This window comes from Flavobacterium sp. I3-2 (assembly GCF_013389595.1).
Lineage (GTDB): Bacteria > Bacteroidota > Bacteroidia > Flavobacteriales > Flavobacteriaceae > Flavobacterium.
In genome coordinates this window covers 2,537,249-2,594,613 of the sequence record NZ_CP058306.1, presented here as the reverse complement: position 1 = coordinate 2,594,613, position 57,365 = coordinate 2,537,249, and the positions used below count along the sequence as shown (strand labels likewise).

Below are 57,365 nucleotides of genomic sequence, written 5' to 3'. Positions count from 1 at the left end.
ATCTTCTATTTCATCTTCTACTGGAGGTAAAATTTCAGCATCTTCTGGAGCTACTAAATTTTCAGTATCAACTTCTTCTTCTTCATCCTTCATTACTTTTGCAACAGCAGCAATCGAATCGTTTCCTTTAATATTAATTAAACGAACACCTTGTGTTGCACGTCCCATAACACGTAAATCAGAAACTCGAATACGAATCGTTAAACCAGATTTATTAATAATCATTAAATCATCGTTGTCAGTTACTGCATTTAAAGAAACTAACAATCCTGTTTTGTCGGTGATGTTCATGGTTTTCACACCTTTTCCACCACGATTTGTTTCACGATATTCATCTAAAGAAGAACGTTTTCCGTAACCATTTTCAGACACTACTAAAATTTCACTATTCATATCGCTAACAGCAACCATTCCAATAACTTCATCTTTATCATGAGCTAAAGTAATACCACGAACACCAGAAGCTGTTCTTCCCATCGGACGAGTTTTAGCTTCATCAAAACGAACTAATTTACCAGATCTTGCAGCAACTAAAACTTTAGAGTTTCCGTCTGTTAATTTTGCTTCGAATAATTCGTCATCTTCTTTAATTGTAATCGCATTGATACCATTTAAACGTGGACGAGAATATTGTTCAAGCGGAGTTTTCTTAACCTGACCTTGTTTGGTAACCATGATTACATAATGGTTATTGATGTATTCTTCGTCTTTTAAATCTTGCGTACAAATGAATGCTTTTACTTTATCATCGTTTTCAATATTGATGATGTTTTGAATCGCTCTTCCTTTTGCTTGTTTACTTCCTTCAGGAATTTCGTAAACACGCATCCAGAAACATTTTCCTTTTTGAGTAAAGAACAACATATATTGGTGGTTTGTTGCCACATACATATGTTCTAAGAAATCTTGATCTCTTGTTCCGGCAGATTTTTGACCAACTCCACCTCTATTTTGAGTTTTGTATTCTGAAAGTGGTGTACGTTTGATGTATCCTGCATGAGAAATGGTAATAACTACTTGCTCATCCGGAATTAAATCTTCGATGTTCATTTCTCCACCAGCGTATTCAATTTGAGAACGACGCGCATCACCATATTTATCTTTGATTTCAACAAGCTCGTCTTTGATTACTCCCATAAGTAAATCTTTACTTGCTAATAACGATTCTAAATATGCGATTAATTTCATAATCTCCTCGAATTCAGCACGTAATTTATCTTGCTCTAGTCCTGTTAACTGGCGTAAACGCATTTCAACAATAGCACGAGCTTGAATCTCAGAAAGTGAGAAACGTTCAATTAAACGTTCACGAGCTTCATCTGCATTTTTAGAACCACGAATAATAGCAATTACTTCGTCAATATTATCAGAAGCAATGATTAATCCTTCAAGAATATGCGCTCTTTCTTGCGCTTTTCTTAATTCGAATTGTGTTCTACGCGTTACAACTTCAAAACGGTGATTTACGAAATGTAAAATCAAATCTTTAAGATTCAACATTTCAGGTCTTCCGTTTACTAATGCAATATTATTTACACTGAATGAAGATTGTAATTGCGTATATTTATAAAGTGTATTTAAAACGATATTTGGAATGGCATCACGTTTTAAAATATAAACGATACGCATTCCCTTTCTATCCGATTCGTCACGAATGTTTGAAATACCTTCAATTTTATGATCGTTTACCAATTCAGCAGTTTTTTTAATCATTTCTGCTTTATTGACTTGGTAAGGAATTTCTGTAACAACAATACACTCTCTTCCGTCAACCGTTTCAAAACTAGCTTTAGCTCGCATTACAATACGTCCACGTCCTGTTTTAAAAGCTTCGCGTACTCCTTCGTAACCATAAATTACTCCTCCAGTAGGAAAATCTGGTGCTTTGATGTGTTGCATTAGCTCATCGATTTCAATATCATTGTTATCGATATAAGCTAAAGTACCATCAATAACCTCATTTAAGTTATGAGGTGCCATATTTGTAGCCATACCAACTGCAATACCAGAAGCTCCATTTACAAGTAAAATTGGTACTTTTGTCGGCATTACTTTAGGTTCTTCTAAAGTATCGTCAAAGTTTGGTTGAAAATCAACAGTTTCTTTTTCTAAATCTGCAATGATTTCTTCAGCCATTTTTTTCATTCTTGCCTCAGTATAACGCATCGCTGCAGGGCTATCGCCATCTACAGAACCAAAGTTACCTTGACCATCGACTAAAAGATATCTTAAACTCCAATCTTGAGCCATACGAACCATGGCATCGTATACAGAAGAATCTCCATGAGGGTGAAATTTACCTAAAACTTCACCAACAATTCTTGCTGATTTTTTATGTGGTTTAGTGGCAGTTACTCCTAATTCGTGCATTCCGAATAAAACTCTTCGGTGAACAGGTTTTAAACCATCTCTAACATCTGGAAGCGCTCTAGAAACAATTACCGACATTGAATAATCAATGTAAGATGATTTCATTTCGTCTTCGATGTTAATAGGAATTAACTTTTCTCCTTCAGACATCATAATTTATCTATGTTTATTTTTATCAATAATTAACGGCTAATATACGTAAAATTAAGCTAAAATACAATCTGAAACTCAATTGTTATTAACAGTAAAATGTTTAAAAAACAAAAAAAGAACCTTAAATAATATTTTAAGATTCTTCCCTGATTACATTTCAACCGAATAAATATCGGATGAATTTCGTTTTATGTTCGAAAATTCAAAACCTCCCGGCTCAGGTATCATTTCAACCAAATGAAAAACGATACATTTTTTAGGCAAACCTTTAAAAAACAATGTAAAATTCAACGGTTTATTTTTAGGAATTACAGTCCAATCTGGTGCAATTGAAATTCCTTCAACATGAACCATCGGATAGCGAACTCCAGTAGCCGCATCTATCAAAAAAGTAGTTTTCCAAATACGAGCCGCATCATCATCTTCTGTAGAATGAATTTTAAAATGAACAATTACTTGACTTTCTTCTTGAGTTAATTCAAAAAGTTCAAATTGCAATTCTTCACAAATATCAAAATCATAAATAACTTCTTCTCTTTCTACAATTCGATTTCCATTCCTAACATCCATAATCAAAACTCAAAAATATATAAACACAAAAAAAGCGATTCGCAGGAACCGCTTTAGGGTGAAAGACGGGTCTCGAACCCGCGACCTTCGGAACCACAATCCGACGCTCTAACCAACTGAGCTACAATCACCGTTTGGGAGTTTTATTTTAAAAGTCAACTCTGAACTTTTTTGGGTGAAAGACGGGTCTCGAACCCGCGACCTTCGGAACCACAATCCGACGCTCTAACCAACTGAGCTACAATCACCGTTTGAGAGTTTTATTTTGAAAGTCAACACTGAACTTTTTGGGTGGAAGACGGGTCTCGAACCCGCGACCTTCGGAACCACAATCCGACGCTCTAACCAACTGAGCTACAACCACCGTTTGGGAGTTTTATTTTAAAAGCCAACTCTGAGCTTTTTGGGTGAAAGACGGGTCTCGAACCCGCGACCTTCGGAACCACAATCCGACGCTCTAACCAACTGAGCTACAATCACCGTGTTTGTTTAACGAGTGCAAATATAACAAGAAAACAGCACCTCGCAAACTTTTTTTACTGATTTTTACAGTAAATTATCTAAGCTATTGACTGCCAAATATCTTTCTGTAGTAAATCCTTCAGCATAATCTACAAAAACCAAACGTCCAAGGTCACGTGCGCGATAATTAATACTATCAGTGAAATTTTTAGTAGCAATTGGCGAAATCGGTTCTTTTGAATTTGGGTCGTAAAATTGCGAACTATAAGCCATTACAGCTTTTTCTTTAATTTCCATAAAATCTGATACATCAACCACAAAATCAGGTTCTATGTTTTGCCATTGAATGTAATGATAAACCACTTTTGGACGCCAAGCTTCTTGAGCTTCACCATTCAACTCGGTTTCAATTCGCCTTAAACCCGAAAGAAAACAAGCATCTGAAACTAATTTACTACCTTTTTCGTGGTCGATGTGACGGTCTTCAATAGCATTACATAAAACGACGTTAGGTTTATATTTACGAAGCATTTTTATAATTTCTAGTTGATGCGCTTCATCATTTACAAAGAAACCATCTCTAAAACGTAAATTTTCTCGAATTTGAACACCTAATATTTCAGCAGCAGCAGCAGCTTCGTTATCACGAATTTCAGCAGAACCGCGCGTTCCTAGTTCGCCACGAGTTAAATCAACAATCCCAACCTTTTTACCTAAACTTATTTCTTTGGCAATCGTAGCTCCACAACCTAATTCTACATCGTCTGGATGTGCGCCAAAAGCTAATATATCTAATTTCATTATTTTATGATTTTCTTTATTGTTTGCGATTTATTTATGGTTTCTAAAAATTCACTTTCCGGATCACTATCTTTTGTAATTCCACCACCTATAAATAAATTTGCTTGATTTTTTTCTAATTCCATACAACGAAGGTTGACAAAAATATCTGATTTTAAACTCTCATTTGTTTCAAAATCTTTATTTATTTCACCTAAAAATCCCGAATAATAATCGCGATTGTAACCTTCGTTTTGAATGATAAATTGTTTCGCTTCTTGTTTAGGTAAACCACATAAAGCTGGAGTCGGATGCAAAGCTAAAACTATATCAGAAAGTGAAACGTCAGACTTGATTTTAGCAGAAATATCCGTTTTGATATGCAATAAATTTCCTGCTTGCGCCGTAAAAGGTTCAGATTTAGAAATCTTCTCAACAAACGGACTTAAACTTTGTTCGATAAATTGAGTAACAAACAATTGCTCTTCTTTTTCTTTATCACCCCAAAAAACAACCTCTTGATTTTCAATATACAATTGAGTACCAGCTAAAGCAACAGTTGAAACAACATCTCTTTCAATCTTAACCAATTGTTCGGGAGTTGCACCTAACCACATCCCTACTTTTGGATGGTAAAAACAATAACAAAAAGCCGATTTGTAAGTTTGAACCAACTTTTTATAATACGTTATAAAATGGCTTTGATTCGCTAAAACAGATTCTTTACGTGAAAGAACAACTTTTAAAAATTTATTTTTCTGGATAGCTTCTACTCCATCCTCAACTAAATTCACATGAAATTCTTTGGTTTCTAAAGTCGGTAAATCATCATTATAATGATTTAATTTTTCATTAAAATCAATTCCTTCAAACTTGATAATTTCAGATTTAACTTCATCAAAAAAAACAAAATCATTTCCATCAAACGGAGCAAAAACAAAACCATTTTTATCTAATTTTTGATTAATAACCAAAGCATCATCAAAACTTAAAAAAGCAATATTTTTTTTCGAATTTGGTTTATTATAAACTACAAAAGGAAGTTTTTTATCGAATTGATTTTGAATACTTTCAAAAAATAATTCCATACTATTTATTTTTTGGCATTACAATATTTGTTAATTTACATAACGAAATTAAATTTCCTTCTTCGTCTTCAATTCTAATTTCCCACAAATGCAAGGTTTTTCCTTTATGAACAATTTTAGCCGTTGCAAAAACTTCGCCTTCACGTTTACTTTTTAAATGATTTGCCGAAATTTCAATTCCGCGAATTTCTTCAGTCTCAGGATTAGCAAATAACATTGAAGCTGCACTTCCAACACTTTCTGCCAAAGCAACACTAGCACCACCGTGAAGCAAACCCATCGGTTGATGAACTTTTGAATTCACAGGCATTTTTGCTTTTAAAAAACCTTCACCAACATCAATATATTCAATCGACAAAGTTTCCATTAAGGTATTTTTAGAATATTGCGCACAACTTTCTAATATTTTTTTCTTTGTAACATCATCCATATCAAACAATTATAAAAAATAAGTTTTTAGAATCTATAAAAATAAAAGTACTAAAAATCTGACGGAATAAAGTTAATCTAGAACAATAAATTTAATCTTGAGAATCATAGACTTTCACAATCTAAAAACTCGACCGTTTAACTAAAAAGTAGTATTTTTGTAAATTAATAAAAAAGCGAATATTTCTGTATGGAAGATTTAAATAAAGAAGTTTTTGAAGCTTTTGAAGTGATAAAAAATGGTGGGATTATCTTGTATCCTACTGATACTGTTTGGGGAATTGGTTGCGATGCTACAAATGAAGCTGCAGTTAAAAAAATATACGATTTAAAAAAACGAGAAGAATCTAAAAGTATGATTGTATTGGTTCATAACGACCGATTACTTTACAATGTTTTTAGTCAAATACCCGAAGTTGCTTTTGATATTTTAGATTGCGCAGAAAAACCAACTACTTTAGTTTTAGACAATCCGAAAAATGTGGCAAAAAATATTATTGCACCTGATAATTCGTTAGGAATTAGAATTGTAAATACACCGTTTTGTTTCCGATTGATAGAACGCATGAAAAAACCATTGGTTTCTACTTCTGCTAACATAAGTGGCGTTCCAACTGCGACAACTTTCGCTGAAATTAGCGACGAGATTAAAAATGGAGTTGATTATATTGTTGGTTTAGATAAAGACGTTAAACGTACCAAATCATCAACTGTAATCAAATTAACGAATGATAGTAAAGTTACTATCTTAAGAAAATAATTTCCGAAAAGAAATATAATGATTGAATCAAATAATTACAAAGAAGCTTTACAAAATCCCATTTTTGAAATCATTTCAAAGGCTGCTGAACTTTTAAACGTTCAAAGTTATGTGATTGGAGGTTTTGTGAGAGATTACATATTAGAACGAAACTCCAAAAAAGACATTGATGTTGTTGCTGTTGGTAGCGGTATTGAATTGGCTTTGAAGGTTTCTGAATTACTTCCGAATAATCCAAAAGTTCAGGTTTTTAAAAATTACGGAACAGCCATGCTTCGTTTTGAAGATATTGATATTGAATTTGTTGGCGCAAGAAAAGAATCTTATCAAGCAGATAGTAGAAATCCGATGGTGGAAGATGGTACTTTAGAAGACGACCAAAACAGAAGAGATTTTACGATAAATGCTTTAGCTTTTTCTTTAAATAAAGAAACTTACGGTGATTTGGTTGACCCATTTAACGGAATTCAAGATTTAAAAGATAAACGTATTGTAACGCCTTTAGACCCAGATATTACCTATTCTGACGACCCTTTACGTATGATGCGCGCCATTCGTTTTGCTAATCAATTGGATTTTATGATTGATGAAACATCGTTAAAATCTATTACGGAAAATGCAGAAAGAATTGACATCATATCTGGCGAACGAATTGTAGAAGAATTAAACAAAATCTTGATGTGCGAAACGCCTTCAAAAGGTTTTTTACTTTTATATAAAACCCATTTATTAGAACGTATTTTACCAGAATTAACAGCGTTGAACAGCGTTGAAGAAATTGAAGGTCAAACTCATAAAAACAACTTTTATCATACTTTAGAAGTTGTAGATAATATTTGTAAAAATACCGATGACGTTTGGTTGCGTTGGTCGGCTTTATTACACGATATCGGAAAAGCTCCAACTAAAAGATACAACAAAAAACAAGGTTGGACCTTTCATGGTCATGAATTCTTAGGTGGTAAAATGGTAAAGAAAATCTTTCAAAGATTACACATGCCATTAAACCATAAAATGCGATTTGTACAGAAAATGGTGATTATGAGCTCTCGTCCGATAGTTTTATCAGAAGATGCAGTTACCGATTCGGCTGTTCGTCGTTTGGTTTTTGATGCTGGCGAAGATGTTGAAAATTTGATGACTTTGTGTGAAGCAGATATCACAACGAAAAATCCAAAGAAATTTAAAAAATATCACAACAATTTTAGTATCGTAAGAAAGAAAATTGTTGAAGTTGAAGAACGTGACCATGTACGTAATTTTCAACCACCAATTACAGGAGAAGAAATTATGGAAATATTTAATTTACCACCGTCTCGCGAAATTGGTCAGTTAAAAGAAGCAATAAAAGAAGCTATTCTAGAAGGAGAAATTCCGAATGAATATGAAGCTGCCTACGATTTCATGATGAAAAAAGCATCTAAAATGGAATTGCAAGTAGTAAATCCAAAAATGTAAACTATGAAAAACACAGCATTTCTTAAAATGGCTAAAACCTCATTAGTTTTAGTTTATTTAGTAATTATTGCCGGAGCTACTGTACGAATGACAGGTTCTGGAATGGGTTGCCCAGATTGGCCTAAATGTTTTGGATATTACATTCCACCAACAGATGTTCAAGAATTAACTTGGGAAACTTACCATGAATACAAAAAAGGTCAAGTTATCATCAAAGATGAAAAGCTTTTTGTTGCTAAAGAAACTTTTAAGTCTGATGAAATGTATCATCCTGAAAATTGGGCAGAATATACAAAACACGATTATGCCGAATTTAATCCAATGCATACTTGGGTGGAATATATAAACAGATTATGTGGCGCTTTAGCTGGAGTTGCTTGTTTTATACTTGCAATTATGTCTTTTAGATTTTGGAAAACCAAAAAATCTGTAGTTGCTTGGTCTTGGATTGTTGTTTTTTTATTAGGTTTTAATGCTTGGTTAGGTGCAACGGTTGTTTATTCAGTTTTGAGCCCGATTAAAATTACAACCCACATGATTGCAGCTTTATTAAATGTTGCCGCATTAATTTATGTGATTCATCTAGCTAAAGAAAATCATAATTATAAAAAATACAACGCTACATTTAAATTCTTTTTATGGATTTCGATGATTTTAACTTTGATTCAAGTTGGATTAGGAACACAAGTTCGTGAATTTGTTGACCATCAAGTAAAAGCAGGAATAGGTAATGAATTGTTATGGTTACAAAATCCGGATGTAACATTTTATATTCACAGAACATTCTCAATCATCGTTCTTCTAGTAAATATATATTTGTATTTAAGAAACAGAAGATTGAATCTAGGATTTACAAATTTAAATTGGGTGATGTTATTGTTATTGCTTGAAATTGGTACAGGAATTGCGATGAATTATTTCGGATTTCCATTTGGTTCACAAGCAGCACATTTGGTTTTAGCAGCTGTTTTATATGGAATTCAATTCTCACTAATTTTAGATAGTAATAAAAAACATCAGATTACCTAAATGAAAAAAATTCTAATCCCTTTAGTATTACTTTGTCAAAATTTTGGTTTTGCTAACAATAATAACGGTTTATGGTTAATGTATTTTGGAAATGTTGCTATAAAAGAAACACCGTTTAAAGTACATTATGAAATTCAAGACCGAAATCACAATATAGGCACCGATTTAAATCAATTGTTAGTTCGAGGTGCATTACAATATAATTTTAAAAACGAAGTTACTTTTGGAGCTGGTTATGGCTTTATTCAAACAGAAAAAGAATTTACTCCTGATTTACCCGTTCGAGAAAACAGAATTTATCAAGAAGCTTTATTACAACAAAGTGTAGCTAAAATAAATTTAAAGCATCGTTTTAGATATGAACAACGTTTTATTGAAAATACTGATTTTAAAACTCGTTTTCGTTATCAATTAGGATTAGATATTCCGATTTACAATACAGATTGTGGTAAAAATTTCTTTGCGACTGCTTATAATGAAATTTTTATAAACGGAGAAAAAACAGAAACTTCTGGTTTATTTGACAGAAATCGTTTGTTTATTGGAGCTGGAGTAAAACTGAATAAAAAAATAGCCATTCAGGCCGGTTGGATGAATCAAATGTTAGAAAACAAATCTGACCAACAAATCATGTTATCATTACATCATCAGATAAAATGGAAATAAAAATTTTCTGAAAATTAATTTAAATATTAATTTAGAAATGAATAAAAAAATGAGTTCGATATGATTTTTGAACTCATTTTTTTATTCTCTCATTTCAATTTATTTTATGAAAACTAAATTAATACAATTGTTTTCTTAATAAAAATGAATAAATTTTAATTCATAAAAAAAGCTCCAAAAGTACAATACTAGTGGAGCATCTTTTATAAAGGTTTCATTATTTTTATGAAAACATCTATTACATATCTTTAAAAATAGTATGCATTAAACGTTTTTTATCATTGATACTTTCTTCTAATGAAATCATAGATTCTGTTCTATAAACACCATCAATATCATCGATCATGAAAATAACTTCTTTTGCATGACGTGTATTTTTAGCTCTAATTTTACAGAAAATATTAAATTTACCTGTTGTTACGTGAGCAACTGTAACGAAAGGAATATCGTTAATTCTCTCTAAAACGAATTTAGTTTGTGAAGTATTATGTAAGAAAATTCCAACATAAGCAATGAAAGAATAACCTAATTTTTCATAATCTAAAGTCAAAGAAGAACCTTGAATAATTCCTGCGTCTTCCATTTTTTTCACACGAACGTGAACTGTTCCAGCTGATATCAATAATTTTTTCGCAATATCTGTGAAAGGAACTCTTGTATTATCAATCAACATATCTAAGATCTGGTGATCTATCTCATCTAAACGAAACTTACTCATAAAACTTTTGTTTTTTTATTCTTATTTCTGAATGCAAAAGTAAAAATTTTATTGAAATAATTTAAATAAAAAGCAATCTTTTTTAATATTTTAATAAATACTTAACATCAAACACTCCATTATCTGCCCTTTTAAGGTTCATTTCGTTCAATAAATCGCATATATCGACATTTTTAGTTATTTCAAAATCAGACGCATCGACTTCTAAATGACCAAATTGATGATTTTCTATCAATTCATTATCAAAAATAGGAATAAATGAAATTTCATTAGATTTCAACACTTCTTTATATTGAATTCCTAAATTCATTTTTTTAACAATTTCGCCTTCTTTAACATTTATGTCTTTCAATAAAATATCATTAATCAACTTTTGATTTTCAGGTAAATTGAAATAATTTTTAATATCTTGAGTTGAATAAGTTTGGTCTTTAATTGAAAAAATACTTTTTAATAAAGCTACAAAAACAATTTTTCTTGTTTCTTCTCGAGTGTAATCATTTTGAAAATGACCAGCTTCAAACAAAATTGTTGGAACTCCAAGACTTGTAAAACAATCTCCAATACAATTTAAATTAAACGCATCATCAAATCGACCAATCTGATTTGGAATATATTTCGAAACTTCTGTATAGATTTCAGAAATTATTTGCATTGCAATTGTACGAACTTCATTAATTTCTGTTTCCTTATTATATGAAGGCGCAAGAAATGAAATTGTTGCAGGTTTATTTTGATTTCCTGCCGCAAATAAGGTACGTTGATCATGCATATTGAAAGCAAAATCTGGGGCAAATTCATCGAAGCATTTTCTAAGAATTTTGCTTTCTGGTTGAGTTAAATCAACAGAATCACGATTTAAATCAACTTGGTTTGCGTTAACGCGTGTGTAATTTTCAGCACCATCTGGATTCAAAATAGGAATTATGTATAAAGTAAAATACTCTAAAATTTGAATTGCTTCATCAGCATTTGAGTTAAGAAATGCTAAAAAATCAATAATTGCTTTAGTAGTTGTGCTTTCATTTCCATGCATTTGTGACCAAATATAAATTTTGGTTGCTCCTGTTCCAACTTTTAACGAATAAATATTTTTATCGAGAACTGATTTTCCTTCGATCTTCAAATTAAATGTTTGGGGCAAACTTTCTAAGAATGGCAAAATATGTTCGTTCGTCACATAACGTCCTTTCAATTTTGATTGTAAACTTAATTTAGCGATTTCTATCAGATTCATCATTTACATATTTTTGCAAAGATACAATTTGATTTTTTTTACGATTCATTTAAATTCTTAAAAAAACAGTCTCAACTTCAATAAACCATTAAATTGAACTAATTTTGTAAAAAATCTATTTCATGAAAGATTCTAATCAAACTAAAAAGAAATTACATCCTAGAAACAAACATAATAAATCGTATGATTTTGAGAAACTAATACAATTTGTTCCAGAATTGATTTCATACATAAAAAAGAATCCTTCAGGAAAAGATACTATTGATTTTGCAATTCCAGAAGCAGTTGTTTTATTAAACAAAGCTATTTTGATGAGTGAATATAAAATCACATTTTGGCAAATGCCTAAAACAAATCTTTGTCCTCCAATTCCAGGAAGAGCAGATTACATACATTATATAGCCGATTTATTGGCAGAAACTAATGATAATCAAATTCCGACTGGTAAACGTGTGAAAATTTTAGACTTAGGAATTGGAGCAAATACAATTTATCCTATTATTGGAGTTGCTGAATATGGCTGGGAGTTTGTTGGTTCTGAAGTTGATGATGAATCTATCAAATCAGCTAAAAACATTATTGAGAACAATGCATTTTTGAATCAAAATGTATCGATTAGAAAACAGGATAATAAACGAAATGTTCTAAAAAACATCATTAAAGAAAAAGAATATTTTGATGTTGTAATTTGTAATCCTCCCTTTTTTAAATCGAAAGAAGAAGCAATATCAAAGACAAGCCGAAAGTTAAAAAATTTAGGTAAAGAAATAAAAGTTAAACCAATTCAAAATTTCAGTGGTCAAAATAATGAGCTTTGGTATGAAGGTGGTGAAAAAGCTTTTATTACCAACTATATTTATGAAAGTAAACATTTTAAAACGCAAGTTATTTGGTTTACAACATTAGTTTCAAATAAAGAGCATTTAAAACCTTTACAATATTTACTAAAAAAATCAGATGCCAAAGAATATCGAATAATAAATATGGAACAAGGAAATAAAACTAGTCGTATTTTAGCTTGGAAATTCTAGCGATTTTTTCAAAATAAAAAGGAAGTGATTTTTTACACTTCCTTTTAAAAATAACTAATAAATAGATTGATGTTTTAATTTCAAAAAGAGCAGAAATAACAAACAAATTTCTTTCAAAAACTTAAATAGTAAAATAAACAACTAATAAAAACTATATTAAGTGATTTCTCTTTTTTTTAAATAAGTGGTTGGTTAGGCCTAATATTTAAAACTATGTCAACAAAAAAACAAACAACAACAATTTTTCAATCTTTATGAAATAATTACATGACAAATATCTATAAATTAAAAACATCAAAAAATCCCCACTTTCAGGTATATTCAATTTATTTTTAACATTTTAAAGCTAAATTGCGGTATAAATTTTAATAAAAAATTAAAAACAAGTAAATCAAACACATGAAATTCACTATTTCCATAAAGAGATTTTTTTGCTATTTTAACTATCTTTGAATAAAAAAATGAAAAAAATATCCATTCTTGTACTTTCATTTGTTTTGTTTGGATGTGCATCAGAAAAAAAGAATAATGTTCGAATGCATTCTGAACTTTCGGTTGAGCAAATGAAAAAAGATTTAAAATTTGTTGAACGAAAATTATTCAATATGCATCCGGATGTAGATTGGTATATTTCAAAAGAAAATCTGCATCAAAAATTTGATAGTCTTTCAAATACAATTACAAAACCCTTAAAACCGAATGATTTTTATTTAAAAGTAGCTCCAGTTGTTGCCAGTGTTCGTCAAGGACATATGAGTTTGAATTTACTGAGCGAACAATATGAAAAAGAAAATAAAAAAAAATATAGAGGTAGTAAATCTCCAATTTCTCAGTTTGATTTTTTGTGGAACAATGGAAATCTATATGTTCTAAAAAATAATTCAGAAAATAAAGAAATTAAACAAGGGGCTATTGTTTTAAATATTAATGGGATTTCGCCACAAAAATTTTACGAAAAATATAGAGCAACAATTACTTCTGATGGATTTAATGAAACATTTATAGAAAAATGGTTTGGTAAAAAACTTCCTAGTTATTATGCTTCAGAAATTGGTATCGTTGATTCATTAACAATGAGAATCAATTGTGCGGATTCAATATCTACTCAAACCGTACATCGAATTTTCAAAAAGGAAATTAAAAAAAATAAAACTTCAAATCAATCAAATATTCAAAGAGATTCCATTGTAACTGTAAAAACAGACACTCTTAAACCAATCAAAAAAATTCTAACCAAAGAACAGCGTCGGGTTGAAAGAGATAGTTTAAAAAAATTAGCTAAAAAAGATCGAATTTACAATTACAATCTTCTTAAAAAAGAATATACAATTGATTTATCCTATCCAACAAAGGATTCTACATTTGCTGTTCTAAAGATCCAAAGTTTTACTGGAACAAAGTACAAAAAAGCTTACAAAGCGATTTTTGAAGAAATTAAAAAAAAGAACGTCCAAAATTTAGTTTTAGATTTAAGAGGAAATACTGGTGGCAGAGTTAATGAAATCGATGAATTGTATGCTTATTTGACCAAAGAAGAAGAATATATTTTATTGAATCCAACAGTTGTAACTTCGAAATGGAAATTACCGTATTACATGAATGCGGGTCATTCTATTTTACATTATATATTACTTTCGCCCTATTATGCCATACAATCTCCTATAGTTTTTTTTAAAACAAAAAAAGGAAAAGATGGAAAATTTTACTACAAGCTTGAACAGGAAAACAAAAGTAAACGAAAACAAAATAATTATGATGGTGAATTATTTGTTTTAACCGATGGGTTATCATTCTCTGCGGCTTCTGTAATTTCATCAAATTTGAAAGGAACAAATCGTGCTACGTTTATAGGAAATGAAACTGGTGGAACTTATAATGGAACTGTTGCTGGAAGATTACCCATATTAACACTTCCGAATTCAAAATTGAAATGGCGATTGGGGGTTATGAATGTAAAACCTTTACATCAAACTGAAGAATTTGGTCATGGCATTCGTCCTGATGTTACAATTATTCCAACTACAGATGAAATCATAAATAAAGAAGATCCAGAAATGGATTGGATTATCAATAAACTTGGCCTTAAAGAATAAAAAATGGAACAAAAGTTCCATTTTTTATTCTTTAACATCTTCAATCATGAGATGAAATAAAGGTTGTAACGCTCTACTTTTTCTCCAATCTAATGCTTTAAATTTTAAATTTACTTGTTCATTTTTTAAAGTTAATAAAGAATCTTTATCTGTATATTGATAATAAAACGAGATTTTTTTGCCTTTACTATTTTCGAGATTCAATTGGTTTTCCTTAAAAACATATTTATAATCCATTTGTATATCGTTATCATTCATAAAAATAATGTATTCATTTCGATGAAAAAAAACATATTCAATTTCTTCTTCAGTATTGATATTTTTATAAACTCCATGTAAAAATGGGCGTTCAATTAAATCATCATTGAATTGATTTTGTGCTAGAAAAGGAGAAAAACAATTCCAAACTACAAAGCAAACAAAAAAAGTTTTTAAACTTAATAGTAAACGTTGAATCCAAATATTTGATGAATCAGTATTTTTTTCTGGAATCAAAACGTTCCAAATTTTAATCCAAAAATGGCTAGAAACATAAATACTAATCAAGAAAAGTACACTTGAAAACAATTTAACCGAAATATCAAATGATAGATTGATTGAAATGATTTGTAAAAATACAAAGCTAGAAAGTATAGCTCCGATAATTTTTGTTCTCGGAATGAGTAATAAAATGGCAACACCAACTTCAATTATTCCTAAAATTAAAGAATAGGAATAGGAAATTCCCATTGTACTCCAAAACAAAATATCTCGGTCTAAATTTCCAAATCGAGTAAAAAGAATATTGGGTTCAGGAAGATAAAATTGTGCTTTAAAAACTTTATCAAATCCATATTTTAAAAGTATTAAAACTAAATAAAAACCAAAGAGATTGTCAAAAAATTTCCTTTGTATTTTAAAATATTTGAAACTCGAAAACAAAATAGAAATTAGAAATAAAATTCCTACTAAAAGATACATGGATAAACTATCTGACGAAAAATCGATTCTTGCTAATCGATTCTTAAAAATGGAATGAGCTAAAAATGCGATAAATCGACCAAATATAAAATCTGTAATCACATATTGAAATCCACCTAAGAACGTTACAGGAAAAAAAACAATAAATAAAAAAAGAAAATTACGAAGAACAGCTGATAAATAGAATTTCATTTTATTTTTTTCTTCGAATTCCCAAAAAACCAACAGCACTTGAGATTAACAAAAAACCAAAAAGGGTTGCGTTTGAATTTGAACTTTCTTGATTTTTTTTCTTTTTTACCTTTTTAGTTTTAGGTGTTACATTTTTATACGTTTTCTTATCAGCATCGTATTTCAAGAAAATAACTTTATCAATATCTTGATTGAAATTTATTAAATTGTCATTAAGATTCTTATTTATGTTATCTAAGTTTTTAAAATTCAAATATGGATTATTATGTAATGTATCTTTTCTAGAATTCATATTTTTTGATGAAGCATATTTTTTATTCGCAACTCTTGAACTGACAATAACACTTTTATTATCATCAATGAAAATTACGGAATCAATTTTTTCTTCAAACTCAAAATGTTTTTCAATGATTCCAAAATTTGAAACATTACTATCAAAAAAATCTTCTGAAACAGCATTCGTAAAATCTACCGAATTTCCACTATGACTTTTATATGCTATCAATTTGGTTTGCGCATTAGAAACAAAAGTGAAAAATCCTATGCACATTAAAATATATCTTTTCATAATTAAAATTTTATTTTTTTCTTCGAATACCCAAAAAACCGACAGCACTTGAGATTAACAAAAAACCAAAAAGGGTTGCATTTGAATTTGAACTTTCTTGATTTTTTTTCTTTTTTACCTTTTTAGTTTTAGGAGTTACATTTTTATACGTTTTCTTTTTCGCATCGTATTTTAAAAACACAACATTGTCAATATCATTTCTAAAATAAAAATCATTTTTTAAATTTGATTTGATACTATCTAAATTTGAAATTATAAAAACCGGATTATCAATTAATGTATCTTTTCCTGGTTTCCAATCAGTTGTATCATTTGTATGAAATTCACGACAAAATTCGCTTGTAACAATAACACTTTTATGTTCATCTAAGAAAATTACTGTATCTAATTTGGAATTAATAACTCCTCGTCTTATTACATCTCCTAAATTAGAAAGATTACTATCAAAAAAATCTTCAGAAACAGAATTTGTAAAATCTACCGAATTTCCACTATGACTTTTGAAAGCTATCAATTTGGTTTGTGCATTCGAAACAAAAGTTAAAAGCAAAATCCATATTAAAAAATATCTTTTCATGATAAAACAATAATAAACAATCAACCAATAAGTTAAATATACTATTTTCTTTTTATGATAACAATTTTTTAGAAGTTAATATTGTTTTCATTTGAGACAAATTAAATAATTTCTATAGATTTGTAGAATGGAAAATAAACCGCATTTTGTAGCCCTTCTCACGTATTCAAGCGAAATAAAAAGTGGAAAATCAACACCTTTTTCTAATGGTTCAAGAGCTGGTTTTTTATTTGATTTCCAAAATAAAATTGTTTTTGGAAGTAAGAATTTTTTAGAAATCGATTTGGTTTATCCAAATGATATTGTCAAATCAGAAATTACGCTTTATACAGATTGGAAAACTTTGAATAAAATTTACATTGGGTTGGATTTTGATTTTTATGAAGGTAATATTTTAATTGGTAGCGGAATTGTTGTTGATCTTTTAAATACTGATTTCATTACGGAATAAAAAAAACACTGAAAGAAATTTCTAACAGTGTTTTGATAATATTTTAATAGAATTAAACTCTACCTTTCAGAGCACTAAAAACCCATGCATTGGCAAGAAAACCGATTCCGACTGCAGCAAAACCGTAACCAGAAATATCTCTATATCTAAATGCACCTAAGCAGATTAAGAGAATTCCCATAACAAGCATAATCAATGCAGCATAACCCAATATTTTATTTTTATTCAAACTCATAATTCAATTATTTATGCAAATATCGCTAAAAATTAATTAAAAAACTTACCTAAAAGTTCAATTAGTAAATCGTGATGAGATAGTGCATTTGCACCTACACCTTTACTTTTCACATCCATATCACGAAGTAAATTTACATTTTCACTACATTTTTTCATGGGATAATTTTTTGCTCCAATTGTATAATCTTTCAAAAAATACTCAGAAACTTTCATATCTCTAGCAATATCTTTTGGATTCACATTATTATTCTTATAAGTAATTCCGTGATATTGCAACAACTTCGAGAAGAAATTATAAATCAATGATGTAGTAACAACCAAAGGATTATTTTTTGTATTATCAGCAAAGTATTTGGCAATTTGATAAGCTTTAAATGTGTTTTTTTCTGCAATAGCTTTAATGAACTCAAAATTATTGAACTCTTTACTTATACCAATATTTTCTTCGATATGATCTGGTGAAATCGTTGTACCTTCAGGTAAAATAATGGTAAGTTTATCAATTTCATTTGCAATTCTATTCAAATCTGTTCCTAAAAATTCAACCAACATGGCAGTTGCTTTTAGATCAATTGCATATTTTTTGGCAGCTAACAATTTCTTTAACCAACCTTCAATTTGATAATCTTTTAGTTTTTTACTTTCAAAAATAACCCCGTGTTTTTCAATGTTTTTATAAACCTTTTTACGCTTATCTAATGTCTTATATTTAAAACAAAAAACCAAAATCGTAGTGACTTGAACATTCGTAAAATAAGAATCAAATTGTTCTATTGTACGAGCTAAATCTTGTGCTTCTTTAACAATAATAACTTGATAATCTGCCATCAAAGGAAATCTTCTTGCGTTAGAAATAATGTCATTTATAGTAACATCCTTTCCATACAAAACCATCTGATTAAAACTTTTTTCATCTTCATTTAAAACATTATCTGAGATATATTGAGAAATTCTATCGATGTAATAAGGTTCATCACCCATTAAAAAATAAACAGGTTTAATATCTTTTTTCTTAATATCACTAATAATCTTTTTTACTTCTTCCATATTATCAAAACGGTAATTTTTTAATTACCTATTTTTATTAAAAGTTTTGTTTAAATATATTTGCAACATGCAACAATTAAACTTTCCTAGTTTTCATTTTCGATTCAAAAATAGTGAAAATAAACTCTATATATTTGATGAAATTCGTAAAAAGTTTTATTTACTTACACCAGAAGAATGGGTAAGACAGCATGTTTTACATTATTTTTTATATGTTAAAAAATACAGCCGAACACACATAAATATTGAAAAAATTGTTAAAATAAACGGTAAAAACAAAAGATATGACCTCGTTTTGCATAATAGTAACGGAACAATTCATATCTTAGTCGAATGTAAAGAACCAAATGTTAAAATTACACAACAAACATTTGACCAGATAGCAAGATATAATGGTGTTTTAAATGCCGATTATTTAATGGTTACTAATGGATTAAACCATTATTATTGTAAATTAGATTATGAAAATGAAGTTTATCATTTTTTAAATGATATTCCATAAAATAAAATTAAATGAAATTAAAACACATTATAGCAATAGTTCCTTTTGTACTTTTTTCTTGTAATAACGGAAATATATTGAATGATGAAGGTGCGGAATCTATTTCAAATAGTCCAAATTTTGAATTACAGAACAAAAAATCACAAGAGATAATTAAGCAAATTGATGAAAAACAACACATGCTTAAATCTAAATTAAAAAAGGCAAAAGGTAAAAATGCTGATAATTTATATTTAGAATATTCGAAGCTTTTAAACTCTTTGATTAAAGAGCTTGAAACTAACGAATACAATAGTTTAAGTATTTATAATAAATGGGAAAATGAAACTGCTCCAGATTCGATTCAAAAGAAAATGGAACTTTATGATAAGCTTCAAATTAAAATCATTGAGAACAATGACGGTACTTACAATCTAAAATATCGTCCTGGATTTTATTACGAAATGTTCAAACATAAAGCTTCGAGAGATTTAAGAGAATATTTGAAAATAGCAACTTCACAACGTAAAAATCCAATTGTTTTAAACGGCGAGATTAACGAAGATTGGTCTGAAATAAGTAATCGTTTGATAGTTTGGGAAAATTTCATCAAACAAAATCCTAATTCAGCTTTCAAAGAAGATGCTAAAGGAAAGTATTTAGAATTGATTCAACTCTATTTTTTTGGAAATAAAAACGAACGTCCATATTCTTTAGAAAATAAGAAAATTGAACCTCAAGTTGAACAAGAATATATGAATTTTGTAAAAAAATATGGCAAAACAACAACAGGTACTTTAACAAAAAATTACTTGGATTATTTTTATACAAACGATAAAAATTTTAGCTCAGAAGAGTTCAATAAGAAATTGACAGAATATACAAATCAAGAGATTGAAAAGGAAATGAAAAAATTCTAATGAAAGATTTTGCAATTGTAATACTAAACTGGAACGGTAAAAATTTATTAAAGAAATTTTTACCGTTTCTTGTAGAATATAGTTCGGATGCAACTATTTATTTAGCAGATAATGATTCTAAAGATGATTCGATTTCATATGTAAAAGAAAATTTCTCAACGGTTAAAATCATTAAGAATCAAGAAAATTTTGGATTTGCAAAAGGTTACAACGAGGCTTTAAAACAGGTTTCTGAAAAGTATTTATGCTTGATTAATTCTGATATCGAAGTCACAGAAAATTGGCTTACCCCAATTAAAGAATTATTTGAAACGAATTTAGAAATCGGCATTATTCAACCTAAAATATTAGATTATAAAAACAAAACAAAATTTGAATATGCTGGTGCCGCTGGTGGTTTTATTGATAAATTAGGGTTTCCATTTTGTCGTGGTCGAATTTTTGATTCATTAGAAACAGATGAAAATCAATTTAATGACGAAACACGAATTTTTTGGGCTTCGGGCGCTTGTTTTTTTATTCGAAATCAAGTTTTTAAAAACTTAAACGGTTTTGATGAAAACTTCTTTGCTCATCAAGAAGAAATTGATTTGTGCTGGCGCGCTTATAATCAAAATATTCAAGTTTATTATTGCGGAAAATCAACCGTTTATCATGTTGGCGGAGCAACATTGGATGCTTCAAATCCTAAAAAGACATTTCTGAATTATAGAAATTCATTATTGATGTTGTATAAAAATCTACCTAAGAAAAGAAGATTCTGTATAATTTTTAAACGTTTATGTTACGATGGAATTTCTGGAGTTCGTCTGATGTTACAATTGAAACCGTTGCATTGTTTTGCAATTGTTCGTTCGCATTTTGCGTTTTATGGAATGATTTCAAAGTACAAACAACTTGATAATTCTAATAATAAATCAGACTATTTCTATACGAATGATATTGTAAAATCTTATTTCGTCAAAAAGAAAAAAACGTTTAATGAAATAAAAAAAATCCGATGACTGATTCAGAATTAAAAGAATTTCTAGATGAAAAAGCTGATTTTTATAATAATCCGGAATTTATAGAAAATGATCCTTTACAAATTCCACATTCATTTTCGTTAAAAGAAGACATCGAAATTTCAGGATTCTTGGCATCGACTATCGCTTGGGGAAATCGAAAAATGATTATCAACAATGCCAAAAAAATGATGGATTTGTTAGGAAATTCTCCTTACGATTTTGTTATGAATCATAATGAAGATCAATTGGATGATTTGGATTATTTTGTACATCGAACCTTTAACGGAACTGATTTTAAACAATTTATAAAATCATTAAAACATATTTATGAAATTCAAGGTGGTTTAGAAAATGTTTTTTATAACAACGGAAATTTAAATTTACAAGAGAACATTTCGCATTTCAAGAAAACATTTTTTGAAATTGAACATCCTTTAAGAACACAAAAACACGTTTCTGATCCATTGAATGGTTCTGCTGCAAAAAGACTGAATATGTTTCTAAGATGGATGGTCAGAAATGATAATCGTGGGGTTGATTTAGGAATTTGGAAGAAAATTTCAATGGCACAATTATCTTGTCCACTTGATGTACATTCAGGAAATATGGCTCGAAAATTAAATATCTTAACCAGAAAACAAAATGATGCGAAAGCATTATTAGAATTAGATAGTTATTTAAGGAAATTAGATTCCGTTGATCCATCTAAATATGATTTTGCACTTTTCGGTCTTGGAGCAATTGAAAAGTTTTAATATAAAAAAAGAACTAATATATAAAAAATAAACCGTCTTAATTTTATAGATTTTAAGACGGTTTATTTTACAAATTATGAATTTTAATTCCGGAATTATCATTATACATCGCTTTAACAATTCCGTCAGACAATCCAATTTTGGGAACAAATATTTGTTTGGCACCACTCCATTTTAATGCGTTTGAATAAATCTGAATGGCAGGTATAATCACGTCTGCTCGGTCAATATTTAAACCCAATTCAGAAATGCGTTGCTCATAAGTCATCGCATTTAATTTTTGCAATTGTTGATTCAAATAAATATTTGTCAAAGGCTTATCTTGAGGTTTTCCAGACATTTTAAAAATTTTATTGATATTTCCTCCTGAACCTATCATTTGAATATTTGGATAATCAGTTACAGCATTTTTTATCCATTTTTGAATTTCATTCCAAACATTTTCGGTAACCATATTATTTAACAACCGAACCGTTCCGTTTTTAAATGATTTTGATGTAATTTGTTTTCCATTTGAAAAAAGGGTAAATTCTGTACTTCCTCCACCAACATCGACATATAAATAATTTCCATCGTTTTTAATAATGGTATTCAAATCTGAATTCGCAATTATTAAAGCTTCTTTTTTCCCGTCAATAATTTCAATTTGAATTTCAGATTCATTTTTAATAGATTTAACAATATCAGTTCCATTAAAAGCTTCTCGCATTGCTGATGTTGCGCAAGCAGCATATTTTTCGACACCATAAACTTCCATTAGCAACTTAAAGGCTTTCATTGCTTTGGTCATTCTATCAATATTTTCTTCGGAAATTTCGCCCACAGTAAAAGCATCTTGTCCCAAACGAATCGGAACACGAACTAAGTGACTTTTATTAAACTGAATTCTATTTTTATCTTCAATGATATTGGTAATCAATAAACGAACAGCATTTGAACCAATATCAATTGCTGCGTATTTTTTTATTTGAATCATTATTCTAAAATTACTTCTATTTTATTTCTATAATAATTATATAATTCTAATTGAGCTCTAAATATATGATCATCATCTTTACGATATGAATTAGAAAGGTCTTCTGAATGTACACGAACTTTTACATTTCCTGACCAGTAAATATCAAAAGTATCCATCAATTCTTGCTTGATGTCTTCGTTATAAATAGGACAAGTAACTTCTACTCTTTCATCAATATTTCGAGTCATAATATCAGCAGATGAAATAAAAATAGAAGGATTACCGTCATTTCCGAACATATAAATACGTGAATGTTCTAATAAATTGTCAACGATACTTATTGCTTCAATATTTTCACTCATTCCGGGAATACCGGGAATTAAACAACAAATTCCTCGAACAATCAATTGAATTTTTACCCCAGCACGACTCGCTTCATACAACCGATCAATCATTTTGTAGTCAGACAAACTGTTCATTTTCATTTTAATGAAAGCCGGTTTACCTGCAAGTGCATTTTCAATTTCATTTTCGATTAAATTATACAAACGAATTCTAGTAAAATGTGGTGAAACTATCAAATGCTTATAACGTTGAATTTTGTAATTAACTTCAAAGAAATCAAAAACCTTTGAAACTTCTTTCATAATTTTTTGATGCGCTGTCAATAAAGTTACATCTGTATAGAAATTTGAGGTTGATTCATTAAAGTTTCCGGTTGATATAAATCCATATCTTCTCAATTTTTTTCCTTCATTACGTTCAATAACACAAACTTTACTATGAACTTTCAACCCTTTAACTCCAAAAATTAATTTGATTCCTTCAGTTTGCATCAATTCTGCGTAATAAATATTACTAGATTCATCAAAACGTGCGCGTAACTCAATTTGTACAGTCACACTTTTACCATTCTTAGCTGCATTAATCAACGAACTAATAATTTGAGAGTTTTGAGCTAATCGGTATAACGTGATTTTTATATCAGAAACTTTAGGGTCGAGAGCTGCCTCTCTTAAAAATCTAACAATGTAGTTGAAAGATTGAAATGGTGTGTGGACAAGGAAATCTCTTTCTTTAACTTGTGAAAAAAAACTTCCTTCGATATCTAAACCTTCAACAGGTAATGGATAATTGTTCTTAGCCTGTAAATCTTTTCGTCCTAAATTAGGAAATTTCATATAATCTCTACGATTATGGTATCTTCCGCCAGGAATAATACTATCAATTGCTTCGATTTCCATCTTATCTAAGAAAAATTGAAGTGTATCTTTTTCCATTTTATTATCATAAACAAAACGAACAACTTCTCCAACACGTCTATCTTTTACACTATTCGAAATTTTTTCAAGAAAACTTTTATGTAAATCTGAATCGAAATCTAATTCAGCATCACGCGTAACCTTAATCATATGCGCAGAAACTCGCTCGTAATTAAAAATTGAAAAAATACTCGACAAATTATAACGAATTACATCATCAAGCATCATGATGAAGCGTTTACCATTAATCTCAGGAAAAACGACAAAACGATTAATGTGATTAGGAATTTCAATTACAGCATAACGGGTACGTTTAAATTCCGTTTTACTTGAATTAGGATTTTGCTTCATAACCATTTTAACGGCTAAATAACCATGTGCGTCACGCAATAAAGGAAACTCTGCTAAATCGTTAAGGATGATTGTAACTAAATCTGGGCTTACTTCATTGATAAAAAAATCTTTAATAAAACCATAATGCGTTTCATCAATTTCGGTTTCATTAATCATGAAGATATTTTGTTTATTTAATTCTTCTTCTATTTTATGAAGAATTTTTAAACTTTCGCTCTGAAGATTAATAACAATTTCTGTTATTTCTTGAAGTAATTCAGAAGCGGTTTGACCATTATCTAATTTTTTTGACGCATTTTTAGACATCGAAATTCTTCGAATAGAAGCATATCTAACTCTAAAAAATTCGTCTAAATTATTCGAAAAAATTCCTAAAAAACGTAATCTATCTAATAATGGAACTGTTTCGTCGGCAGCTTCTTGAAGCACACGTTCATTAAATGCTAACCAACTTTTTTCTCTATCAATATATCTATTCTGATGCTTTTGCTTCATTTTTTAAATGTTTTGGAAATATGGTTTTCACAACCTTACCATTTTGAATGTCATTCCAATCATCTTGTTCGAATTCTAAAAAAACAACTCCAGATGTTGGTACGTTTTCAATGTAAGTATCTCCAAATTTATTAACAAAATCTGTAATAGCATTATTATGACAGAAAAGAATTAAATTATTGTGTTGATTATTTATTGATTTTATCAATTTCGAAAGACTTTTACAGTCAAAAGTGTACATAGCACTTTCTTGAACAACTAATTCTTCTGGAATCAATAAATTTTGAGCTACAATTTTTGCCGTATCCAAAGTTCTTCTAGCGGTACTACTCCAAATTAAAAATTTTTTTGGTAAATAATTTTTTAATTTATCAGAAATTAAGTGAGCATCTGAGATTCCTCTTTTTGTTAATGGTCTATCATGGTCACGTATCGGCAATTCCCAGCTTGATTTACCATGTCTGATTAACACTAGATTTTTCATGAAGTTAGTTTTTACAATTAATAGTTAATTAGTAATGCACAAAAAATTATTATATTGATATACAAATAAATATATAAAAAAAAATTAACATACTCTAAAATTAATTATTTTTTTTAAATCGACTTATTTAAATTAATTTTACATAAATATTTTAAAATTAAGAATGAAAAAAATCGGAATTGAAATTAAATGGGGTGCTATTATAACTACCTTTTATTGTATTTGGGCTTATATTGAGAATACCACAGGAAATCACAAGGATTTTAGTAATATCATCATTTTTGGATTGTTGTTTATTCTAATCCTTATAGTTATGTCAATCATGGCGTTTTTCGATAAAAAATTAAATTTTTATGAAGGTAAATGGGATTTTAAGCAAGCTTTTCGTTTTGGTCTTTTCTTAACCGGTATTACTGCTTTATTGAATCCAATTGCACACTACATTATATACAACACAATTTCACCTGAATATTTTACAAATTTGATTGAATATCAAGCTGCTAAAGGCAGAGAGACAAAAGAAGTTTTAATAGAACGATATAATTTTGATTCAACAATGTACCAAAGCATGCGCGACATTATGTCATATGGTGTCGTGTTTTCAGCTATTTTGGCTTATTTTTTGAAAACAAAAAACTATACTTCTCCTGTAAAAACAGTGGAGTTAAAATCTAAAAAGAAAAAATAATTATGGATATAAATAATATACCTAACATAAAACATACTGATAGTGGAAACTTTTTTCTACTAGCTGGTCCATGTGCTATTGAAGGAGAAGAAATGGCTTTTCAAATAGCAGAACGTTTAATCAAAATAACAAATGATTTAAAAATTCCGTTTGTGTTTAAAGGTTCTTTCAAAAAAGCAAATCGATCTAGAATTGACTCTTTTAGTGGAATTGGAGATATTAAAGCATTAGAAATTTTACAAAAAGTTGGAAAACATTTCAATGTTCCGACTGTTACTGACATTCATGAAAGTTCAGATGCTGAATTAGCTGCACAATATGTTGATGTTTTACAAATTCCAGCTTTTTTAGTTCGTCAAACCGACCTTGTGGTAGCCGCTGCAAAAACTGGTAAAGTGGTGAATTTAAAAAAAGGGCAATTTATGAGTCCTGAAAGCATGAAACATGCTGTACAAAAAGTATTAGATTGTAACAATCAAAACGTAATGGTAACAGATAGAGGAACCATGTTTGGCTATCAAGATATGATTGTTGATTTTAGAGGAATTCCAACCATGCAAAATTATGCTACAACAGTTTTGGATATTACACATTCTTTACAACAACCTAATCAAGCAAGCGGAGTAACTGGCGGAAGACCTGATTTAATTGAAACAGTAGCAAAAGCTGGTATTGCCGTTGGTGTTGACGGAATCTTCATCGAAACACATTTTGATCCTGCTAATGCAAAAAGCGATGGAGCTAACATGTTGCATCTAGATTATTTCGAAGATTTAATGAAAAAACTAGTTGCTATTAGACAAACAATAAATAAATTTTAATTAGTAGTTTATTGCAAACCAATTATTTAAAAAAAAGTTTAAAAATAACTAGTAAAAAGGCTTGTTTTGTAACAAAACAGCACTATATTTGCAACCGTAATAACGAAAGGAATTACAATAAGCTATAAGCTTATGGGGAGATACTCAAGCGGCCAACGAGGACGGACTGTAAATCCGTTGGGAAACCTTCGCAGGTTCGAATCCTGCTCTCCCCACAAGTAATACATATTGAAAGGCTATAAGCTACATGCTTATGGGGAGATACTCAAGCGGCCAACGAGGACGGACTGTAAATCCGTTGGGAAACCTTCGCAGGTTCGAATCCTGCTCTCCCCACAATGTATTACTAAAAACATATTAAAATAGTTAGCTATATGCTATGGGGAGATACTCAAGCGGCCAACGAGGACGGACTGTAAATCCGTTGGGAAACCTTCGCAGGTTCGAATCCTGCTCTCCCCACTAAAGACTCAATATATATTGAGTCTTTTTTATTCATTTAAAAGTTCTGTTTTATAACTTTTCAGCCCCATCGTTTCTTCAACTTCAACTTTCGGATATTGAATATCTTTATATTTTTTCATTTCATTTACTAAAATCTCAGAAACCAAACACCTACTAATTTCCTTTTCGTTTGAAGGTATGATATACCAAGGTGCATAATCCGTAGAAGTTCTTGAAATCGTTTTATCATAAAATTTCATATAATCGTCCCAACGTTCTCTTTCTTCAACATCACTTGCAGAAAATTTCCAATTGTGTTTTGTTTTATCGATTCTACGTAACAAACGTTCCTTTTGCTCTTCTTTGTCCATATTCAAAAAAAACTTCAAAACAATAGTTCCATTTTTTACTAAATGCTCTTCAAATTGATTAATTTGATTGTAACGCATTTCCCAAAATTCATCAGTTATATCTTCTAATTTATTTATATTAGGAATATTTTCTTTTAAAACAATCTCAGGATGTACCTGACTTATCAAAACATTTTCATAATGCGAACGATTAAAAACACCAATCTTACCTTTTGATGGCAATGCAATATAATGTCTCCATAAATAATCATGTTGATATTCAATTTCACTTGGTGCTTTGAAGCTAGTCACCTCAATTCCTTGCGCATTTAAATTTTTAAAAACTTCTCTAATTAAACTATCTTTTCCTGAAGCGTCCATTCCTTGAATACAAATCAGCAAACTGTATTTATTATAAGCATACATTCTATCTTGAATCACACTTAATTTATTACGGTTCTTTTTTAATTTTTTTTCTGCTTTTTCAATACTAATTATATCTTTATATGACGTTATATAATTATTCAAATCAAAATTGTCGATGGCTTTGAATTCGTCTGTTTTCATATTTGCAAGTTTTAACTAAATTTACGATTAAATCATACAACTTCAATTTTTCAAACATAAAAAGATGAAAAAATACAACTTAATAAAATTCCTGAAAATTATCGGACTTAGTACTGTTTCAGCACTAACCTATCAAAATGATGTAATTTCGCTTATTGCAGATAACAGTAATGTTTTATATGAATATAATATTAAAGATGCTGAATTAACAAAAATTACACTTTCTGAAGGTGAAATTGAAAATATTGCAAAAAAAGATAAACTTGATTTTGAAAGTATGATTGATTCAGATAAATCTACATATATTTTTGGTTCAGGTTCAAATCCAAATCGTGAAAAAGCTGTTTATATTAATAAAGATAAAAATACGGTAGAAACTTTGAACTTAAACTATTTATTTGATTCAATGAAAAGTTTTGCGGAAATTTCAGAAAACGATTTGAACATTGAAGGTGTTGCATATGCAAATAACGAATGGTATTTTTTAAATAGAGGAAATGGACCAGGAAATAAAAATATAATTTTCACAGTTCAAGGGAATAATCTTGTAGATGATTTTAATCTATTTTTCAATGAATTTGAACTTCCTGAAATCAATAAAATTAAGACAGGTTTTTCTGATGGAATTGTAATTAAAAATAAATTATACTTCATTGCAACTGCTGAAAATTCGGACTCAACTTATAACGATGGTAAAATTGAAGGAACTTTATTTGGTTGCATTAACCTAAAAAAAATGAAATTAGAATACACACAAATTATTTCTACTGAAAATAAATTTGAAGGAATTACGCTTTATGAATTAAAAGGTAAAAATGCTGTTTTTTTACTTGGAGAAGATGAAGACAACGAAAATAATCAAACTGATATTTACAAACTTGAAATCAAATTGTAACAATATTAAAGAACAAATAAATAAATATCATTCAGAAGTTTTTTATATTTGAAAAACTAAATCAAAATCTATGAATAATGTAATATATAAAAGTGTTGGTTCATTTAATATAGTTAACGAATACGGACTTAAACTACTTTTTCGCTTTATAGTAATTGATAATTTAAACAAAATTGGTCAATGCCACATTACGTTAAAATTTAATGATGGTCGTTTCAGAACACGTTTCATTTCTGTAGGTGAAATGGAAGGAATTTACGATTCGATTTTTAAATTAAATGACGCTCTTAAAATTGGCAAAACAGACGAAATCAAAGGAGAATGTTTTACAATTTGTGAATCGAGTGGTTTTAATTACAGTATTTTAGCAGATAACACTAACGGTTTGGTTTTTAAGATGAAAGTAAAAGCCGAAAACTATTACTATGAATTTGATATTACTGAACATCTAGAAACCTTTAGATTGTTTAATAAAACAGATGCAAATCTCTTTAGAAATCAACTTTCAATAAAATAGAAAAACATCGAAAACTTACTTTAAACGCCAAAAATGAACATTTATCCACTTTTAGAAGGAACATACAACGTAAGTAGTCAAAAAGAATTCACTTATCTGACGAATGATTTTCTACCAAAAGAAGGGATAAATATGAATGTTTGTCCGTTTTTAATTGAAACAGACGATGATTTAATTTTGATTGATTGCGGATTCGGCGCAATTAAAGACAATAAAACGTTTTTGATTTCGAAATTAAATTCATATGGATTTTCTGAAAATGATGTTTCCATAATACTTATTTCTCATTTACACAAAGACCACATTAATGGTTTAGGAAAAATACATAATAACGAATTTGAATGTTATTTTCCTAATGCCAAAATTTTTATTCAAGAACGTGAAATGGATTTTGCTTTAAAGCAAGAAACTTTCAACTACGATACAACATTCTTAAAACAAATCAAAGATTATAAAAACATCGTTTATTTAAACAAAAATAAAGATAGAATAAACGATGTTATTACTTATGAAGTTGTTGGTGGTCACGTGCCGTTTCAGCAAGTTTTTTGGTTCGAAGAAGATTGTAAAATTGCTTTTTTTGGTGCTGATAATCTACCTCAATTAAATTACTTAAAATATCAAGCTGCCTTCAAAAACGACCTTGATGGCATAAAAGCAATGAATGATAGAATTGAATGGCACAAAAAAGCCCAACTTGAAAATTGGACTATTTTATTTTATCATGGTAAAAACACTTTTGAAAACTTTCTAAAAATCACACGAAGCTTCAAAAAACATACGCTGATTCGTAACCGGATGATTCAATTCTAAGTAGGCAGCATGTAAATGCAATCTACGGTCAGATTTTCCATATAAATCATCTCCAACAATTGGCGTATTTAATCCCAAATGATGCGATGCATGAACACGCAATTGATGCGTTCGGCCCGTAATCGGATAAAAATAAACTTTGGTTCGATTATTTTTTATTTCGATTATTTCATATTTAGTACGCGCGTTTTTACCATATTTTTCGCAAACCAATTGGCGCGGTCTGTCATCCAAATCAAGTCGAATTGGTAAATTAATTTCACCGACATTCACAGTTAAAACACCTTCTAATAATGCAATATATTTTTTAACAACTGTACGTTTAATAAATTGAGATTGCAAGATTTTATGAGCTTCTTTTGATTTAGCCAAAACTAACAATCCAGAAGTTGGCATATCTAAACGATGAATAATTAACGGTCCTGTAGCATTTATATATTTCATTTTAATTCGTTCGTAGACCGAATCTTTAACATGAATTCCTGGAACAGATAAAAAATCAGCAGGTTTATTTATAACCACCATAAATTCATCATCATAAATAATTTCTAAATCTTTATCTAATGCACTATTCACCAAAAAAGGATTGTCATCAACCGACAAACCTGCGAGCATATGACCTAAAATCGGTTTGCATTTTCCCCAACATGCTGGATAAAAATTTTGATGCTTTTTAATTTCTGATTTAGGTGAAGTTCCCCACCAAAACTCAGCCATAGCAAGAGGTTTTAAATCATTCAAAAAAGCATATTGCAATAATTTAGGCGCACAACATTCACCAGCTGCCGCAGGCGGTTGTTCTCCGTTTTCAGAAAAAATATCAAGTAAGTTTTTTCGAATACCTAAAGCATTTAAAAAAGAATAACTTTCAAATAATTGCTTTTGTAGCGCATTTGATTTATTCTTACGCAAATCTTTTAATTCATTAATTTTAATTTGAAATGAAGTTATTTTAGACTTGAATTCATTTATTTTATCTTCAATTGATTTCATGAATACATTAAATTCATGCTTATCGCGTAAACTTTGCTTTACCAAATCTGCTTCAAATTGCTCATAATCTTGAGCTGAAAGTACTTGAATATTTTCTTTTCTTAATTGTTTTCTTTCGTTTTTTAAGCGTTTAACATTTAATTTTTGCTCATTAATTTTCTTTTCGGAATCAATTAAAAAAGTTTCATATTCAGATTTAAGTTTTAGATAGTTTGCATCATTTTCTAAACTTTTGACTGCATCGTTAATATCATTTAAAATCGACTGTTCCTTTATAAAAAATCCATTTTCATCAAGCATATCAAAAACAGGCGGAACAAAGAAATCATGTACATTACTGTTGGCCATTTTACCAGAAAATGCAGTTAAATATCCAATTTCTCCAATTTTATTTTGAACAACAAGAACTCCAAACATTTTTCCGATGGCATCTTCTGAATCAAAAAGTCCAAAGTTGTGTTCAAAATCTGTTTGATTCAATAAATATTCTTGAAGCTCATTTGTTGCAATCACGCATAAAGGATGAGGTTCATAGAAAAAGGGAAAAGTAAATTTTTCTGGCAATAAAATAGAATCGATATTTGAAGAGAATTGTTTAAATTTATTCATTTGATATGAATTGGATTGTAATAGAATTATTGTTTACAAAAATACAATCTTATAATTAATTTAATCAAACAAATAAAAATAGATTATACAAAAACAAATTGTCCGAATATTACAAATTATAGTGTTTTAATATCTAATAAATTCAACTTAATTTGAAGTATCTTTGCAACAATAAAATAAATAAAACTATGTCTTATATTTCAAATGTTATTTCAGGCTGTTGTCCAAATTGTAAAAAAACAAAGGTTTTTGAAACAAACGGAAACCCATTTTTATTCAAAATGCCCAAAATGAATCAAGAATGTAAGGTTTGTAATTACTCTTTTCATAGAGAAACTGGATTTTATTTTGGAGCTATGTATATGAGTTATGCATTGACTGTTGCAGAAATGGTTGCAGTGTTCGTTATCGGTTTAATACTGAGTTTAAGCTTCTTACAAATGTTTATTGGAGTTGTAATTATTGTACTTTTACTTTCAACTTTCAACTATAAAATGTCTCGATTGATGTGGCTAAATATTTTTTATAAAAAAGATGAAGAATAATTTGGAAAAGTCAGTAAATACGTAGTATATTTGCCCCAGTTAAAACAAAGACGGGTGTAGTTCAAGGGTAGAATAGCGGTCTCCAAAACCGTTGATGGGGGTTCGAATCCCTCCACCCGTGCATCACAAAAAAGCTTCTAAATTTAGAAGCTTTTTTTATTTTAATTGATAACGTTTTATAAATTCTGAAGGAGAAATACCAACTCGTTTTTTGAATATTTTAGAAAAATATGCATAATCTTCATATCCCAGTTTATTAGCAATTTTTCCAAAACTATCATCTGTATAAATTAAATTGCGCTTGGCTTCTAAAATAATTCGGTCTAAAATAATATCTGTAGTTGTTTTTGTGGTAATTGATTTCACTACCCTATTCAAATGTTTTTGTGTAATGTTTAATTTTTCAGCATAATCAGATGCTAATTTTTCTTGGATGTAATATTTCTCTAACAAAGTTTCGAACTGATTGAAAATGAATTGATAATGTCTCAATTGGTTAAATTCAACAGAACTAACCTCTTCTATAAATCTATTAATTTTTATATACAATTGAGTTAAATAACTTAAAATCAATTGTTTCCTTTTCCAAAAAGAAGCATGAAACTCATCTAAAATTTCTTTTAAAATATTATTTAGCTGACTAGACATTTTCTCATCCAAATAGTAACATTTCTCCGTATGATTTGAATCGAAAAAGGGATAATCTTTTATCGAATTTGTAACATATCCTAAATCATAAAACTCCTTTGAATGAAAAAATAAAAAACCATCAATATCATCAGATAAATCCCAACTATGAGTTTGACCTGGATAAAGAAAAAATAAAGTTCCAGGTTTGATTTCATATGTTTGAAAATCAATTTCGTGCGTCCCTGAACCTTTAGTGAATAAAAAAACGGCATAAAAATCGTGTTTATGAGGTTTTTCAATTCTAGAATGATTACTAATCAAATGATTTGGAATTGTACTTGCGTAAAAATCATTATTTTCTATATTCTGATTAAGTTCATTAATTTTTAAAAACTTAATATTATGCATACTCAAATTCTTTTCTATAAAGATAAACTGTTTTTATTTATTTTCCTTGCTTTTTTAATGCTGTAATAAACAACTTTCTATAAATCATTGTATTTTTACGATGTCTTTTGCATGTCATGTTTTTTTTATATCTTTAAACAAATCATTAGAAATGAAGCTAAAAAAAATATTAAAATTTTTTGCAATCGGAATAATTTCCTTGAGCCTATTAGCTGTAGTTTTAAGTATGGGTTTAAATTTTTTTATAAATCAAAAACTACCTTCGATAATTAATGAAAAAAACGATACAGAATATAATTTCAATTATGACCACATAGATTTTTCTGTTTTTAAAAATACGTTATCAGTTCATTCTATTGAATTGTCGCCAAAAGATTTAGATTTAAATCCTAAAAAACTTCATTTAAAAGCTAAAATTGAAACCATTGAATTCACTGGAGTTGATTTCTATGAATTGCTTAAAAACAAAAATTTAGATGCTTTTACGATTCATTTAAACAAACCAAATATCACAATTTATAAGAATAAAATTAAAGATAGTTTAAAAACCGAAAAAAAATCCAGTTTACCTTCTTCAATTGATATAGATAAAATCACGCTTGTAAATGCAAATTTAAAAGTAGTAAATGCTTCTGCTGATACTCTATTCAACGAAGTTTACAATCTTAATGCTAAAATAGATGTATTGAAAATGGGACAATACATTGAAAGTAAATCATTACCATTTACATATTCTAATTATGAATTTTCGGTTGATTCAGTATTTACTAGATTAAATGAATCTCAATATTTAAAAGCAAATGAAATCAAAATTAATCCATCTAATTTTGATATGACCAATTTTAGATTACTCCCTTTGCAAAATTCAAAAACGTTTAAAAATTCAACTTCAAAATCGCAATTAGCAATTTATGTTCCAAAACTAAACTTAAAAGGAACCGATTGGGGAATCGAAAAGGATAATTTTTATTTAAATATCTCTCAAATTAATATTGATTCGGTTCAATTTGGAATTTTAGATAAAAATAAAAAACAGCCCAAAATAGAAAATACATCTACAATTACAAAAGACAAAAATTCTTTAATTCCGTTTAAACTTGATGTAAATGAATTAAATATTAAAAAATCTTCTTTCAATTCTATGAACACATTCGATGTTCAAAATGTGAATATTAACATTAAAGGAATTTCGAATCGTATCAATGAAAAATTACACATTAAAGAGTTTACGTTAAACAAACCTCATATTATTCAGGTCGAAAAAAAATCAGATAAAACAAAGAAAAACGCGAATTCTATTCATTTAAATGACAGATTAGAAATTGATTTACTCAAAATTAATGATGCAAGCTACACATTAAAAGATAAATCGGGTTCAAAAAATAAAATTACAATTCAAAAATTCAATTTAGCATTAAATAATATTAAGGTAAATGGAAAAACTTTAAATAATAAAATTCCTTTTAACTATGAAAATCCGATCTTAAAAACTGGAAAAATTCATTATGACACAGGTGAATTTTACAATGTTTACACAAATGGAATTGAAATTAAAAATCAAATTATTTCAATTTCAAATTTTGAGTTGAAACCCAAGTTAAGTCGTCAAGCTTTTAATTCAAGATTGAAATACGGAAATGATTTATTTAATGTTAATATAGCTCACATCGATTTAAAAGATTTTCATTGGGGATTTGACACTAAAGATGTTTTCTTTTTGAAATTAAGAGAAGTAGTCTTAAACAAGGTAAATGCAGATATTTATAGAAATGCTGCTATTCCAAATAAAGCAGGATTAAATAAATTATATAGTCAAAAACTTAGAGATTTAAATTTTGGATTAGATATCCAAAAAGTAAAAATTGTAAATTCAACTTTAATCTACGAAGAAGAAACTGCAAAAAGCTTAGCTCCTGGTATTCTGACTTTTAACAAATTCAATGCAAATATTCAAAATATTTATAGTGGATATGGTCGAAAATCTGGTCCTAAAACAATAATTGAAGTCAATACTAATTTTATGGAAACGGCAAAGGTTGGCGTCAATTGGACTTTTGAAATACTAAACAAAACAGATACTTTCAATATTCGTGGAACGGTTTTAAACTTGCCTGCAGAAGCTATGAATCCATTCATTAAACCTTATATGAAAATATCTGCTACCGGAACAATCGATGAAATTGATTTTAATTTTAATGGAAATAATAATATTGCTTCAGGAACTTTTTCGATGAATTACGATCATTTAAAAATGAGTATTTTTAAAGAAGATGGTGAAAAGAAACGTAAATTTTTATCGTCATTAGCTAATTTAGCAATCAAAAAAAATACACACGGAAAAGATGTTTCTCACGAAACCAAATCCGTTGAACGCATAAAAAACAAAGGCTTTTTTAGTTTTCTATGGTTAAATCTGAAACAAGGATTAAAACAAACATTACTTTAAACACATTTACAAAGAATATATTTTAATGAAAACAATACTAATTACTGGAGCTACCTCTGGAATCGGAGAAGCAACTGCTCGTCTTTTGATAAAAAACAATAGATTAATTCTATGCGGAAGAAGAAGCGAACGTTTAGAAAAATTAAAATCAGAATTGAGCTTAATTAATGAAGTGATAACACTAAACTTTGATGTAACAAACAGAAAAGTTGTTTTTGAAGCTTTAGATTCATTACCAGAAAATTTCAAGGCAATTGACATTTTAATTAATAACGCTGGAAATGCACATGGTTTAGCTACCTTCCAGGATGCTGACCTTGATGATTTAGACGCAATGATAGATTTAAACGTCAAAGGTTTGATTTATGTTACAAAAGCAGTATTACCATTGATGAGTAAAAATTCAAATAAACACATTATAAATTTATCTTCGATTGCAGGCAAACAAGTTTATTCCAATGGAACTACTTATTGCGCATCAAAATTTGCAGTCGAAGCCCTAACAAGAGGAATGCGTTTAGATTTTCTTCCTTTAGGAATCAAAGTAACTTCTATCGCCCCAGGTGCTGTCGAAACAGAATTTTCATTAGTTCGTTTTAAAGGAGATTCAGAAAGAGCGAAAATGGTTTATAAAGGTTATCAAGCTTTACAAGCAGAAAATATTGCTGAAACTATTGCATTTGTTATCAATCAGCCAGAACATGTTCAATTAGCGGATATTACAATTTTGCCAAAAAATCAAGGTGATGCAATATTTTTTAAGAAAGAATAAACTTAATATTTTAAAATATAAACAAACCTTACACAAAATACCAATATATTTAAAAAGGATTTAGCAAAAAAGGATTTTTTTTAAATAAACATTACTAAATTAAAACACATAATCACCAATTATGTTAAAGTTTAAATTTTATTTTTTTACTAACCTGAATATTAGTACATTAGTTACAGATAATTGCTATATCGAAAAACGTTATTTTAACTAAAAAAATGTACTATGAAAGAGAAAAACATTAAAAATTTGCTTTTGAAAGCTGCTTTATTAGAAAATAAATCAGATTTAGAATTAGAGGTTTTCGAATTAATTTTAGACCTATGTAATGAAAAGAATTACAAAATCGAAAACTTTATTGGAAATGTAGAAGAATGCACTTTATGTGAACAACAAAAATTCATGCATCTAGTAGCTCTACAAGATGACAGCATTTTAGATATTGTTTTTGAATATCACAAAACTTTTTCTACTGCCGATTTTTGCAAAGAAGATTTTAAATCGAAATACGAATTGCAACTTTTAGAGAACACATTTGAAATTTCATTGTAATTAAAAAGCGAACTTAGGTTCGCTTTTTTAGTTTTTATATTTAAATGAATATTTCTTATTTATAAATAACAAAAAACTCCACTTTTTTAAAGTAGAGTTTTCTGTATTTTTTAAAAATAGCAAGCGACCTACATCGCACCGCTACAACCAAATACCTTTGCTGCGTTCCCACCCTGGAGGAGTCATTAGGAGCTGGTCGTGTAGGACTTGCTACTGCAAATATATAACAAATCCAGTAAACACAAAGGTTTTCAAACAAAAAAACGCTACTTTTTTTGAAAGTAGCGTTTTTTTGTATTTTTTAAAAAAGGCAAGCGACCTACATCGCACCGCTACAACCGAATACCTTTGCTGCGTTCCCACCCTGGAGGAGTCATCAGGAGCTGGTCGTGTAGGACTTGCCGTTGCAAATATACAAACATTTTATATTTACACAAGTCCTTTGTAAATAAAAAATTCTATTGTAATATTGTAAATACAAAAAAATAAAAAATGAAAAAACATAACCTTATAGCTATCTTAGGATTAGGTCTTATTTTCACAGCTTGTAATGATGATAAAAAAAATGAAAATAATACTTTAGCTATTGACTCTAGTAAACTAAAACAAATTTATAATACAAATGAATCTGTTTCATTAGAAATAAGCAACCCAAATAATACAGCTATCGATTCGGTCGTTTATTTTTCAAATGATGTCCGAATAGGTTCAAATAACGGAAAGCAACCACTGAATTTTTCTTTATCTAACGAAAAATTTGGTTCAAAATTGATTAAGGCAAATATTTATGCTCAAGGAAATAAGTCAGAAGCTACTGTACTGATTAATTTATTTTCAAAAACACAACCAGAAATTTTAAATTATGAAATCGTAAATACTTTTCCTCATGATATGAAAGCTTACACACAAGGTTTAGAATTTTATGGAGATATTTTAGTCGAAAGCACTGGAAATGGTGAAGGTGTTGGAACTGGAATTAAAGGTAGATCAAGTGTTCGTAAAGTAAATCCTCAAACTGGGGAAGTTATAAAAATCAACGAACTGCCTGACGCTATTTTTGGTGAAGGTGCAACTATCTTAAATAATAAATTATATCAGCTTACATATAAAAACAATGAAGCTTATGTTTATAATTTAGAAACTCTAGAAAAGGAACAAACTATTCCGTATTTCAAAAAAATGGATGGTTGGGGATTAACAAACGATGGCACAAATTTATACATGACTGATGGAACAGATAAAATTTACATCATTGATCCAACCACGTTTAAGTTAAAAGATTATTTTGTTGTTGCAACTAATAATGGAACTGTACCAGCTATAAACGAATTAGAATGGGTAAATGGTAAAATATTTGCAAACTTTTATGGTCAAGAATCAATTGCAATTATAAATCCGACAAATGGTGAAGTGGAAAAAGTTATCGATTTAAGTGCATTGAGATCTAAAGTTACTAAACATCCAGATTTAGATGTTTTAAATGGGATTGCCTACAACAAAAAAACAGATACTTATTTTGTTACTGGTAAAAACTGGGATAAAATGTTTGAAATAAAAATAAATAAATAAATAATAAAAAAGTCGTTCAGTTGAACGACTTTTTTATGGTTTCTTAGTAAAATTAGAATATAGCCACGTAATTGTAAAAGTTGGAATAAAGTCTAAACCAGGTAATATTTCTTCTATAAAAGTAAAAACACCACTCACCTTCCCTAAAGCTCCCTTGAACATTTGTGAAATTAAATATGCTGCAAATGGAGCCCAAATTACATCCGTAAACTCACCTAAAAAAGGAATTGTATATGATAAATATCCTATAAAATCCAAAAATAAACATAAAGCTAGTTTTCTATATTTTGAATTTGTACTAACTGCTGAATTAACTACAAGTTCTGCCATAATATTAAATTATAATTCATTTTAATTAATCAATTTGAATGCCAATGACTTTTAAACTTTCAATAACATGTCTTTTAATTTGACTACTGCTTTCAAAATAAACTAATTAAACAAATTCTCAATCAAATTTACATACAAACTTGACAATATAATTCTAATTTAACGTAACTTTATTGCATTCTAAATTAGATACACTATATTTTTCTATTTAATAAATTGAAATTAACCAAATGATTAAAGCTCAAAATATTCAAAAATTTTATAATGATTTACAGGTTTTAAAAGGAATAGATTTAGAAATAAATAAAGGAGAAATCGTTTCAATTGTAGGTTCTTCTGGAGCTGGTAAAACAACTTTATTACAAATTTTAGGAACTTTAGATAAACCAAGTTCCGTTCAAAATACTTCGTTGATTATTAATGATGTTGATGTTTTAAAACTAAACGATAAAGAATTATCTAAATTTAGAAATCTAAATTTGGGTTTTATTTTTCAATTTCATCAATTGCTTCCGGAATTTACTGCTCTTGAAAATGTTTGTATCCCTGCATTTATTGCTGGAAAGGATAAAAAAGAAACAGAAATTGAAGCACAAAAATTACTTAATTATTTAGGACTTTCACATCGAGAAAAACATTTTCCTTCAGAGTTATCTGGTGGAGAACAACAGCGTGTTGCAGTAGCGAGAGCTTTGATTAATAAACCTGCTGTAATTTATGCTGATGAACCTTCGGGAAATTTAGATACACAATCTGCAGAAAATCTACATCAGTTGTTTTTTAAATTACGTGATGAAATGAATCAAACATTTGTTATCGTTACACATAATTTAGAATTAGCAAATATGGCTGATAAAAAACTAGTTATGATTGATGGAAATTTACAGAAATAAAAAACGGAAGTTAAATACTTCCGTTTTTGTTTAAATTACTTACCTTCATTTACCAATTGAATGTAGCCCGTAAATTGAGTTCCATCAATAATATGAATCACATAAAAATATGTTCCTGTAGGAAGTTGCTTACCTTTATTTGATTGTCCATGCCATTCTTTTTTGTAATCTGTTTTTGAATAAACAGTTGTTCCATATCGATTGAAAATTGAAATTTTAGCAACATGATAAAATTCCAAATCCAAGAAATCGTTAATATTATCTCCATTTGGTGAAATTCCTTTTGGAATATAAATCTCTTGTCTATCAATGTCTATGCAGGCTGTACATGCTTCAACAGGATCAATCGTGTGTTCAGAACTTACCTCAACTATATTGATAAAATCTCCAACATGAGATTTAGGTACATTTAATTTCACATTGTAGATCACAGTGCTTCCAACGTTTAATTGCGGAATAAAATCTAAAAGATTACCTGTTCCATTAGTATTTATAGAACTATTCCAACTCATATTTGTAACACCAAATGGCATTGGATCACTCACTCTAACATCATAAGCAACAGCAGGTCCTTTGTTAATAACAGTTATTACATAATTTAATTCATCTCCAGCCTGATAATAGTTAACACCATCAGTTTTTGTTGCATCAAGGTCAGCAAATTTCTTTTGAATTTCAGCAAAATCTGAATTGTTATTTGGATATGGATCTGGGTTTTGTCCTAAAACAGTCGCTATATTTTTGTAGTTTCCATCCGAATTTACATCAACTTTAATAGTAATTTCGGCAGATTGTAAAGCTGCTAACAATCCAACATTCCAATTTCCAGTAACATTATCATACGAACCTTGAGTCGCATTATAACTTACAAAAGCATATCCCGAAGGAAGCAAATCTGACATAATAACATTTGGATCGTCAAAAAAAGGATTGTTATTTGTAACTGTAATTTTAAATGTAGCTTGTAATCCATCTTCAGAATCAACTATTTTAGTAATCGATAAATCGTTACAAGGAGTTACTTCTATTGTCGTAGCTTTAGAAACTCGAGTCCAACCGCAATTTTTCTTCACTTTAACTGTATAATCACCTGATTGAGAAACTGTTTTTGTATTTACGGTTGTAAATCCAATTGAATTACTATTAAAAAACCATTCATATTCTAACATTCCTTCCGTAGCTTCTAAAGTAACCGAACAATCAGGATTAGTAACAGAAAGTAATGGTGCTAAAGCTGCTTCTCCAAAAGAAGAAAAGAAAGCGGACATCGAAGAAATGTTTTCTTCTTGTTGAACAATACTAACTGTTAAAGGTAGGTTTGAATTCAATAAAATATTACCATTTGCTCCCAAAGAACCAATGTTAAGATTGTTGAACGTAATTAAATAAAAAGTTGTGTTTCCGATTTGGATTCGATTATTCCCTGTTAAAGTTTCAATGTTATTACCGTTTAAGAATACAGGTTCTATTGGACTTTCTATTATTATATATGAAAAGAAATTTAAATCAATATTATTATAATTAATAAATTTTCTTGTGCGAATATCTGTCGCACCAGTACATCCACCAATTGGAAGCACAGTTGAAAAATCGGTTTCACAACCATAAGCCGTACCCGAAATTACGCTAACTGGTTTATTTGAAACAACCATTGAAGATGAAAACTGAGTACTCGCATCTCCATGATGAAAATTATGAAAATCTCCAGCATTTGTGAGAATAATTGTAGTTGGAGCTCCTAAAGAAACTCCTGCACTATTAAAATTTTCGATGGTAAAAGTTGTATTGGCTTGCGTTGCAATAACTAGAGTTTGCTCAGGATGTGTATTACCTACTCCAATTGCTCCTGCCCCACGGACAATCATATATTTATCTCCTAAAGAACTAATCGGTGCCAATTGATCAACTGTACCATCTTGACCACTTCCGCTACAAGCTTGTGGTGTATCTCCATAACTTCCTGCAACCATAACTACTTTTTTATCTGCAGTAATCAATGTACCAATTGGAGCATTAAACAAATAACTCTGACCTTGATTTAAAGTGATTGGACCTCCTGGTAGATTTACGATAGTAGCATTATCTAGTGCCATAACCGAGTAAATTGGTTGTCCACCTGTAGTTGAAATCCCGTCTGATAATCCAATAAAATTAGAACGGTAATATCCTACTCTAAATTCAAATCCTTCTCCTTCTTCTCCAAAACTTAATAAAGAAGCATTTCCTTTGATTGTAGTTGTAGTTGCGCCAATAACATCTGAAGCTATATTTCTATAATTTACTAATACTGGAGCTGAAGCTTCGACTATAAGTCCTCGATCATTATATATTTGATTCAAAAGATTTCTGGTTAAAGTACTCGGCGAACCTAGAAATCGATAAGATTGTGGAGTTGATTCAAGCACTGTCAAAGTGGTCAAAAGAGTTCCATCACTTTTTTTAAGTGTTACTGTAACAGGATTGGGATCAGTTGTAGAAATTACCACCTCATTAGCTTGACTCCAATATTGCCACGGTGAAGGTGCTATATAATGTGTTTCATAATATTGAGCTTGAAGTAAAAAGGGGAACACAAGAATTAAGAAAAAAACAAGACTACGTAAAAACACATTCATATACATTATTTTATTCGAATAAAAATAAATAATTAATATAAATTATCAAAATATTTTACATAAAAAACAAAAAAACAAAACAAAAAAAGGACTCAATCAGAATCCTTTTAAAACTATTTTATGTTAATTTAAATTTTACCTTTTGATATCATCACATACAAAATAACAATTGGAATTAAAAGTAATAGCACCATTTGATAATGCACAATCAAAACGCGATAATCAAGAATCAATACAGACAATAAACCGCCAATGGCTCCTCCAAAATGTGCCGTATGACCAATTAAATCATTTTGTTGTTTCATTCCATAAATTGAATAAAGTAAATAACCAATTCCGAAAACATAAGCAGGCACAGGAATTACAAAAAACAAACCTAATTGAGCATCTGGATTTAATAAGATTGCGGCATACAAAATTCCGGTTATAGCACCCGATGCTCCAATTGCAGAATAATAGGGCTGTTTTTCATGAATTTTTAAGCTCAATAAACTACCACAAACTAAACTTATAAAATAAACGATTAAAAAACCCAAGGATCCAAAATAAGCAATAACGACTGGCGCAAAAAAATATAATGTCAATAAATTAAAAACCAAATGACTTAAATCACCATGTAAAAAAGCAGAGGTAAAAATTCGATATTTTTGACCGCGTTGAATTGCTCCTACATTAAACTTATATTTATCAAAAAATACAGGGTCGTTAAATCCTTTGTAACTCACCAAACATACGATTGCAATAATAGCAATTAAAACTTCACTCATAATATTTAAAAAAACGAAGATACTAATTAATCCTTTTTTTTATTGAAAAATTCAATATTAAAGTATCTTTGTAAAAAAGTTATTTATGGGCGCAATAGTTTATTATTTAGTCTACGCGATTTTATGGTGTATTTCAATATTACCATTTCCTATATTATATTTTCTTTCGGATTGTGTTTACTTCTTTCTTTATAAAATAATTGGATATAGAAGAAAAACCGTTCGTCAAAATTTAAAGATTACGCTCCCACATCTTTCTGACAAAGAACGTCTGAAAATTGAAAAAAATTTTTATCATCAGTTGTGTGATATGTTTTTAGAAATGGCAAAAACACTTACTATTTCTGAAGACGAAATGAAAAAAAGATACCAATTCAAAAACATTGAATTGGTCAAAGAGTTCGAAAAGAAAAACAAAAGTATCATCTTGATGACTCCACATTATGCAAGTTGGGAATGGGTAATTATTTTAGGAAAATATATAGATTTTAAAGGTTTCGGAATATATAAAAAATTAAGTAATCCGCGTTTTGATAAATTGGTTCGTGATATGCGTTCGAAATTTGATGCCGAATTGATTAGCACAAAAGATACAGTAAAGAAAATTAAACACAATCAAAGTAAAGATTTACATGGAATTTATTTATTCTTAAGTGATCAAACTCCAAGTTTAAGAAAAGGTTTACATTGGGAATATTTTTTGGGTCATGAAGTTCCAGTTCATATGGGCGCAGAAAATTTAGCTCGTGATTTAGACATGAATGTTCTTTATCTTAAAGTTTCAAAAGTAAAACGTGGCTTTTATGAAGCGGAATTTATTCCGATTTCAGATTGTGTTCTGCAAGAAGAAAAATATGCAATCACAAAACGTTTTTTAAAATTATCTGAACAACAAATTCTTGAAAAACCCGATTATTATTTTTGGACCCACAAACGTTGGAAACATATCGGTAAAAAAAATGAAAACTAAAAAATTTAAAAAAAACGATTCTTAATTTTAAGAATCGTTTTTTTTTATTAAAATTTTAAAAAACATTTATTCCTATCATAATTAAACATATTTTTTATAAATTAGTAATACAATCTCAACAAATTAACTTATTTCACGTATTCAATTCGTTTATAAATTAAAATTTTAATATGAAATCAAACAAATTTTTATTACTCTTATTAGTATTTATAACACTTATTTCTTGTAGCGGTTCCGACACTTATCAAGGTCAATGGAAAGCAACAAACCCTAATGGTAATCAAGTAGATATTAATTTCGAACTTGATTCGTTTTCAGTGAAAGATACGCTAGGTAATTTCAGAGAGTACAATTACAGTCAAAATTCGATTAAAACAAGTAATGGCATAAAAACTTATGGAATTAAACTTGCTGATGGTAGAGGTTATCAAATTCATTTTCCGAATGCGACAACTGATGATATTGCAATAATAATGGACGAAAACGGAAATGTTATCTATACTCTTGGTCGGAAAGAATATATGCTTTATGAAGATATTTATAAATTGAATTAAAATAATTTAATTTTTAGCTACAAACCATTTAAAAATAATTGTCATGTTAAAAAAAACAGTTTTACAATTTTTTTTTAGTATTTGCTTATTATCGATTTGTAGCGTTGTAAAAGCACAAAAACACAATTCTGGAGAATTAATTACAACAAAAGATTCATATACCAATTATGTTTCTGAATTAAAGACAGGTCAAACAAATATAGATTATTCAGATTTTAGAATTGCATATTCACTTAGTCTTGAATTTATGAACCAAGATTTGAAAAATCCGATGTTTGATAAACTCACCGATTTATTAAATGATGAACCAAAAAATATTGATAAAATCATAGAACAATGCAATCAGATTTTAGAAGTTGATTATACCGAAATTTCTATTCACTCTATTTTAGGTCGTTTTTACCTTGAGAATAAAATGGAAAACGAAGCTTTTAAACATAAAAATATTGCAACTGGTCTTAAAGATTCAATTCTCAAAAGTGGTGACGGAAAAACTTGCAAAACGGGATATTATGTCGTTCAAGGTTCTGAAATATTTGCTGTGTTAGCTTTTTTAAAAGCTGATATCATAAGTAAAGATATAGAATTTACAAAAGAAGGCATTGTTTGCAATAAAGTTAAAGTCAAAATGAATGGTGAAAAACAAAAAATTTATTTTGATACAACTGTAGTGATGGCCTATTTTATTCTGAAAGACGTTGAATAATTTTATCTATATCATTCTATGAAAAATTCAATATTATTTAGTTTTCTTCTTTTGAATTTCATTTCGTGTGATAAACAAAAAAAAGAAACAATTGTTGTAGAAAATAATCCATTGGTAACTGAAACTTCCGAAACGATTCAGGAAACTGAAATTGTCTTTCCTAAAACCGGAAAAAAAGTAGCAGATTTTATACCAAATTCAAGTTTTTATGTAATTCAATATGAAGCTTCTGGCGATTTAAATAACGATGGTTTAATAGATAAAGCAATTGTTTTAGCAAATAAAAATGATAAAACCACAGAACGACCTGTTTTAATCTTACTTCAAAACAATGATAAAACTTTTTCATTAGATAAAGTATCAACTGTTGCCATACCTGCCGAATATTTAGAAAATGATTTTAAATCTTATATTGACGAAAGTTTAGAAATTGAAAACGGTATTCTTAAAATTAATCTATACGGTTCTGGTGAACCTGTAGGAAATATATTTAGTCATTATAAATTTATCGATAACGATTTTATTTTTGTTTATATCGAAACTTACAATATAGGCGCCGGAAGTTGGCAAAACTTATATTACAATTTAGAGAAAGCTGAATTAACAGAAGAAATCACCAATACGATGACCGAAGAAATGGAATCTAAAAGCAAAACATATAAATTAAAAAATGAAACATATCGTTTTGAAAAAGATGCTCCAGAAAATGTAATCGCAATTGCTTTTAATGGTTTGGATAGCAATTGGTAAATCAATTTTATAACAATGAAGAATGAATTCGAAAGTAAAATCATAACTCTGAAAAACAATAAAAAAATTATCATCAGAGAAGCTCAAATTAATGATGCAGAAGAACTTCTTAACTGCATCAAAAAATACATTTCTGACAGCAAATATATCCCAAAATTTAAACAAGAAATTAAATTGACCATTGAACAAGAACGCAATTGGATTCAATCTTTCTTAAACGCAACTAATTCCATTCTACTCATTGCTGAACTTGATGGGGAAATTATCGGTAATATTGATTTGACCGGAAGTCAAAGAAAAATGATGGAACATACCGCAGTAATTGGTATGGGAATGCTTAATGAATGGCAAAATTTAGGACTTGGAACTGCCCTACTTAACGAAATTATTAATTGGGCAAAACTAAATTCAATTCTAGAACTTATTTGGTTGCAAGTTTATACAGAAAATTCTTTAGGCTTAGGTTTATATCGCAAGATGGGGTTTGTTGAAAGTGGAATTATCAAAAACTTTTTTAAAAGAGATGGTATTTATTCTGATAATCTTACTATGTTTATGAATTTGTAAATCAAAAGCTTATGAAAACCAACTATTTAAAAATTATTTTTTTTCTATTATTTATGAATAATATAGCATTGGCTCAAAATTACATAAAGCCTTTTGAAGATAGAATCAATTTTAGCATTTTAAGTGAAACCGTTTTACTTACCGATTCAGAAACGTACGTAAAAAGTGAAAAATCTAATTCTAAAAATTTGTTTTATTATTTTGATAGTAAAACCAACAAAAAAATTATTTCAGAAGGCTTTGAAATGGCTTATCCATTTGTAGGAAAAACAGCTATTGTTAAACAAAAAAAGCATTGGAAATTAATCGATAAAAAAGGGAAAATTGTTTACGATTCAAAAAGTGAAACAGCTCCATTTTTTAGTTCGTATGAAAAATATGTTCTTTTTAATAACGACAAATTTATTTATGATTTAAAATTAGGTCGCCAAGAAAAAGGTTACATCTATTGTGCGGAACCTGCAAGTCCAGATTATTATATAAAAACTTTAAATAACGGAAAATTTTCATTTAATAAAATTAAAAACAGTAAAGAAGAAAATGTTTTTAAAATGGAATTTGATTCTATAAGTCAACAACAATTTTTGATGTATGAAAATAATGACAATCTTTTGATTTTAAAAAAAGATAATAAATTTGGTATTGCTCATGCAAATGGAACTTACCTAACTGAAATCAAATATAAAAATGCAGCGTTTATCGGAAATTACATCATGGTATTTGAAAACAATAAATGGGATTACTATTTATACGAAAATCAAAAATTAAAATTAATTACTTCAAGCGATTACGAATGTAAGTATGACGTTTATCAATCAAATGTAATTGGCGTTTTTGAAAAGAATAAAAAATTTAATATTCTAAAAAAAGATGGGCAAATACTTAATTTGTATTTTGATTATATCAGTTGGAATGGAACATTTGGCGTTAGTGGAGAATCTGTTTATATTTTAAATTCGAACGGAAATTACCAATTGTATTTTACTAAATAAACCGTTTAAAATCCTAATTATGAAAAAGATGATACATTTTGCAATGCTATTTTTAATTCATTTCTCTGTATTAGGCCAAGAAAAATTTACCAAAGATTTAGATTTTGACGGAATTATTGATTCTGTTTACGTTAATACAAATGAATCTAGAATAATTTGCATGCTTTCATCACAAAACTTCAAAGAAATAAAAAGCAAACCAATCGAAATTTTAAATGAAATGTCAGGAATAATCGATAGTAAAAATGGTTTTACTTTTTTTAATGATTGGATGCGAGCTGGATATAAAAATCAGTTCAGATACAATAAGAAAACCAAAAAAATACAATTAATTGGCATGAGTCGTTATGAATTTGGAAATGCAGCAAATGATGGTTCAGGTGAATCTAGCGTTAATTTATTAACCAATGATTATATTGGCAATTGGAACGTGTATGACCATCTAGCGAATGACGAAAATGGTGAATTGATAAAATTACCAACAATCAAAACCAAAATGAAATTCGGAATTATTAATTTAGAAGACTTTGGAGAAGATACATATTTCAATTTTAGCGAAAAATGTAGTACTTTATATTACAAAGAAAAAAAACAGATATTTAATTCAAAATAGTCATGATTATTTAAAAGAAAATTAAACAAAAAGAATATTATGAAACCACCACTTATAAAATTTAAATTTTTATTTATTACCGCTTTGTTATTACCCATCTTAACAATAGCACAACAAAAATATTTTCCGTACAAATACAACGAAAACTATGGCTTAACTTCAGAAGATGGAAAAGAAACAATCGAAGGTAACTTTATAAAATATAATGATTATAACTATATAAAAGGTCAAGCATTTTTCAAAGATGCTAATAAAAAAGACGTTTTAATAAATTTAGAAACAGGTGAAAGACAAGTTTTCGACGAATTAAAACCTAATGTTTTTTACTGTGAAGATGAATATTTTTCGATAGCAAAAGTCGGAAAAGAAAATTATTTTTTTGGAAATAAATCTGGAACAAAATTAAAATTACCTCCCTTTATCAAAAAAGAAAACCTTGATGATTTAAAAATGATAAATCATCGTTTTTTATATATTGTCGTTAAAGAAAAAGAAGTCGTTAAAAAGAAAAAAACAACTCAAAGCAATTCGAACTTCAATAAAATTCTAAAAGCTGAACCTGAACCAAAGGATGTTTTTTATTTGTATGTTTTAGAAAACAAAAAAACATTAACACAGATTAATAAAGTAAAAATAACTGCAGATTGGTTGGATTCATTCGAATTGAATTTTCATTTTTATAACTATAGAAAAACACCAAAACAAAAAGATGGTGAAGTAAAAACGAAAGAAACAGAAATTATTAAAATTCAAGAAAATAAAACAACAGACCTTTTACCTTGGCATTTTTATTATGAAGAAGATTTTGATATTGTTTCATTCAATATTAATGATAATTTATTCATTTTTGATTCGGATTTAAAATTACTAAAAACAATAAAAAGTGTTGAAAACGAAAGAGATTCTGTTGAAAAATATCTTACTGATAAATACCCAAATGATGAAGTAGAAATCGATAATGCAAATTTTTATCCAATTCCAATGCTTGGTCAAGTCATGAAACCATTTTGGAATATTCGAGAAAATGTTGATTATTCAACTTTAACTTATTACAAAAACGAAAAAGAAATCCCCTTTTTAAATTTTAAAGGAACTGTCGATAAATATGATCAAAATGAATTGATATTTACAGACATCAATGGAAATAAGTTAACTGTTTTTATGAATCTTAAAAACATGAATTTTATTGTTCCTGAAAAATTCAAAAATCAATTTGGTCTTGAAATTATTAGGTAAAAAACTAAATTGTTTTGAAGTTTAAAATATAAATAATATTGATAAGTCAAAATGTTTGCATTTACTTAAAAATCATCTATTATCTAAACTAGTCATAGAAAAATATTCATAATAAAATACTTTAATTAATTAAAAAAAACTAAAATTTAATATATATTTATTTTTTTTAACACAAAAATTACTGTATATTTATTTTACAAAAGAATTAAATATAGATAATGTTTTTAAAAAAAATTGCCCATGGAAACTACATTAGCCTTAAAAGAAAGTATGAAAGAAAAAATCAGGGATAACTTTTTTGAAATTAAAAAACAAAGTGGTTATTATCGATTATACACTTTTATATTAAACAGAGTAAACAATTTTAGTACCATTTATCTTCCTGTATCTGGAACATTAAAAAATTTAAAAGATAAATTTGAAAAAAAGTCAGTTTACTATCCAGAACTTTGGTCGGCAACTGAAATGAATCTTTCATCTAATGAACACGCCCCACTAGAACAAGAAATTGTTTTCAAGTTGAATTCATTGACTAAAGAAGAATTAGATTTACTTTTAATCGAATGTTTAAAAGAGTTAAAAAAAGATGGTTTGTTTGAAAATGAAATACCTGAATTTTCAATTTATATTCAAGATGGAGAAAATAATCGCGATATTGAAGAATATAGTTTCAAAATGATTAACGGTAAATCTTATTGGAAACATTTCAAAAACAGAAAATCTAACACTGAAAATTCATTAACTAACTTACTACTTCATAAATATAATTTAAGATAAAACCACTAAAAAACACTTTAAAAAAGCCTTTTCGTTTATTTGAAAAGGCTTTTGGTTTATCTAAATAAAATCTCTCTACTCAATTGCTTGTCGATACTGATGTATCCGGGATATTTAATTTTTTGACCCGCTATGGTAAATGTAGGTTTTACTTTAATTGTAAAATTAGCTTTAGCTGAATTATCACCTAATAAAAAATTCAAAAGTGCTTTATCATTTCCAAAAATCATGTTGTAAATTTCACCTTCGATTTTAATCGGAATAATTGAAGTTTCTTTTGCCGCAACTGAAATTTGTTGATCTACAACTCCTTTTGCAAGTTCATGATTTTCGAATAAAATAATATAATCAAATTCGTCAATCGAAGCTTTTTTATCTGTCGGATTTTGGATTTCTAAATTTACAACAGCATCAAGTGGAATGTTTTTTTGTAAAGCCGCAATTGCAATATTTGGCAAACGTCCCAAATCTAAATTTCCGTTTTTAACTATTTTATCTAAAGGAGTTCCGGCAATATTCATTTCTTTTATCGACTTGATTTCAAACTTACATTTCGCAAGATTTTCAATTTCGCTTTTGGTATCATTAATCCCACAACTTGTTAAAATCAAAGAAGTTGTAACAAGAACTAAACTTAATATTTTTTTCATTTTTTTTATTTCAAATGTACGACGAGTACTTAAATTCTACATCGATGTTAGCATTTTTTTAGCTTTTTCTAAATCTTCTGGTGTATCAATTCCGATTGAACCTTTGTCCGTTTCAATCATTTTAATACGTTTACCATATTCTATATAACGTAATTGTTCTAATTTTTCTGATGCTTCTAAACTTTTCATCGGTAATTTATAGAAATCCATTAAAGCCGATTTTCTAAAAGCATAAATTCCGATGTGTTTCATGTAACGAACGCCAACATTTTCTTCACGAGGAAAAGGAATTACAGAGCGTGAAAAATACAAGGCAAAATTATTTTGATCAACAACAACTTTAACGTTATTGGGATTTTCAATTTCTTCTTTATCTTTAATTTCAAACATCACAGAACCTAAATCAATTTTAGACTCCACATCGTTTTTGAAAGCCTCAACCAAACTTTGTAAAGCTTCTTTATTGATAAAAGGTTCATCGCCTTGAACATTAACAATCACATCAATATCCATATTTTCGACAGCTTCAGCAATTCTATCGCTTCCGCTTTCGTGTTCTTTAATGCTCATAATTACTTTACCACCGTGCGATTCTATTTCTTTAAAAATAATTTCAGAATCAGTTACTACAAAAACATCATCAAAAAGTTGGATGTTTTTGGCAGCTTCGTAAGTTCTTAAAATAACCGTTTTACCACCTAAATCTTGCATAAGTTTGGCAGGAAAACGTGTCGATGCGTAACGCGCAGGAATTACAGCTATTATTTTCATTTTTATAATTTCTATATTTTGTTGTTAGTAATTGAAAATTAAACACCTTTTGATTAAATTAATTTTCAAAAAAATCATCTTTAAATCCAATCAAATATAATTTTTCTTTAGCACGAGTCATCGCTGTATATAACCAACGAATATATTCTTTTGAAATCCCGTCAGGTAAATAAGGTTGTTCAATAAAAATCGTATTCCATTGTCCACCTTGCGATTTATGACACGTTACGGCATAAGCAAATTTAATCTGTAACGCATTAAAATACTCGTTTTCTTTTACTTTACTTAACTTTCGATATTGCGAAATTTCATCTTCATAATCCAACAAAACTTCTTGATATAATCGATTGGTTTCATCATATGATAAAGATGCTGATTCTGAATTTAAAGTATCTAAAAACACAATCGTATCAAAAGGATTTAAATCAGGATAATCAATCATTCGAACTTTTACTGATGCAAATCGAAAACCATACAATTCAATAATCTTATAAATCTGTTGAATTTCCAAAATATCACCGTTTGCTATAAAATCGGTAGTTGCTTGTTGGTCCTTCAACCAAAAATAATTATTTTTAACTACCATTACGAAATCTCCTGGAGAAATTTCACTTTCGTTATCTAATATTTTTGCACGAATTTGCTGGTTGTATTGATTCGCTCTTTTGTTTGAACGAACAATAAAAGCCGTTTCTTCGGTTCCGTTTTTATTATAAGCATCATGAATGGCATCTAAAATTTCATAGCCATCTTCAAGTCGAATTATATCTTTGAAAGGTTTGATATTAAACTGAAACGTATCAAAAAAATGCGAATCTAAAAGCTCTCGTAAATGGGTTGCATTATACAAAATACCCGAATCTAATTCTTGACGCATCACTTCGTCCAACTCAATATGCGAAACATGCATATTAAAATTCAAACTCATTTTATCAATATCTAAAGCCGGACTAACTTCCATGTGAACTGGCGGAAGCTGTGCCGTATCACCAACCAAAATCATTTTACAATTTACGCCAGAATACACATAATACATCAAATCGTCAAGTAACGAACCGTGCGTGTACATGTTGGTTTCGTTAGCCATATCTGAAATCATTGACGATTCATCGACAATAAAAATCGTATTCTTAAATTTATTGGCTTGCATGGTAAAACCAACTCCGGTAGTTTTATTTTTTTTAGGATAATAAATACGCTTGTGAATCGTAAACGCAGGTTGATTCGAATAGTTAGAAATCACCTTCGCAGCACGACCTGTTGGAGCCAACATTACGTATTTTTTGTTTACGTGTTTTAATTGATTCACCAAATTAGACAACAACGTCGTTTTACCCGTTCCGGCATAACCTTTTAAAATAAAAAGCTCATCTTGTTTGTCATTCGTAACAAAATCGGCAATTTTATCTAAAAAAATATCTTGCTTTAAGGTCGTTTCAAACGGAAATTGTTGTTTTAAAATTCGATAAAATTCGGAGCTTGTCATATAAATCTATAAGTATAAACAAAGATAAGATGTATTTACATGATTTAAGAAATTATCGATAAATAATTGTAAATTTGCTTTGAATTGAATCGTATATAAAATATGTCAGACACTAAATTCAATAAATTAATTATTCAGGTTTCTTTACAAAATTTCTCGTTTTGTGTTAAGAATCAGATTACTGATGAAATTACATTTTTCAAAAGTTTACCAATCAATTCGTTGGCTTCGATAGAAAATCAATTAGAAACAATTTTCAATCAAAATGAAATGCTTCATGTAACTTATGATGATATTTTGGTTTTGCATGACAATAATTTAAATACTTTCGTTCCTGATGTCTATTTTAATGAACAACATTTAGGAAGTTATCTCCAATACAACACCAAAGTTTTTGCTACTGATTTTTTCACACATGATGATTTAGAACTTCAGAAAATGAAAAATGTTTATGTTCCGTATGTCATTTTCAACAATTTTTTTATTGATCAATTTGGAGAATTTACTTACAAACACATTAATACAACTCTTTTAGAATATGTGCTTAATGAAACTAAAAACGAAAACAATATTGTTGTACATGCTCATATAAACAAAGATCATTTTGAACTAATTGTAAGTCAAAAAGGTAATTTACTTTTATTTAATAGTTTTGAAATTCATACTCCAGAAGATCTTATTTATTATATTTTGTTTTCTTATGAGCAATTAAAATTGAATCCAGAAAAAACAGCAATTCATTTATTCGGAACGATTGAAAAATACGATTCTAATTTTGAAATAGTCTATAATTACATTCGAAATGTAAACATCAGTGATGCAAAAGTCAAGATTATTCCTTTTAATACTGAAACAAACGAATTACAAAAACATTTTATTTTATTACATTCATGAGAATCATTTCCGGAAAATATAAAGGTCGTCGCATTGTAGCACCGAAAAAACTGCCTGTAAGACCAACTACCGATTTAAGTAAAGAATCGCTTTTTAATATTTTAAATCACCAATTTAATTTTAGCGAGTTAAACGTATTAGATTTATTTGCTGGAACAGGAAATATAAGTTATGAATTTGCTTCTCGCGGATCATCGTCAATTACTTCAGTAGATGGAGATTTAGGATGTGTAACTTTTATCAAAAAAACGGCTCAAGAATTTGATATGGATATTACAGCAATCAAATCGGACGTTTTTAAATTTTTAGAACGTAGCAAAGCTAAATTCGATGTCATTTTTGCTGATCCGCCTTATGATATGGAACAAGAGCAATTTGAAAATATTGTCAAATTAATCTTCGACAATGAATTGTTAGATGAGGAAGGTTTATTGATTATTGAACATTCTCCGCATACAAAAATGGATCATTTAGAACATTTTTCATCAAACAGAAAATACGGTTCTTCGATTTTTTCTTTCTATGAATACGAATTAGAAGAAACGGATGAAGACGACGAGGATGAGGATTAAAAAACGAATAGCTGCCTTATGAAATTAAATGCTGAAATTGAAAACTACATCCAAACATTAGATGCAAATGATCAGAAAATTGGTGCGTTGCTTTCAGAAATCATCTGTGATAAATTACCATTAGCCGAAAATAAAATTTGGCATCGTCATCCGGTTTGGTTTCTAGAGCAAAATCCGATTGTAGGTTTTAGCAAACAAAAAAAAGGTATCCGATTGATGTTTTGGAGTGGAATCGATTTTGAAGCACCAGAATTAAATGTACATGGAACTAAATTTAAAGATGCTTCGATTTTTTATAATGCTGTTGAAGAGATAAATATAAATCAGCTTCAAAGTTGGTTAGAAAAATCAGCATGCATTCAATACGATTATAAAAATTTAGTAAAACGAAAAGGCAATCTAATTAGATTAAAATAACAAAAGCTCGAATTTTCTTCGAGCTTTAATTTTATTTGATATAATCTTCTAAATAAGAAAAACGTTCTGTTAATTTTCCATTTTCGCAAATTGTACCTCTTTTTAAAATTTGATCTTTATCTCCATTAAAAAAAGCAGGAATTACGTTTTCTAAAAACATTTCTCCAAAACCTTCACTTGCATCTTTAGGCAATTCACATGGTAAATTATCAACAGCCATAATCGTAATCGCAGCCGGATGATCTAAAGGCACTTCTTTATTTTCTCTTGGATAATATCCGTAAAAAGGATCTTCAATAGTCGAACTTCTCAAGGTTGAATCTATTGGTCCTAAAATATCACAAGAAACATCTCCAATAACTTTTATTTCATTATAAGGACTATTCAACATTTCTTTTGTAATTATTTTTGGAGAACCGTCCTTATAGAAATGACCAGCAATAACAATTTCAGCAACTTTAGCAAATTTTTCAAAATCAGATTCATAAGCATTTGGATTTTGAATAAAATCATCTTTTGAAGAAGGTTTACCATCAATGCGTCTATAATAATCCTGAACATCTAATTGCACATAAACAGGTTCGTCAAAATCATTATTTAAAAACTCATTAATTTTAACCATTTTAAAACCTGCATCATCAAGTAACTCCTTCGCTCCCATTCCAACTTTGCCCGTTCCTGTTAAAACAATTTTAATTGGTGGCATTACTGGTTTTCTTAATCTTTCGACTAACTCTTTTTTACTTGCTAATTTTTCAGCTTTTACTAAATTAAACAATTCGTATTTAATTCCAAAAGCTCTAAAAGTATTGTAAGCACCAACGATTCCGGCATATCTTCCAAAACCTATTAATCTAATATTTTTATCATCAACCAACGTTTCGTGATCTATTAAAGTAATATTTTTTTCGATACAAGCTTGTAATAATTTTTTATTGTAAGGTTGCTTTTTTATGGTATGTGAAAAGAAAAAATATGTTTTATTTGGAATTAATTGATCAATCGGAACTTCTTTAACACCAAACAAAACATCACATTCTGAAACATCTGAAACTACGTCAAAACCAGCTTCTTTATAAGATTCATCTGAAAAAACTCTTATATCTGATGATTCAACCAAAAGCTCAGCTTCACTGAATGCTGTTTTGAATTTATTTAATGCGCTCGGTGAGAAAACAACACGTTTATCAGCAGGAATTTTTCCTTCTTTAATTATTCCAAATTTCATATTAAGATTCTTAGTTAAGATTATACTATTATTAAAAATAGCCTCGTCAAATATACAATTCGTAAAAAAGAAATACAATCTTTTTTAAAAATAGTTATTTCTTAAACAACTTGATATTTTTTTATCAAATATATTTTTAATTCTTAAAAAATAAAAAATACAATAATTAATCAAAATTTTAACATTTTAAATAAATATTCAATCGCTATTTTTTTGTAAATTACAAATTATTAACATTAAAAATATACAAAATGGGCGATAATTTTAAAAATAACAGATATGAAGGAATTGCAATGCTATTTGTATTGTTTATTGCTTTCTTAATATATATAAGTTTTTAAAAACACATTTTATGAAATTTAAATC

At 28.7% G+C, this 57,365-nt stretch carries 59 protein-coding genes, 8 tRNA genes and 2 other RNA genes (1 of these 69 cut by a window edge); 38 read left to right on the top strand and 31 right to left on the bottom strand.

Features of this window, described 5'->3' with window-relative positions:
• The 9 genes from gyrA to HW119_RS12365 all read right to left on the bottom strand — a co-directional run.
• Positions 1–2,520: the 5' portion of a DNA gyrase subunit A gene (gene gyrA / locus HW119_RS12405; RefSeq protein WP_177766650.1), read on the bottom strand. It extends 57 nt beyond the left edge of the window; only the first 2,520 of its 2,577 coding nucleotides appear in the window; its start codon is at positions 2,518–2,520; its stop codon lies beyond the left edge, outside the window.
• Between the two features lie 153 nt (positions 2,521–2,673).
• Positions 2,674–3,093 carry a hypothetical protein gene (locus HW119_RS12400; RefSeq protein ID WP_255497876.1) on the bottom strand — a complete coding sequence of 140 codons (420 nt, stop codon included), beginning with the start codon at positions 3,091–3,093 and terminating at the stop codon, positions 2,674–2,676.
• Positions 3,094–3,149: 56 nt separating this feature from the next.
• Positions 3,150–3,225 (bottom strand) — tRNA-His (locus HW119_RS12395).
• A gap of 41 nt (positions 3,226–3,266) precedes the next feature.
• Positions 3,267–3,342 (bottom strand) — tRNA-His (locus HW119_RS12390).
• 40 nt (positions 3,343–3,382) lie between these two features.
• Positions 3,383–3,458: transfer RNA gene (locus HW119_RS12385), tRNA-His, on the bottom strand.
• Between the two features lie 40 nt (positions 3,459–3,498).
• Positions 3,499–3,574, bottom strand: a tRNA-His gene (locus tag HW119_RS12380).
• Positions 3,575–3,639: 65 nt separating this feature from the next.
• Complete coding sequence (gene bshB1, locus HW119_RS12375) at positions 3,640–4,356, bottom strand: bacillithiol biosynthesis deacetylase BshB1 (RefSeq protein WP_177764853.1); 717 nt, start codon at positions 4,354–4,356, stop codon at positions 3,640–3,642.
• Positions 4,356–5,423, bottom strand: a complete 1,068-nt coding sequence (locus tag HW119_RS12370) for a chorismate-binding protein (protein WP_177764851.1) — start codon at positions 5,421–5,423, stop codon at positions 4,356–4,358. Before HW119_RS12370 ends, bshB1 begins: the two co-directional genes overlap by 1 nt.
• A 1-nt stretch (position 5,424) precedes the next feature.
• On the bottom strand, positions 5,425–5,853 hold the full coding sequence (locus HW119_RS12365; protein WP_177764849.1) for a PaaI family thioesterase: 429 nt from the start codon (positions 5,851–5,853) through the stop codon (positions 5,425–5,427).
• 189 nt (positions 5,854–6,042) lie between these two features.
• Between HW119_RS12365 and HW119_RS12360 the strand changes: the two genes are divergently transcribed.
• Genes HW119_RS12360 through HW119_RS12345 form a run of 4 tightly spaced genes read left to right on the top strand, consistent with a single transcriptional unit; the run spans position 6,043 to position 9,765 of the window.
• The gene (locus HW119_RS12360; RefSeq protein ID WP_177764847.1) at positions 6,043–6,612 is read left to right on the top strand and encodes an L-threonylcarbamoyladenylate synthase; all 570 of its coding nucleotides are present in this window, start codon (positions 6,043–6,045) and stop codon (positions 6,610–6,612) included.
• A gap of 18 nt (positions 6,613–6,630) precedes the next feature.
• Positions 6,631–8,070 (top strand): CCA tRNA nucleotidyltransferase, encoded by a 1,440-nt coding sequence (locus tag HW119_RS12355; protein WP_177764845.1) that lies wholly within the window; start codon positions 6,631–6,633, stop codon positions 8,068–8,070.
• Between the two features lie 3 nt (positions 8,071–8,073).
• Entirely contained in the window at positions 8,074–9,099 is a 1,026-nt protein-coding gene (locus HW119_RS12350) for a COX15/CtaA family protein (RefSeq protein ID WP_177764843.1), read from the top strand.
• Positions 9,100–9,765: a DUF2490 domain-containing protein gene (locus HW119_RS12345; RefSeq protein ID WP_177764841.1), complete on the top strand. Its 666-nt coding sequence runs from the start codon at positions 9,100–9,102 to the stop codon at positions 9,763–9,765. It begins immediately after the preceding gene.
• 238 nt (positions 9,766–10,003) lie between these two features.
• Here HW119_RS12345 and HW119_RS12340 read toward each other — a convergent pair whose 3' ends face one another.
• Positions 10,004–10,483, bottom strand: a complete 480-nt coding sequence (locus HW119_RS12340) for an Lrp/AsnC family transcriptional regulator (RefSeq protein WP_125019122.1) — start codon at positions 10,481–10,483, stop codon at positions 10,004–10,006.
• Between the two features lie 82 nt (positions 10,484–10,565).
• A complete protein-coding gene (locus HW119_RS12335) occupies positions 10,566–11,723 on the bottom strand; it encodes a M14 metallopeptidase family protein (RefSeq protein ID WP_255497875.1) in 1,158 nt (385 codons plus the stop codon).
• A gap of 119 nt (positions 11,724–11,842) precedes the next feature.
• Between HW119_RS12335 and rlmF the strand changes: the two genes are divergently transcribed.
• Positions 11,843–12,751 carry a 23S rRNA (adenine(1618)-N(6))-methyltransferase RlmF gene (gene rlmF, locus HW119_RS12330; RefSeq protein WP_177764838.1) on the top strand — a complete coding sequence of 303 codons (909 nt, stop codon included), beginning with the start codon at positions 11,843–11,845 and terminating at the stop codon, positions 12,749–12,751.
• Between the two features lie 461 nt (positions 12,752–13,212).
• Positions 13,213–14,844, top strand: a complete 1,632-nt coding sequence (locus HW119_RS12325; protein WP_177764836.1) for a S41 family peptidase — start codon at positions 13,213–13,215, stop codon at positions 14,842–14,844.
• Positions 14,845–14,868: 24 nt separating this feature from the next.
• Here HW119_RS12325 and HW119_RS12320 read toward each other — a convergent pair whose 3' ends face one another.
• The 3 genes from HW119_RS12320 to HW119_RS12310 are packed head-to-tail and all read right to left on the bottom strand — an operon-like array spanning position 14,869 to position 17,141.
• On the bottom strand, positions 14,869–15,996 hold the full coding sequence (locus HW119_RS12320) for a hypothetical protein (protein ID WP_177764834.1): 1,128 nt from the start codon (positions 15,994–15,996) through the stop codon (positions 14,869–14,871).
• Position 15,997: 1 nt separating this feature from the next.
• On the bottom strand, positions 15,998–16,564 hold the full coding sequence (locus HW119_RS12315; protein ID WP_177764832.1) for an LPXTG cell wall anchor domain-containing protein: 567 nt from the start codon (positions 16,562–16,564) through the stop codon (positions 15,998–16,000).
• Between the two features lie 10 nt (positions 16,565–16,574).
• Positions 16,575–17,141 (bottom strand): LPXTG cell wall anchor domain-containing protein, encoded by a 567-nt coding sequence (locus HW119_RS12310; protein WP_177764830.1) that lies wholly within the window; start codon positions 17,139–17,141, stop codon positions 16,575–16,577.
• Positions 17,142–17,268: 127 nt separating this feature from the next.
• On the opposite strand from HW119_RS12310, the gene HW119_RS12305 reads away from it, so the two are divergent.
• The gene (locus tag HW119_RS12305; protein WP_177764828.1) at positions 17,269–17,592 is read left to right on the top strand and encodes a hypothetical protein; all 324 of its coding nucleotides are present in this window, start codon (positions 17,269–17,271) and stop codon (positions 17,590–17,592) included.
• Between the two features lie 52 nt (positions 17,593–17,644).
• Here the strand turns inward: HW119_RS12305 and HW119_RS12300 are convergent, their stop codons facing one another.
• Both HW119_RS12300 and holA read right to left on the bottom strand, forming a co-directional pair.
• Positions 17,645–17,827 (bottom strand): CAL67264 family membrane protein, encoded by a 183-nt coding sequence (locus tag HW119_RS12300; RefSeq protein ID WP_177764826.1) that lies wholly within the window; start codon positions 17,825–17,827, stop codon positions 17,645–17,647.
• 32 nt (positions 17,828–17,859) lie between these two features.
• Entirely contained in the window at positions 17,860–18,876 is a 1,017-nt protein-coding gene (gene holA / locus HW119_RS12295; RefSeq protein WP_177764824.1) for a DNA polymerase III subunit delta, read from the bottom strand.
• A gap of 67 nt (positions 18,877–18,943) precedes the next feature.
• Here holA and HW119_RS12290 point away from each other — a divergent pair, with 67 nt between their 5' ends.
• The 4 genes from HW119_RS12290 to HW119_RS12275 are packed head-to-tail and all read left to right on the top strand — an operon-like array spanning position 18,944 to position 22,039.
• Positions 18,944–19,378 carry a type I restriction enzyme HsdR N-terminal domain-containing protein gene (locus HW119_RS12290; protein WP_177764822.1) on the top strand — a complete coding sequence of 145 codons (435 nt, stop codon included), beginning with the start codon at positions 18,944–18,946 and terminating at the stop codon, positions 19,376–19,378.
• A gap of 11 nt (positions 19,379–19,389) precedes the next feature.
• A complete protein-coding gene (locus HW119_RS12285) occupies positions 19,390–20,277 on the top strand; it encodes a hypothetical protein (RefSeq protein WP_177764820.1) in 888 nt (295 codons plus the stop codon).
• Positions 20,277–21,281: a glycosyltransferase family 2 protein gene (locus HW119_RS12280; protein WP_177764818.1), complete on the top strand. Its 1,005-nt coding sequence runs from the start codon at positions 20,277–20,279 to the stop codon at positions 21,279–21,281. The genes HW119_RS12285 and HW119_RS12280 overlap by 1 nt, the downstream gene beginning before the upstream one ends.
• The gene (locus HW119_RS12275) at positions 21,278–22,039 is read left to right on the top strand and encodes a TIGR02757 family protein (protein WP_177764816.1); all 762 of its coding nucleotides are present in this window, start codon (positions 21,278–21,280) and stop codon (positions 22,037–22,039) included. Before HW119_RS12280 ends, HW119_RS12275 begins: the two co-directional genes overlap by 4 nt.
• Before the next feature lie 67 nt (positions 22,040–22,106).
• On the opposite strand, the gene HW119_RS12270 is transcribed toward HW119_RS12275, so the two are convergent.
• The 3 genes from HW119_RS12270 to HW119_RS12260 are packed head-to-tail and all read right to left on the bottom strand — an operon-like array spanning position 22,107 to position 25,592.
• Entirely contained in the window at positions 22,107–23,015 is a 909-nt protein-coding gene (locus HW119_RS12270; RefSeq protein ID WP_177764814.1) for a Ppx/GppA phosphatase family protein, read from the bottom strand.
• On the bottom strand, positions 23,015–25,108 hold the full coding sequence (gene ppk1, locus HW119_RS12265) for a polyphosphate kinase 1 (protein WP_177764812.1): 2,094 nt from the start codon (positions 25,106–25,108) through the stop codon (positions 23,015–23,017). The genes HW119_RS12270 and ppk1 overlap by 1 nt, the downstream gene beginning before the upstream one ends.
• Entirely contained in the window at positions 25,086–25,592 is a 507-nt protein-coding gene (locus tag HW119_RS12260; RefSeq protein WP_177764810.1) for a SixA phosphatase family protein, read from the bottom strand. The genes ppk1 and HW119_RS12260 overlap by 23 nt, the downstream gene beginning before the upstream one ends.
• A gap of 163 nt (positions 25,593–25,755) precedes the next feature.
• On the opposite strand from HW119_RS12260, the gene HW119_RS12255 reads away from it, so the two are divergent.
• The 5 genes from HW119_RS12255 (at position 25,756) to HW119_RS12235 (ending at position 27,563) form a co-directional block, all read left to right on the top strand.
• Positions 25,756–26,280 carry a DUF4199 domain-containing protein gene (locus HW119_RS12255; RefSeq protein ID WP_177764808.1) on the top strand — a complete coding sequence of 175 codons (525 nt, stop codon included), beginning with the start codon at positions 25,756–25,758 and terminating at the stop codon, positions 26,278–26,280.
• Between the two features lie 2 nt (positions 26,281–26,282).
• A complete protein-coding gene (gene kdsA / locus HW119_RS12250) occupies positions 26,283–27,101 on the top strand; it encodes a 3-deoxy-8-phosphooctulonate synthase (RefSeq protein WP_177764806.1) in 819 nt (272 codons plus the stop codon).
• Positions 27,102–27,235: 134 nt separating this feature from the next.
• Positions 27,236–27,316, top strand: a tRNA-Tyr gene (locus HW119_RS12245).
• A 40-nt stretch (positions 27,317–27,356) separates the two neighbouring features.
• Positions 27,357–27,437 (top strand) — tRNA-Tyr (locus tag HW119_RS12240).
• A gap of 45 nt (positions 27,438–27,482) precedes the next feature.
• Positions 27,483–27,563 (top strand) — tRNA-Tyr (locus tag HW119_RS12235).
• A gap of 29 nt (positions 27,564–27,592) precedes the next feature.
• Here the strand turns inward: HW119_RS12235 and HW119_RS12230 are convergent.
• The gene (locus tag HW119_RS12230) at positions 27,593–28,462 is read right to left on the bottom strand and encodes a PPK2 family polyphosphate kinase (RefSeq protein ID WP_177764804.1); all 870 of its coding nucleotides are present in this window, start codon (positions 28,460–28,462) and stop codon (positions 27,593–27,595) included.
• A 64-nt stretch (positions 28,463–28,526) separates the two neighbouring features.
• On the opposite strand from HW119_RS12230, the gene HW119_RS12225 reads away from it, so the two are divergent.
• The 3 genes from HW119_RS12225 to HW119_RS12215 all read left to right on the top strand — a co-directional run bounded on the left by HW119_RS12225 (position 28,527) and on the right by HW119_RS12215 (position 30,687).
• Positions 28,527–29,357, top strand: a complete 831-nt coding sequence (locus HW119_RS12225; RefSeq protein WP_177764802.1) for a DUF6929 family protein — start codon at positions 28,527–28,529, stop codon at positions 29,355–29,357.
• 70 nt (positions 29,358–29,427) lie between these two features.
• Positions 29,428–29,874 carry a hypothetical protein gene (locus tag HW119_RS12220; RefSeq protein ID WP_177764800.1) on the top strand — a complete coding sequence of 149 codons (447 nt, stop codon included), beginning with the start codon at positions 29,428–29,430 and terminating at the stop codon, positions 29,872–29,874.
• A 33-nt stretch (positions 29,875–29,907) separates the two neighbouring features.
• Positions 29,908–30,687, top strand: coding sequence for an MBL fold metallo-hydrolase (locus HW119_RS12215; protein ID WP_177764798.1), 780 nt, complete (start codon positions 29,908–29,910; stop codon positions 30,685–30,687).
• On the opposite strand, the gene HW119_RS12210 is transcribed toward HW119_RS12215, so the two are convergent.
• Complete coding sequence (locus HW119_RS12210; protein WP_177764796.1) at positions 30,625–32,289, bottom strand: RluA family pseudouridine synthase; 1,665 nt, start codon at positions 32,287–32,289, stop codon at positions 30,625–30,627. The genes HW119_RS12215 and HW119_RS12210 overlap by 63 nt on opposite strands.
• 290 nt (positions 32,290–32,579) lie before the next feature.
• Here HW119_RS12210 and HW119_RS12205 point away from each other — a divergent pair, with 290 nt between their 5' ends.
• Both HW119_RS12205 and HW119_RS12200 read left to right on the top strand, forming a co-directional pair.
• Complete coding sequence (locus tag HW119_RS12205) at positions 32,580–32,834, top strand: DUF983 domain-containing protein (protein ID WP_255497874.1); 255 nt, start codon at positions 32,580–32,582, stop codon at positions 32,832–32,834.
• A gap of 50 nt (positions 32,835–32,884) precedes the next feature.
• Positions 32,885–32,955: transfer RNA gene (locus tag HW119_RS12200), tRNA-Trp, on the top strand.
• Between the two features lie 35 nt (positions 32,956–32,990).
• On the opposite strand, the gene HW119_RS12195 is transcribed toward HW119_RS12200, so the two are convergent.
• A complete protein-coding gene (locus tag HW119_RS12195) occupies positions 32,991–33,872 on the bottom strand; it encodes an AraC family transcriptional regulator (RefSeq protein ID WP_177764792.1) in 882 nt (293 codons plus the stop codon).
• Positions 33,873–34,023: 151 nt separating this feature from the next.
• Here HW119_RS12195 and HW119_RS12190 point away from each other — a divergent pair, with 151 nt between their 5' ends.
• The 3 genes from HW119_RS12190 to HW119_RS12180 all read left to right on the top strand — a co-directional run bounded on the left by HW119_RS12190 (position 34,024) and on the right by HW119_RS12180 (position 37,642).
• The gene (locus HW119_RS12190) at positions 34,024–36,318 is read left to right on the top strand and encodes a hypothetical protein (protein WP_177764790.1); all 2,295 of its coding nucleotides are present in this window, start codon (positions 34,024–34,026) and stop codon (positions 36,316–36,318) included.
• A gap of 25 nt (positions 36,319–36,343) precedes the next feature.
• Positions 36,344–37,090: an SDR family NAD(P)-dependent oxidoreductase gene (locus tag HW119_RS12185; RefSeq protein WP_177764788.1), complete on the top strand. Its 747-nt coding sequence runs from the start codon at positions 36,344–36,346 to the stop codon at positions 37,088–37,090.
• 225 nt (positions 37,091–37,315) lie between these two features.
• Positions 37,316–37,642 carry a hypothetical protein gene (locus tag HW119_RS12180; RefSeq protein WP_177764786.1) on the top strand — a complete coding sequence of 109 codons (327 nt, stop codon included), beginning with the start codon at positions 37,316–37,318 and terminating at the stop codon, positions 37,640–37,642.
• A 114-nt stretch (positions 37,643–37,756) separates the two neighbouring features.
• Here HW119_RS12180 and ffs (HW119_RS12175) read toward each other — a convergent pair.
• Both ffs (HW119_RS12175) and ffs (HW119_RS12170) read right to left on the bottom strand, forming a co-directional pair.
• Positions 37,757–37,855: signal recognition particle sRNA small type (gene ffs / locus HW119_RS12175), an RNA gene on the bottom strand.
• A gap of 92 nt (positions 37,856–37,947) precedes the next feature.
• An RNA gene (ffs, locus tag HW119_RS12170) (signal recognition particle sRNA small type) lies at positions 37,948–38,046 on the bottom strand.
• Between the two features lie 88 nt (positions 38,047–38,134).
• Between ffs (HW119_RS12170) and HW119_RS12165 the strand changes: the two genes are divergently transcribed.
• The gene (locus HW119_RS12165; RefSeq protein ID WP_177764784.1) at positions 38,135–39,211 is read left to right on the top strand and encodes a glutaminyl-peptide cyclotransferase; all 1,077 of its coding nucleotides are present in this window, start codon (positions 38,135–38,137) and stop codon (positions 39,209–39,211) included.
• Between the two features lie 33 nt (positions 39,212–39,244).
• Here the strand turns inward: HW119_RS12165 and HW119_RS12160 are convergent, their stop codons facing one another.
• Positions 39,245–39,541, bottom strand: coding sequence for a hypothetical protein (locus HW119_RS12160; protein WP_177764782.1), 297 nt, complete (start codon positions 39,539–39,541; stop codon positions 39,245–39,247).
• 230 nt (positions 39,542–39,771) lie between these two features.
• Between HW119_RS12160 and HW119_RS12155 the strand changes: the two genes are divergently transcribed.
• Positions 39,772–40,434, top strand: a complete 663-nt coding sequence (locus HW119_RS12155; protein WP_177764780.1) for an ABC transporter ATP-binding protein — start codon at positions 39,772–39,774, stop codon at positions 40,432–40,434.
• Positions 40,435–40,469: 35 nt separating this feature from the next.
• Here HW119_RS12155 and HW119_RS12150 read toward each other — a convergent pair whose 3' ends face one another.
• Together HW119_RS12150 and HW119_RS12145 are read right to left on the bottom strand one after the other, a co-directional pair.
• Positions 40,470–43,049 (bottom strand): gliding motility-associated C-terminal domain-containing protein, encoded by a 2,580-nt coding sequence (locus tag HW119_RS12150; RefSeq protein WP_177764777.1) that lies wholly within the window; start codon positions 43,047–43,049, stop codon positions 40,470–40,472.
• Positions 43,050–43,177: 128 nt separating this feature from the next.
• Positions 43,178–43,816 carry a rhomboid family intramembrane serine protease gene (locus tag HW119_RS12145; RefSeq protein WP_177764775.1) on the bottom strand — a complete coding sequence of 213 codons (639 nt, stop codon included), beginning with the start codon at positions 43,814–43,816 and terminating at the stop codon, positions 43,178–43,180.
• Between the two features lie 85 nt (positions 43,817–43,901).
• Between HW119_RS12145 and HW119_RS12140 the strand changes: the two genes are divergently transcribed.
• The 9 genes from HW119_RS12140 (at position 43,902) to HW119_RS12100 (ending at position 50,981) form a co-directional block, all read left to right on the top strand.
• Positions 43,902–44,786: a lysophospholipid acyltransferase family protein gene (locus tag HW119_RS12140; protein WP_177764773.1), complete on the top strand. Its 885-nt coding sequence runs from the start codon at positions 43,902–43,904 to the stop codon at positions 44,784–44,786.
• A 170-nt stretch (positions 44,787–44,956) separates the two neighbouring features.
• A complete protein-coding gene (locus HW119_RS12135; RefSeq protein WP_177764771.1) occupies positions 44,957–45,340 on the top strand; it encodes a hypothetical protein in 384 nt (127 codons plus the stop codon).
• Between the two features lie 43 nt (positions 45,341–45,383).
• Positions 45,384–46,046: a DUF4919 domain-containing protein gene (locus HW119_RS12130; protein ID WP_177764769.1), complete on the top strand. Its 663-nt coding sequence runs from the start codon at positions 45,384–45,386 to the stop codon at positions 46,044–46,046.
• An 18-nt stretch (positions 46,047–46,064) separates the two neighbouring features.
• Complete coding sequence (locus tag HW119_RS12125) at positions 46,065–46,796, top strand: hypothetical protein (protein WP_177764767.1); 732 nt, start codon at positions 46,065–46,067, stop codon at positions 46,794–46,796.
• A gap of 15 nt (positions 46,797–46,811) precedes the next feature.
• Positions 46,812–47,363, top strand: coding sequence for a GNAT family N-acetyltransferase (locus HW119_RS12120; RefSeq protein WP_177764765.1), 552 nt, complete (start codon positions 46,812–46,814; stop codon positions 47,361–47,363).
• Positions 47,364–47,374: 11 nt separating this feature from the next.
• Positions 47,375–48,355: a hypothetical protein gene (locus HW119_RS12115; RefSeq protein WP_218620358.1), complete on the top strand. Its 981-nt coding sequence runs from the start codon at positions 47,375–47,377 to the stop codon at positions 48,353–48,355.
• A gap of 19 nt (positions 48,356–48,374) precedes the next feature.
• Positions 48,375–48,968, top strand: coding sequence for a hypothetical protein (locus HW119_RS12110; protein ID WP_177764761.1), 594 nt, complete (start codon positions 48,375–48,377; stop codon positions 48,966–48,968).
• A gap of 39 nt (positions 48,969–49,007) precedes the next feature.
• Positions 49,008–50,204: a hypothetical protein gene (locus HW119_RS12105; protein WP_177764759.1), complete on the top strand. Its 1,197-nt coding sequence runs from the start codon at positions 49,008–49,010 to the stop codon at positions 50,202–50,204.
• A 240-nt stretch (positions 50,205–50,444) separates the two neighbouring features.
• Positions 50,445–50,981, top strand: a complete 537-nt coding sequence (locus HW119_RS12100) for a hypothetical protein (RefSeq protein WP_177764758.1) — start codon at positions 50,445–50,447, stop codon at positions 50,979–50,981.
• Between the two features lie 56 nt (positions 50,982–51,037).
• Here the strand turns inward: HW119_RS12100 and HW119_RS12095 are convergent, their stop codons facing one another.
• The 3 genes from HW119_RS12095 to HW119_RS12085 are packed head-to-tail and all read right to left on the bottom strand — an operon-like array spanning position 51,038 to position 53,888.
• Complete coding sequence (locus HW119_RS12095; RefSeq protein WP_177764756.1) at positions 51,038–51,631, bottom strand: LEA type 2 family protein; 594 nt, start codon at positions 51,629–51,631, stop codon at positions 51,038–51,040.
• A 36-nt stretch (positions 51,632–51,667) separates the two neighbouring features.
• Positions 51,668–52,402 (bottom strand): 3-deoxy-manno-octulosonate cytidylyltransferase, encoded by a 735-nt coding sequence (kdsB, locus tag HW119_RS12090; protein ID WP_177764754.1) that lies wholly within the window; start codon positions 52,400–52,402, stop codon positions 51,668–51,670.
• Positions 52,403–52,460: 58 nt separating this feature from the next.
• The gene (locus HW119_RS12085; RefSeq protein ID WP_177764752.1) at positions 52,461–53,888 is read right to left on the bottom strand and encodes an ATP-dependent RecD-like DNA helicase; all 1,428 of its coding nucleotides are present in this window, start codon (positions 53,886–53,888) and stop codon (positions 52,461–52,463) included.
• 102 nt (positions 53,889–53,990) lie between these two features.
• Here HW119_RS12085 and HW119_RS12080 point away from each other — a divergent pair, with 102 nt between their 5' ends.
• From HW119_RS12080 to HW119_RS12070, 3 genes are read left to right on the top strand one after another with little or no spacing between them, the layout of a single operon-like run.
• The gene (locus HW119_RS12080; protein WP_177764750.1) at positions 53,991–54,782 is read left to right on the top strand and encodes a DUF3822 family protein; all 792 of its coding nucleotides are present in this window, start codon (positions 53,991–53,993) and stop codon (positions 54,780–54,782) included.
• Positions 54,779–55,354 (top strand): 16S rRNA (guanine(966)-N(2))-methyltransferase RsmD, encoded by a 576-nt coding sequence (gene rsmD / locus HW119_RS12075; RefSeq protein WP_177764748.1) that lies wholly within the window; start codon positions 54,779–54,781, stop codon positions 55,352–55,354. Before HW119_RS12080 ends, rsmD begins: the two co-directional genes overlap by 4 nt.
• Before the next feature lie 18 nt (positions 55,355–55,372).
• Positions 55,373–55,771: a DUF1801 domain-containing protein gene (locus HW119_RS12070; RefSeq protein ID WP_177764746.1), complete on the top strand. Its 399-nt coding sequence runs from the start codon at positions 55,373–55,375 to the stop codon at positions 55,769–55,771.
• 31 nt (positions 55,772–55,802) lie between these two features.
• On the opposite strand, the gene HW119_RS12065 is transcribed toward HW119_RS12070, so the two are convergent.
• On the bottom strand, positions 55,803–56,999 hold the full coding sequence (locus tag HW119_RS12065) for an NAD(P)-dependent oxidoreductase (RefSeq protein ID WP_177764743.1): 1,197 nt from the start codon (positions 56,997–56,999) through the stop codon (positions 55,803–55,805).
• Positions 57,000–57,365: the final 366 nt, after the last annotated feature.

Bases quoted from the DNA above. Each gene is read 5' to 3' on its own strand.
- HW119_RS12105 (WP_177764759.1), top strand. From the start codon at position 49,008: ATGAAACCACCACTTATAAAATTTAAATTTTTATTTATTACCGCTTTG.
- HW119_RS12290 (WP_177764822.1), top strand. From the start codon at position 18,944: ATGCAACAATTAAACTTTCCTAGTTTTCATTTTCGATTCAAAAATAGT.
- HW119_RS12120 (WP_177764765.1), top strand. From the start codon at position 46,812: ATGAAGAATGAATTCGAAAGTAAAATCATAACTCTGAAAAACAATAAA.
- HW119_RS12100 (WP_177764758.1), top strand. From the start codon at position 50,445: ATGGAAACTACATTAGCCTTAAAAGAAAGTATGAAAGAAAAAATCAGG.
- kdsB (WP_177764754.1), bottom strand. From the start codon at position 52,402: ATGAAAATAATAGCTGTAATTCCTGCGCGTTACGCATCGACACGTTTT.
- HW119_RS12195 (WP_177764792.1), bottom strand. From the start codon at position 33,872: ATGCATAATATTAAGTTTTTAAAAATTAATGAACTTAATCAGAATATA.
- HW119_RS12150 (WP_177764777.1), bottom strand. From the start codon at position 43,049: ATGAATGTGTTTTTACGTAGTCTTGTTTTTTTCTTAATTCTTGTGTTC.
- HW119_RS12210 (WP_177764796.1), bottom strand. From the start codon at position 32,289: ATGAATAAATTTAAACAATTCTCTTCAAATATCGATTCTATTTTATTG.
- HW119_RS12155 (WP_177764780.1), top strand. From the start codon at position 39,772: ATGATTAAAGCTCAAAATATTCAAAAATTTTATAATGATTTACAGGTT.
- HW119_RS12140 (WP_177764773.1), top strand. From the start codon at position 43,902: ATGGGCGCAATAGTTTATTATTTAGTCTACGCGATTTTATGGTGTATT.
- ppk1 (WP_177764812.1), bottom strand. From the start codon at position 25,108: ATGAAGCAAAAGCATCAGAATAGATATATTGATAGAGAAAAAAGTTGG.
- HW119_RS12335 (WP_255497875.1), bottom strand. From the start codon at position 11,723: ATGATGAATCTGATAGAAATCGCTAAATTAAGTTTACAATCAAAATTG.
- HW119_RS12400 (WP_255497876.1), bottom strand. From the start codon at position 3,093: ATGGATGTTAGGAATGGAAATCGAATTGTAGAAAGAGAAGAAGTTATT.
- HW119_RS12315 (WP_177764832.1), bottom strand. From the start codon at position 16,564: ATGAAAAGATATATTTTAATGTGCATAGGATTTTTCACTTTTGTTTCT.
- HW119_RS12130 (WP_177764769.1), top strand. From the start codon at position 45,384: ATGTTAAAAAAAACAGTTTTACAATTTTTTTTTAGTATTTGCTTATTA.
- bshB1 (WP_177764853.1), bottom strand. From the start codon at position 4,356: ATGAAATTAGATATATTAGCTTTTGGCGCACATCCAGACGATGTAGAA.
- HW119_RS12165 (WP_177764784.1), top strand. From the start codon at position 38,135: ATGAAAAAACATAACCTTATAGCTATCTTAGGATTAGGTCTTATTTTC.
- HW119_RS12305 (WP_177764828.1), top strand. From the start codon at position 17,269: ATGGAAAATAAACCGCATTTTGTAGCCCTTCTCACGTATTCAAGCGAA.
- holA (WP_177764824.1), bottom strand. From the start codon at position 18,876: ATGGAAGAAGTAAAAAAGATTATTAGTGATATTAAGAAAAAAGATATT.
- HW119_RS12070 (WP_177764746.1), top strand. From the start codon at position 55,373: ATGAAATTAAATGCTGAAATTGAAAACTACATCCAAACATTAGATGCA.
- HW119_RS12180 (WP_177764786.1), top strand. From the start codon at position 37,316: ATGAAAGAGAAAAACATTAAAAATTTGCTTTTGAAAGCTGCTTTATTA.
- HW119_RS12345 (WP_177764841.1), top strand. From the start codon at position 9,100: ATGAAAAAAATTCTAATCCCTTTAGTATTACTTTGTCAAAATTTTGGT.
- HW119_RS12370 (WP_177764851.1), bottom strand. From the start codon at position 5,423: ATGGAATTATTTTTTGAAAGTATTCAAAATCAATTCGATAAAAAACTT.
- HW119_RS12065 (WP_177764743.1), bottom strand. From the start codon at position 56,999: ATGAAATTTGGAATAATTAAAGAAGGAAAAATTCCTGCTGATAAACGT.
- HW119_RS12325 (WP_177764836.1), top strand. From the start codon at position 13,213: ATGAAAAAAATATCCATTCTTGTACTTTCATTTGTTTTGTTTGGATGT.
- HW119_RS12255 (WP_177764808.1), top strand. From the start codon at position 25,756: ATGAAAAAAATCGGAATTGAAATTAAATGGGGTGCTATTATAACTACC.
- HW119_RS12115 (WP_218620358.1), top strand. From the start codon at position 47,375: ATGAAAACCAACTATTTAAAAATTATTTTTTTTCTATTATTTATGAAT.
- HW119_RS12365 (WP_177764849.1), bottom strand. From the start codon at position 5,853: ATGGATGATGTTACAAAGAAAAAAATATTAGAAAGTTGTGCGCAATAT.
- HW119_RS12110 (WP_177764761.1), top strand. From the start codon at position 48,375: ATGAAAAAGATGATACATTTTGCAATGCTATTTTTAATTCATTTCTCT.
- HW119_RS12270 (WP_177764814.1), bottom strand. From the start codon at position 23,015: ATGATTCAAATAAAAAAATACGCAGCAATTGATATTGGTTCAAATGCT.
- HW119_RS12185 (WP_177764788.1), top strand. From the start codon at position 36,344: ATGAAAACAATACTAATTACTGGAGCTACCTCTGGAATCGGAGAAGCA.
- HW119_RS12080 (WP_177764750.1), top strand. From the start codon at position 53,991: ATGTCAGACACTAAATTCAATAAATTAATTATTCAGGTTTCTTTACAA.
- HW119_RS12215 (WP_177764798.1), top strand. From the start codon at position 29,908: ATGAACATTTATCCACTTTTAGAAGGAACATACAACGTAAGTAGTCAA.
- HW119_RS12190 (WP_177764790.1), top strand. From the start codon at position 34,024: ATGAAGCTAAAAAAAATATTAAAATTTTTTGCAATCGGAATAATTTCC.
- HW119_RS12225 (WP_177764802.1), top strand. From the start codon at position 28,527: ATGAAAAAATACAACTTAATAAAATTCCTGAAAATTATCGGACTTAGT.
- HW119_RS12340 (WP_125019122.1), bottom strand. From the start codon at position 10,483: ATGAGTAAGTTTCGTTTAGATGAGATAGATCACCAGATCTTAGATATG.
- HW119_RS12355 (WP_177764845.1), top strand. From the start codon at position 6,631: ATGATTGAATCAAATAATTACAAAGAAGCTTTACAAAATCCCATTTTT.
- HW119_RS12095 (WP_177764756.1), bottom strand. From the start codon at position 51,631: ATGAAAAAAATATTAAGTTTAGTTCTTGTTACAACTTCTTTGATTTTA.
- HW119_RS12230 (WP_177764804.1), bottom strand. From the start codon at position 28,462: ATGAAAACAGACGAATTCAAAGCCATCGACAATTTTGATTTGAATAAT.
- HW119_RS12205 (WP_255497874.1), top strand. From the start codon at position 32,580: ATGAATCAAGAATGTAAGGTTTGTAATTACTCTTTTCATAGAGAAACT.
- rsmD (WP_177764748.1), top strand. From the start codon at position 54,779: ATGAGAATCATTTCCGGAAAATATAAAGGTCGTCGCATTGTAGCACCG.
- HW119_RS12350 (WP_177764843.1), top strand. From the start codon at position 8,074: ATGAAAAACACAGCATTTCTTAAAATGGCTAAAACCTCATTAGTTTTA.
- HW119_RS12310 (WP_177764830.1), bottom strand. From the start codon at position 17,141: ATGAAAAGATATTTTTTAATATGGATTTTGCTTTTAACTTTTGTTTCG.
- rlmF (WP_177764838.1), top strand. From the start codon at position 11,843: ATGAAAGATTCTAATCAAACTAAAAAGAAATTACATCCTAGAAACAAA.
- HW119_RS12085 (WP_177764752.1), bottom strand. From the start codon at position 53,888: ATGACAAGCTCCGAATTTTATCGAATTTTAAAACAACAATTTCCGTTT.
- HW119_RS12135 (WP_177764771.1), top strand. From the start codon at position 44,957: ATGAAATCAAACAAATTTTTATTACTCTTATTAGTATTTATAACACTT.
- HW119_RS12160 (WP_177764782.1), bottom strand. From the start codon at position 39,541: ATGGCAGAACTTGTAGTTAATTCAGCAGTTAGTACAAATTCAAAATAT.
- HW119_RS12125 (WP_177764767.1), top strand. From the start codon at position 46,065: ATGAAAAATTCAATATTATTTAGTTTTCTTCTTTTGAATTTCATTTCG.
- HW119_RS12300 (WP_177764826.1), bottom strand. From the start codon at position 17,827: ATGAGTTTGAATAAAAATAAAATATTGGGTTATGCTGCATTGATTATG.
- HW119_RS12275 (WP_177764816.1), top strand. From the start codon at position 21,278: ATGACTGATTCAGAATTAAAAGAATTTCTAGATGAAAAAGCTGATTTT.
- HW119_RS12220 (WP_177764800.1), top strand. From the start codon at position 29,428: ATGAATAATGTAATATATAAAAGTGTTGGTTCATTTAATATAGTTAAC.
- HW119_RS12320 (WP_177764834.1), bottom strand. From the start codon at position 15,996: ATGAAATTCTATTTATCAGCTGTTCTTCGTAATTTTCTTTTTTTATTT.
- HW119_RS12360 (WP_177764847.1), top strand. From the start codon at position 6,043: ATGGAAGATTTAAATAAAGAAGTTTTTGAAGCTTTTGAAGTGATAAAA.
- kdsA (WP_177764806.1), top strand. From the start codon at position 26,283: ATGGATATAAATAATATACCTAACATAAAACATACTGATAGTGGAAAC.
- HW119_RS12280 (WP_177764818.1), top strand. From the start codon at position 20,277: ATGAAAGATTTTGCAATTGTAATACTAAACTGGAACGGTAAAAATTTA.
- HW119_RS12285 (WP_177764820.1), top strand. From the start codon at position 19,390: ATGAAATTAAAACACATTATAGCAATAGTTCCTTTTGTACTTTTTTCT.
- HW119_RS12145 (WP_177764775.1), bottom strand. From the start codon at position 43,816: ATGAGTGAAGTTTTAATTGCTATTATTGCAATCGTATGTTTGGTGAGT.
- HW119_RS12260 (WP_177764810.1), bottom strand. From the start codon at position 25,592: ATGAAAAATCTAGTGTTAATCAGACATGGTAAATCAAGCTGGGAATTG.